Origin of the sequence: Aeromonas dhakensis (assembly GCF_000820305.1) — a bacterium.
GTDB lineage: Bacteria > Pseudomonadota > Gammaproteobacteria > Enterobacterales > Aeromonadaceae > Aeromonas > Aeromonas dhakensis.
This window is the reverse complement of sequence record NZ_CDBH01000044.1, coordinates 115,343-172,317: the sequence shown is the minus strand read 5'-3', so window position 1 is coordinate 172,317 and position 56,975 is coordinate 115,343. Positions and strand designations below refer to the sequence as shown.

At 62.3% G+C, this 56,975-nt stretch carries 48 protein-coding genes, 3 tRNA genes and 1 riboswitch (2 of these 52 running past the window's edge); of the genes, 21 read left to right on the top strand and 30 right to left on the bottom strand.

Going from position 1 to position 56,975, the window contains the following annotated elements:
• Together BN1143_RS11060 and BN1143_RS11055 are read left to right on the top strand one after the other, a co-directional pair.
• Positions 1–247: the final stretch of a M3 family oligoendopeptidase gene (locus BN1143_RS11060; RefSeq protein ID WP_042050647.1), read on the top strand. Its footprint begins 1,532 nt before the window's first position; 247 of the gene's 1,779 nt are visible here — the last part of the coding sequence; the start codon falls outside the window, past its left edge; the stop codon is at positions 245–247.
• Positions 248–339: 92 nt separating this feature from the next.
• Complete coding sequence (locus tag BN1143_RS11055; protein WP_042050646.1) at positions 340–2,148, top strand: M3 family oligoendopeptidase; 1,809 nt, start codon at positions 340–342, stop codon at positions 2,146–2,148.
• A 51-nt stretch (positions 2,149–2,199) separates the two neighbouring features.
• Here the strand turns inward: BN1143_RS11055 and BN1143_RS11050 are convergent, their stop codons facing one another.
• The gene (locus BN1143_RS11050; protein ID WP_042050645.1) at positions 2,200–3,615 is read right to left on the bottom strand and encodes a nucleobase:cation symporter-2 family protein; all 1,416 of its coding nucleotides are present in this window, start codon (positions 3,613–3,615) and stop codon (positions 2,200–2,202) included.
• A 469-nt stretch (positions 3,616–4,084) separates the two neighbouring features.
• Between BN1143_RS11050 and ycfP the strand changes: the two genes are divergently transcribed.
• Both ycfP and BN1143_RS11040 read left to right on the top strand, forming a co-directional pair.
• Positions 4,085–4,624, top strand: coding sequence for an alpha/beta hydrolase YcfP (ycfP, locus tag BN1143_RS11045; protein WP_005302119.1), 540 nt, complete (start codon positions 4,085–4,087; stop codon positions 4,622–4,624).
• A 78-nt stretch (positions 4,625–4,702) separates the two neighbouring features.
• Positions 4,703–5,995, top strand: a complete 1,293-nt coding sequence (locus tag BN1143_RS11040) for an NAD(P)/FAD-dependent oxidoreductase (RefSeq protein ID WP_010633673.1) — start codon at positions 4,703–4,705, stop codon at positions 5,993–5,995.
• A gap of 91 nt (positions 5,996–6,086) precedes the next feature.
• On the opposite strand, the gene BN1143_RS11035 is transcribed toward BN1143_RS11040, so the two are convergent.
• The 3 genes from BN1143_RS11035 to BN1143_RS11025 are packed head-to-tail and all read right to left on the bottom strand — an operon-like array spanning position 6,087 to position 9,155.
• The gene (locus BN1143_RS11035; RefSeq protein ID WP_017786781.1) at positions 6,087–6,887 is read right to left on the bottom strand and encodes a hypothetical protein; all 801 of its coding nucleotides are present in this window, start codon (positions 6,885–6,887) and stop codon (positions 6,087–6,089) included.
• Between the two features lie 45 nt (positions 6,888–6,932).
• Positions 6,933–8,012: an HBL/NHE enterotoxin family protein gene (locus BN1143_RS11030; protein ID WP_042050644.1), complete on the bottom strand. Its 1,080-nt coding sequence runs from the start codon at positions 8,010–8,012 to the stop codon at positions 6,933–6,935.
• A gap of 24 nt (positions 8,013–8,036) precedes the next feature.
• On the bottom strand, positions 8,037–9,155 hold the full coding sequence (locus BN1143_RS11025) for an HBL/NHE enterotoxin family protein (protein WP_017786782.1): 1,119 nt from the start codon (positions 9,153–9,155) through the stop codon (positions 8,037–8,039).
• Between the two features lie 435 nt (positions 9,156–9,590).
• On the opposite strand from BN1143_RS11025, the gene BN1143_RS11020 reads away from it, so the two are divergent.
• The 3 genes from BN1143_RS11020 to BN1143_RS11010 all read left to right on the top strand — a co-directional run bounded on the left by BN1143_RS11020 (position 9,591) and on the right by BN1143_RS11010 (position 12,025).
• Positions 9,591–9,908 (top strand): heavy metal-binding domain-containing protein, encoded by a 318-nt coding sequence (locus BN1143_RS11020; protein WP_005302101.1) that lies wholly within the window; start codon positions 9,591–9,593, stop codon positions 9,906–9,908.
• Between the two features lie 166 nt (positions 9,909–10,074).
• On the top strand, positions 10,075–10,836 hold the full coding sequence (locus BN1143_RS11015) for a substrate-binding periplasmic protein (protein ID WP_042050643.1): 762 nt from the start codon (positions 10,075–10,077) through the stop codon (positions 10,834–10,836).
• A 175-nt stretch (positions 10,837–11,011) separates the two neighbouring features.
• On the top strand, positions 11,012–12,025 hold the full coding sequence (locus tag BN1143_RS11010; protein WP_042050642.1) for a S66 family peptidase: 1,014 nt from the start codon (positions 11,012–11,014) through the stop codon (positions 12,023–12,025).
• Positions 12,026–12,114: 89 nt separating this feature from the next.
• On the opposite strand, the gene BN1143_RS11005 is transcribed toward BN1143_RS11010, so the two are convergent.
• On the bottom strand, positions 12,115–14,376 hold the full coding sequence (locus tag BN1143_RS11005) for an LTA synthase family protein (RefSeq protein WP_042050641.1): 2,262 nt from the start codon (positions 14,374–14,376) through the stop codon (positions 12,115–12,117).
• 254 nt (positions 14,377–14,630) lie between these two features.
• Between BN1143_RS11005 and BN1143_RS11000 the strand changes: the two genes are divergently transcribed.
• Positions 14,631–15,719 (top strand): protein kinase family protein, encoded by a 1,089-nt coding sequence (locus BN1143_RS11000; RefSeq protein WP_017786786.1) that lies wholly within the window; start codon positions 14,631–14,633, stop codon positions 15,717–15,719.
• A 109-nt stretch (positions 15,720–15,828) separates the two neighbouring features.
• On the opposite strand, the gene lysC is transcribed toward BN1143_RS11000, so the two are convergent.
• Together lysC and argA are read right to left on the bottom strand one after the other, a co-directional pair.
• A complete protein-coding gene (gene lysC, locus BN1143_RS10995; protein WP_042007683.1) occupies positions 15,829–17,181 on the bottom strand; it encodes a lysine-sensitive aspartokinase 3 in 1,353 nt (450 codons plus the stop codon).
• A gap of 89 nt (positions 17,182–17,270) precedes the next feature.
• Positions 17,271–17,495, bottom strand: a riboswitch (Lysine riboswitch).
• A gap of 107 nt (positions 17,496–17,602) precedes the next feature.
• Positions 17,603–18,931, bottom strand: a complete 1,329-nt coding sequence (argA, locus tag BN1143_RS10990; RefSeq protein ID WP_005302082.1) for an amino-acid N-acetyltransferase — start codon at positions 18,929–18,931, stop codon at positions 17,603–17,605.
• Between the two features lie 259 nt (positions 18,932–19,190).
• Here argA and msrA point away from each other — a divergent pair, with 259 nt between their 5' ends.
• Positions 19,191–19,823 carry a peptide-methionine (S)-S-oxide reductase MsrA gene (msrA, locus tag BN1143_RS10985; RefSeq protein WP_017782944.1) on the top strand — a complete coding sequence of 211 codons (633 nt, stop codon included), beginning with the start codon at positions 19,191–19,193 and terminating at the stop codon, positions 19,821–19,823.
• Positions 19,824–20,160: 337 nt separating this feature from the next.
• On the opposite strand, the gene BN1143_RS10980 is transcribed toward msrA, so the two are convergent.
• From BN1143_RS10980 to BN1143_RS10970, 3 genes are read right to left on the bottom strand one after another with little or no spacing between them, the layout of a single operon-like run.
• Positions 20,161–20,496, bottom strand: a complete 336-nt coding sequence (locus tag BN1143_RS10980) for a DUF3802 family protein (protein ID WP_005302076.1) — start codon at positions 20,494–20,496, stop codon at positions 20,161–20,163.
• A gap of 54 nt (positions 20,497–20,550) precedes the next feature.
• Positions 20,551–21,039: a GNAT family N-acetyltransferase gene (locus BN1143_RS10975; protein ID WP_025201537.1), complete on the bottom strand. Its 489-nt coding sequence runs from the start codon at positions 21,037–21,039 to the stop codon at positions 20,551–20,553.
• Entirely contained in the window at positions 21,036–21,392 is a 357-nt protein-coding gene (locus tag BN1143_RS10970) for an MmcQ/YjbR family DNA-binding protein (protein WP_005302071.1), read from the bottom strand. The genes BN1143_RS10975 and BN1143_RS10970 overlap by 4 nt, the downstream gene beginning before the upstream one ends.
• Positions 21,393–21,498: 106 nt before the next feature.
• Here BN1143_RS10970 and BN1143_RS10965 point away from each other — a divergent pair, with 106 nt between their 5' ends.
• Positions 21,499–22,281: an alpha/beta fold hydrolase gene (locus BN1143_RS10965; RefSeq protein WP_042050640.1), complete on the top strand. Its 783-nt coding sequence runs from the start codon at positions 21,499–21,501 to the stop codon at positions 22,279–22,281.
• Positions 22,282–22,414: 133 nt separating this feature from the next.
• Here BN1143_RS10965 and BN1143_RS10960 read toward each other — a convergent pair whose 3' ends face one another.
• Positions 22,415–23,392, bottom strand: a complete 978-nt coding sequence (locus tag BN1143_RS10960; RefSeq protein ID WP_080689290.1) for a LysR family transcriptional regulator — start codon at positions 23,390–23,392, stop codon at positions 22,415–22,417.
• Positions 23,393–23,452: 60 nt separating this feature from the next.
• Here BN1143_RS10960 and BN1143_RS10955 point away from each other — a divergent pair, with 60 nt between their 5' ends.
• Genes BN1143_RS10955 through BN1143_RS10935 form a run of 5 tightly spaced genes read left to right on the top strand, consistent with a single transcriptional unit; the run spans position 23,453 to position 30,837 of the window.
• Positions 23,453–25,150 (top strand): L-lactate permease, encoded by a 1,698-nt coding sequence (locus BN1143_RS10955; protein ID WP_042050639.1) that lies wholly within the window; start codon positions 23,453–23,455, stop codon positions 25,148–25,150.
• Between the two features lie 13 nt (positions 25,151–25,163).
• A complete protein-coding gene (locus BN1143_RS10950; RefSeq protein ID WP_082038520.1) occupies positions 25,164–25,955 on the top strand; it encodes a (Fe-S)-binding protein in 792 nt (263 codons plus the stop codon).
• Complete coding sequence (locus BN1143_RS10945) at positions 25,948–27,384, top strand: LutB/LldF family L-lactate oxidation iron-sulfur protein (RefSeq protein ID WP_042050638.1); 1,437 nt, start codon at positions 25,948–25,950, stop codon at positions 27,382–27,384. Before BN1143_RS10950 ends, BN1143_RS10945 begins: the two co-directional genes overlap by 8 nt.
• 1 nt (position 27,385) lies before the next feature.
• Positions 27,386–28,030, top strand: a complete 645-nt coding sequence (locus BN1143_RS10940) for a LutC/YkgG family protein (RefSeq protein ID WP_042050637.1) — start codon at positions 27,386–27,388, stop codon at positions 28,028–28,030.
• Positions 28,030–30,837: an FAD-binding and (Fe-S)-binding domain-containing protein gene (locus tag BN1143_RS10935; protein ID WP_042050636.1), complete on the top strand. Its 2,808-nt coding sequence runs from the start codon at positions 28,030–28,032 to the stop codon at positions 30,835–30,837. The genes BN1143_RS10940 and BN1143_RS10935 overlap by 1 nt, the downstream gene beginning before the upstream one ends.
• Positions 30,838–30,903: 66 nt before the next feature.
• Here BN1143_RS10935 and BN1143_RS22395 read toward each other — a convergent pair whose 3' ends face one another.
• From BN1143_RS22395 to BN1143_RS10920, 6 genes are all read right to left on the bottom strand, one after another.
• Positions 30,904–31,443, bottom strand: coding sequence for a hypothetical protein (locus BN1143_RS22395; protein WP_005302038.1), 540 nt, complete (start codon positions 31,441–31,443; stop codon positions 30,904–30,906).
• Positions 31,444–31,656: 213 nt separating this feature from the next.
• A complete protein-coding gene (kwaB, locus tag BN1143_RS21985) occupies positions 31,657–32,646 on the bottom strand; it encodes an anti-phage protein KwaB (protein ID WP_005302037.1) in 990 nt (329 codons plus the stop codon).
• Positions 32,643–33,230: an anti-phage protein KwaA gene (kwaA, locus tag BN1143_RS21980; protein ID WP_080628951.1), complete on the bottom strand. Its 588-nt coding sequence runs from the start codon at positions 33,228–33,230 to the stop codon at positions 32,643–32,645. Before kwaA ends, kwaB begins: the two co-directional genes overlap by 4 nt.
• Positions 33,231–33,654: 424 nt before the next feature.
• On the bottom strand, positions 33,655–34,695 hold the full coding sequence (locus BN1143_RS10930) for a lipocalin-like domain-containing protein (RefSeq protein ID WP_042050635.1): 1,041 nt from the start codon (positions 34,693–34,695) through the stop codon (positions 33,655–33,657).
• 185 nt (positions 34,696–34,880) lie between these two features.
• The gene (locus BN1143_RS10925) at positions 34,881–37,328 is read right to left on the bottom strand and encodes an FtsX-like permease family protein (RefSeq protein ID WP_042050634.1); all 2,448 of its coding nucleotides are present in this window, start codon (positions 37,326–37,328) and stop codon (positions 34,881–34,883) included.
• Positions 37,329–37,349: 21 nt separating this feature from the next.
• Positions 37,350–38,030 (bottom strand): ABC transporter ATP-binding protein, encoded by a 681-nt coding sequence (locus tag BN1143_RS10920; RefSeq protein WP_042050633.1) that lies wholly within the window; start codon positions 38,028–38,030, stop codon positions 37,350–37,352.
• Between the two features lie 175 nt (positions 38,031–38,205).
• Between BN1143_RS10920 and BN1143_RS10915 the strand changes: the two genes are divergently transcribed.
• From BN1143_RS10915 to BN1143_RS10905, 3 genes are all read left to right on the top strand, one after another.
• Positions 38,206–38,673 (top strand): DUF4357 domain-containing protein, encoded by a 468-nt coding sequence (locus BN1143_RS10915; protein WP_005302024.1) that lies wholly within the window; start codon positions 38,206–38,208, stop codon positions 38,671–38,673.
• A gap of 152 nt (positions 38,674–38,825) precedes the next feature.
• Positions 38,826–40,253, top strand: a complete 1,428-nt coding sequence (gene nhaD, locus BN1143_RS10910) for a sodium:proton antiporter NhaD (RefSeq protein ID WP_042050632.1) — start codon at positions 38,826–38,828, stop codon at positions 40,251–40,253.
• 25 nt (positions 40,254–40,278) lie between these two features.
• Positions 40,279–40,845 (top strand): pyridoxamine 5'-phosphate oxidase family protein, encoded by a 567-nt coding sequence (locus BN1143_RS10905; RefSeq protein ID WP_042007710.1) that lies wholly within the window; start codon positions 40,279–40,281, stop codon positions 40,843–40,845.
• A 71-nt stretch (positions 40,846–40,916) separates the two neighbouring features.
• On the opposite strand, the gene BN1143_RS10900 is transcribed toward BN1143_RS10905, so the two are convergent.
• The 12 genes from BN1143_RS10900 to BN1143_RS10845 form a co-directional block, all read right to left on the bottom strand.
• On the bottom strand, positions 40,917–42,107 hold the full coding sequence (locus BN1143_RS10900; RefSeq protein WP_005302014.1) for a Bcr/CflA family multidrug efflux MFS transporter: 1,191 nt from the start codon (positions 42,105–42,107) through the stop codon (positions 40,917–40,919).
• A gap of 51 nt (positions 42,108–42,158) precedes the next feature.
• Positions 42,159–43,442, bottom strand: coding sequence for a hypothetical protein (locus tag BN1143_RS10895; RefSeq protein ID WP_042007711.1), 1,284 nt, complete (start codon positions 43,440–43,442; stop codon positions 42,159–42,161).
• A 187-nt stretch (positions 43,443–43,629) separates the two neighbouring features.
• A complete protein-coding gene (locus BN1143_RS10890; RefSeq protein WP_025201547.1) occupies positions 43,630–44,190 on the bottom strand; it encodes a hypothetical protein in 561 nt (186 codons plus the stop codon).
• 127 nt (positions 44,191–44,317) lie between these two features.
• On the bottom strand, positions 44,318–45,742 hold the full coding sequence (locus tag BN1143_RS10885; RefSeq protein ID WP_042050631.1) for an FAD-dependent oxidoreductase: 1,425 nt from the start codon (positions 45,740–45,742) through the stop codon (positions 44,318–44,320).
• 95 nt (positions 45,743–45,837) lie between these two features.
• On the bottom strand, positions 45,838–46,656 hold the full coding sequence (locus BN1143_RS10880) for an FTR1 family iron permease (RefSeq protein ID WP_005302005.1): 819 nt from the start codon (positions 46,654–46,656) through the stop codon (positions 45,838–45,840).
• Positions 46,656–49,625 carry a YncE family protein gene (locus BN1143_RS10875; RefSeq protein ID WP_042050630.1) on the bottom strand — a complete coding sequence of 990 codons (2,970 nt, stop codon included), beginning with the start codon at positions 49,623–49,625 and terminating at the stop codon, positions 46,656–46,658. The genes BN1143_RS10880 and BN1143_RS10875 overlap by 1 nt, the downstream gene beginning before the upstream one ends.
• A gap of 4 nt (positions 49,626–49,629) precedes the next feature.
• Positions 49,630–50,079 (bottom strand): hypothetical protein, encoded by a 450-nt coding sequence (locus tag BN1143_RS10870; RefSeq protein WP_005302000.1) that lies wholly within the window; start codon positions 50,077–50,079, stop codon positions 49,630–49,632.
• A gap of 117 nt (positions 50,080–50,196) precedes the next feature.
• Entirely contained in the window at positions 50,197–50,682 is a 486-nt protein-coding gene (locus BN1143_RS10865; RefSeq protein WP_005301997.1) for a YqhA family protein, read from the bottom strand.
• 87 nt (positions 50,683–50,769) lie between these two features.
• A complete protein-coding gene (locus BN1143_RS10860; protein WP_042050629.1) occupies positions 50,770–51,762 on the bottom strand; it encodes a DUF2955 domain-containing protein in 993 nt (330 codons plus the stop codon).
• Positions 51,762–52,868 carry an HlyD family secretion protein gene (locus BN1143_RS10855; protein WP_025201552.1) on the bottom strand — a complete coding sequence of 369 codons (1,107 nt, stop codon included), beginning with the start codon at positions 52,866–52,868 and terminating at the stop codon, positions 51,762–51,764. The genes BN1143_RS10860 and BN1143_RS10855 overlap by 1 nt, the downstream gene beginning before the upstream one ends.
• A gap of 227 nt (positions 52,869–53,095) precedes the next feature.
• A tRNA-Asn gene (locus BN1143_RS10850) sits at positions 53,096–53,171 on the bottom strand.
• A 2-nt stretch (positions 53,172–53,173) separates the two neighbouring features.
• Positions 53,174–53,249, bottom strand: a tRNA-Asn gene (locus tag BN1143_RS10845).
• Between the two features lie 494 nt (positions 53,250–53,743).
• Here BN1143_RS10845 and dauA point away from each other — a divergent pair.
• Positions 53,744–55,540 (top strand): C4-dicarboxylic acid transporter DauA, encoded by a 1,797-nt coding sequence (dauA, locus tag BN1143_RS10840; RefSeq protein ID WP_197069865.1) that lies wholly within the window; start codon positions 53,744–53,746, stop codon positions 55,538–55,540.
• Positions 55,541–55,812: 272 nt separating this feature from the next.
• Positions 55,813–55,900 (top strand) — tRNA-Ser (locus tag BN1143_RS10835).
• Between the two features lie 165 nt (positions 55,901–56,065).
• On the opposite strand, the gene BN1143_RS10830 is transcribed toward BN1143_RS10835, so the two are convergent.
• On the bottom strand, positions 56,066–56,644 hold the full coding sequence (locus BN1143_RS10830; RefSeq protein ID WP_042050628.1) for a TetR/AcrR family transcriptional regulator: 579 nt from the start codon (positions 56,642–56,644) through the stop codon (positions 56,066–56,068).
• A gap of 82 nt (positions 56,645–56,726) precedes the next feature.
• Between BN1143_RS10830 and BN1143_RS10825 the strand changes: the two genes are divergently transcribed.
• Positions 56,727–56,975 carry the start of an alpha/beta hydrolase family protein gene (locus tag BN1143_RS10825; RefSeq protein ID WP_042050627.1) on the top strand. The gene runs 603 nt beyond the window's last position, so only the first 249 of its 852 coding nucleotides appear in the window; the start codon lies at positions 56,727–56,729; its stop codon lies beyond the right edge, outside the window.

Below are 56,975 nucleotides of genomic sequence, written 5' to 3'. Positions count from 1 at the left end.
GCTCGGGTTCTACAACTACCCCTATCTGTTTGGCTACCTGTTCAGCCTGGGGCTCTATGCCCAGCAGGCGCGGGCGGGGCGCGAGTTCGTCCACGCCTATCGGGAGCTGCTGCGCGACACCGGCCGTATGAGTGCAGAAGAGCTGGTGGAGAAGCACCTGGGGGTCGACATTCGTGAGCCCGCCTTCTGGCAGGAGAGCCTCGATTATGTGGAAGAGGCGGTCGCCCGCCTCGAGCGGCTGGTGTAGGTAGCCCGGCCGTTTTTATCCTGGTGGCGGGCCTGTGGCTCGCCACGCGCATTCAACGGGGCCCGGCCCCGCAACCTGATGACGAGCGTTTGATGCAGCAACGAATCTACCCACAACAGTGGCAAAACCAGCATATCTATCCCGCCCTCGACTGCCCGCAGGTGAGCGCGGATCTCGCCCTGGCGCGCGCCAGTCTGGACGAGCTCGGCAAGTTTATCGAGGGGCTTGGCGCCGCCCGGGCCAATGCGCAGGCGCTGCAGGATTTCCTGCGCGAGGTGCGGCTGCGGACTCGGGACATTCACAACATTGGCTGGAACCTGGCCGTGCTGGCGGCCTGCCGTGGCAGTCAGGATGCCCGCGACGAGCTGGCCAAGCAGCTGGCCTCCCGTGCCCGCGCCCTCAATGCCGATCTGTTCAAGACCCTGGCGCCGGTCGAGGATCTGATGCTGGCCCTGCCGGAACCCGAATTTGAACAGCTGATGGCCGACTCCCTGCTGGGGGAGGAGGCGTACCGGCTGCGCCACGAGCGCCTCTTGCAGGATCAGCGCCTGCCGGTGGAGGCGGAGCAGCTGGTGATCGGCCTTGGCACCGACGGCCTGCACGCCTGGGGCAATCTCTACAACGATCTGGTGGGCAAGATCCGGCTGCTGATCGATGGCCGCGAGATGGGGCTGGCCGAGGCGAGCAACCTGCTCTCCAGCCCGCTGCGGGCCCTGCGCCGGGAAGCGTTCGATGCCATCAGCGCCGGCTGGGAGGGGGAGCAGGAGACGGTGGCCGCCATCTTGAACGCCCTCAATGGCTGGCGGCTTGAGCTTTCGCGCCAGCGCGGCCGCAGCCGCCAGCTCGATGCGCTCGACCTCTCCTGTCACCAGAGCCACATCGAGCGGGCGACCTTGGATACCCTGATGCAGGAGACCTGGCGCGCACGCGGGCTGGGTCAGCGGGCGCTGGGGCTGATGGCCGAGCGCCTCGGCATCGAGGAGCTGGGGCCGGAGGATTTGTTTGCCCCGCCGCCGGCCGCGGTGAGCCGCGAGATCCCGTTCGAGGAGGCGATCGAGATCATCGCCGATGCGTTCTCTTGTTTTGATCCAGAGATGGGGGAATTTGCCCGAATGATGGCCGAAAAGGGGTGGATCGATGCTGCGCCCACCCCCAACCGGCGCACCGGGGCCTACTGCACCAAGTTTGCCGAGCCGGTGGAGCCGCGGGTCTTCATCACCTATGCCGGCACCATGGACAACGTCATCACGCTCGCCCACGAGCTGGGCCACGCCTGGCACAACTGGCTCATTCGCGATCTGCCCATGAGCCAGCGTCGTTACCCCATGACGCTGGCGGAGACCGCCTCCATCTTCGCCGAAACCCTGGTGCGCAGCGCCCTGTTCGAGCAGGCGCAAAGCTCGGAAGAGCAGCAGGCCATCGCCTGGGCCGAAGCGGACGGCGCCGCCACCTTCCTGGTCAATATCCCGGCCCGCTTCGATTTCGAGCGCGCCCTGGTGGCTGAGCGGGCGGCGGGCTATGTCTCGCCGGCGCGGCTCAAGGCGCTGACCGACGAGGCCTGGGGTCGCTGGTACGAGCAGAGTCTGTGCCGCTATCACCCCCTGTTCTGGGCGGCCAAGGCGCACTTCTCCATCGCCGGGTTTGGCTTTTACAACTACCCCTACCTGTTCGGCTATCTGTTCAGTCTCGGCGTCTATCAGCAATTGATGAGCCGTCAGACTGCGGGGGAAACTAATGTGGCCCAGGCCTATCGCGACCTGCTGCGCGATACCGGCCGCATGAGCGCAGAAGAGCTGGTGGCCAAGCACCTGGGGCAGGATATTCGCGAGCCCGCCTTCTGGCAGGACAGCCTGGCGCAGGTGGAAGCGGCGGTAGAGCGTTTCGCCCAGACCCGCGGCTAACGCAGGCTTGCTGAATGAAACCGCCGGGCAGCCATGCTGCCCGGCGGTTTTTTATGGGGCGGGTTTGCCTGGCTGCGGCTGAGCAGGCGGGCGCACCGGCCCCACCAGCAGGGGCCTCGGCTGGTGGCGCAGATCTGGCTGGTAGCCGTTGAAAAAGAGGTTGAGCAGCACCGAGCTGAGGGTGGCCAAGAGGATGCCACTGTGAAACAGCGGTTGCAGGGCGGCGGGGAAGTGCTGGAAGAAGTGGCCGGAGACGGTGGGGATCATGCCTACCCCTAGGCTGATGGCGACGATATACAGGTTGTGGCGATTGCTGTTGTAGTCGGCCCTGGCCAGGATGCGGATGCCGGTAGCCAGTACCATGCCGAACATGACTATTCCGGCGCCTCCCAGCACGAAGGGGGGAATGGAGGCGACCAGCACCGACATCTTGGGCACCAGGCCGAAGGCGAGCAGGATCCCCCCTGACATGACGCAGACCCAGCGGCTCGACACCCCGGTCACGCTCACCAGCCCGATGTTCTGGGAAAACGAGGTGTGGGGGAAGCTGTTGAAGATGCCGCCTATGATGGTGCCGATGCCATCCACCCGCAGGCCGCGCACTATGTCGCCCCGGCTGGCCGGGTGGCCGACGATGTCGCCGAGCGCCAGAAACATCCCCATCGACTCGATGAAGGTGATCTGCATGATGACGGTAAGGGTAGCGATGGAGATGGGATCGAAGGTGGGCCAGCCGAAGGCGAATGGCACTATGGGGGCGAACCAGGCCGCTTCACTCAGGCCGTCCAGGCTCACTTCCCCCATGGCGATGGCTACCCCGAAGCCGAACAGGATGCCGAGCAGCACCGAGATGTTGCTGAAAAAGCCCTTGGTGAAGCGGGTCACCAGCAGGATGAAGGCCAGCACCAGAAAGCTGGTGCCGATGTAGCGCAGGCTGCCGTACTCGGGGTTGCCCTTGCCCCCCGCCATCCAGTCGATCCCCACCTGCATGATGCTGATGCCGATGGAGGTGATCACCACCCCGGTCACCACGGTGGGGAAGAGCGGCATCAAGCGGCCGATGAGCGGCACCAGCAGGGTGGAGAGTATGCCGGCGGCGATGGTGGCGCCAAAGATGCCGGTGAGCCCCAGCGCTGGGTTGGCGCCGATGGCCAGCATCGGCATGACGGCGGCGAAGGTGACCGACATGATGACCGGCAGGCGGATCCCGGCGAAGCGGCCGATGCCGAGGCACTGCAGCAGGGTGACGATGCCGCAGCAGAAGAGATCCGAACTGATGAGATACGATACTTGATCCTTGGGCAGCCCCAGGCTGCCGCCGATGACCAGCGGCACCGCCACGGCGCCGGCATACATCACCAGCACATGCTGCAGGCCGAGGGTAAAGAGCTGGCCGGGGGGGAGCAGGCGCTCCACTTCGTCGATGGCGCGGCCCTTGGCCGCCCCGGGGGGCTGGGTCTGGTTCATGAACAGATCACTCCTTGCGACCCGGCGGCAAGGGCCGGGCAAGATGGGGCAGGCTGGCTGTCCCGTTCATGGATGTGGTCCGGGTCGCCCTGGATCCGGCCACGCAGACGAAGGTCGCCTTCGCGCTGCATCGCAGGAGGAGTGCAGGATCCGTGCTCGGTTGGCATGAATGTGGGTCTGTTGGCCCTGTCTGTGGGTATTTTTGCAGGCGGGATCACGCTTGCACACGCTGATGGCTGCCAATCGTTTTCCTGCCGGCAGGGGAGGGCTGTCAGATTGGTAGCCCGGTTATCATTTCGGTCGGTCTGGCTCTCAGATTGATAGTCGGCGCTGTGCCGGCCCCGTCGCTCTGGTTTCATCAGCAACAGAGGGCGTGATCCAAAGCAAGAAAGTTGGATGTTTTGGTGGCGCAGGGCCCTGCCGCTGGGGTAGTTTCGATAAAACCGACACAGATCCTGAGGTCTTATCCATGATCATCTATCTGCATGGCTTCGATGCCACCAGCCCAGGCAATCACGAGAAAGTGCTGCAGTTGCAGTTTATCGATGATGATGTACGTTTCGTGCACTACAGCACGGTTCACCCCCGTCATGACATGAGCCACCTGCTCAAGGAAGTGAAGAAGCAGCTCGACATGAGTACCGATCCCAAGCCCCTCATCTGCGGGGTGGGACTGGGTGGCTACTGGAGCGAGCGCATCGGCTTTCTGTGCGGCATCAAGCAGGTGATCTTCAACCCCAACCTGCACCCCGAGATCAACATGCAAGGCAAGATCGACCGGCCGGAAGAGTACGAAGATATCGGCACCAAATGTGTGTCTGAGTTTCGTAGTAAAAATTCAGGAAATTGCCTCTGCATCCTTTCCGTTCAGGATGAAGTGCGCGATAATGGCGAAACTGAGCGTGAATTGAAGAATTATTACAACATCGTGTGGGATGAACGAGAGACGCACAAGTTCAAAAACATCTCTCATCACCTGCAGCAGATGAAGGCTTTCAAAGAGGCCTGATTGATCGTCACGTCATGGATTCAACTATCAAGGGAGCCGATGGCTCCCTTCGCTTTAATGGAACCGAGGTAATTAACCATGACCAATATTGTTGTCGTCGGCGGTGGTGCCGGCGGTCTGGAGCTGGCTACCAGCCTGGGCCGCAAGCTGGGCAAGAAGAACAAGGCCAAGATCACCCTGGTTGATCGCAACCGCACCCACCTGTGGAAACCCCTGTTGCACGAAGTGGCCACCGGCTCCATGGACGCGGGCATCGACGCCCTGAGCTACCAGTCCCACGCCAAGAACCACGGTTTCGACTTCCAGCTCGGGACCCTCACCGACATCAAGCGCGACGAGAAACGCATCGTGCTGGCGAAGATCGTCGACGAGAACGGCGACATCGTGGTCAACGAGCGTGAGCTGCCTTACGACTACCTGGTGATGGCCATCGGTTCCGTCTCCAACGACTTCAACACCAAGGGCATCAAGGATCACTGCATCTTCCTGGACAGCCCCTCCCAGGCGCACCGCTTCCACAACAGCATGATGAACCGCTTCCTGCAGTTCGCCACCGAATACCAGCCGGGCGACAAGGTGAAGATTGCCATCGTCGGCGGCGGCGCCACCGGCGTCGAGCTCTCTGCCGAGCTCTACAACGCGGTGGAGCAGCTCTACGCCTACGGCTTCAAGAACCTGACCACCGACAGCCTCAAGGTGACCCTGGTGGAAGCGGGCCCCCGCATCCTGCCGGCTCTGCCGGAGCGCATCAGTGGCGCCGCCCATCAGGAGCTGGTCAAGCTCGGCGTGGACGTGCGCACCGCCACCATGATCACCGAAGCGACCGCAGATGGGCTGCACACCAAGGATGGCGAGCTGATTGAAGCGGATCTGATGGTGTGGGCGGCCGGTATCAAGGCGCCGGACTTCATGAAGGATATTGCCGGTCTTGAGACCAACCGCATCAACCAGCTGGTGGTGAAAGAGACTCTGCAGACCACCCGCGACGAGAACATCTTCGTCATCGGTGACTGCGCCGCCTGCCCGCAGCCGGATGGCAAGTTCGTGCCGCCGCGCGCCCAGTCCGCCCACCAGATGGCGACCCAGGCGTTCAAGAACATCCTGGCCAAGATGAACGGTGGCGAGCTCAAGCCCTACCTCTACCACGATCACGGTTCGCTGGTGTCCCTGAGTCGCTTCTCCACCGTGGGCAGCCTGATGGGCAACCTGATGCGCGGTTCCATGATGGTAGAGGGTTACATCGCCCGTCTGGTCTACATCTCGCTCTACCGGATGCACCAGATCGCCTTGCACGGCTACATCAAGACCGGCCTCATCATGCTGGTGGGCCGCATCAACCGGGTGCTGCGCCCGACCCTGAAGCTGCACTAAGCAGCCTGGGGCAAACGTGGCGGGGCGACAATGGTCCCGCGCACCATGAAAAAGGAGAGGCCTTGGCCTCTCCTTTTTTGTTGCGGTCGTATCAGGAGGCGTCCACCTGCAGGGTGCGCACCTCGGTGAGGGCGGCGGTGAAGAAGAGCCGCGCCAGTTCCGGATCCCCTTGCCCGGCATCGCGGGCGACGTTGGCAATGTCGCCGCCGAGCAGGGTGATGGTGTTGCCCACCTTGCTCACCCGATCGATGAGGGAGCCAAATTGCTGGGAAAACGCCGTCGTCTGGCCGAGGAAGCCCTGCTGGCGCTGGATCTGCCCCTCGATCTGGTTCACCTGTCCTTCCAGGCTGCTCACCTTGTTCTGGGTCTGCGTCAGGGTGACGGCCAGAGCGATGAGGCCAGGCAGCCCCAGCAGTCCCAGCCCCAGCAGGTAGAGCTTCTTCTTGTTGAGGGAGTCCAGCTCCTGACGAGCGCCGGCCAGGTTGGACTGCAGCCCGGCGATGGTTGCCTGCAGCTCCACGCCGATCCGCTGCAACGCTATGTTGTCCTGCGTGATGCGATCGTTGGCCGCCTGGCTGGCAGTCAGGGTCTGGGCGGTCAGGGTCTGGATGGGGGTTATCTCCTGCTGGGCCTGATCGACAAACGCCTTGAGGGCGTCGGGGTTGAAGGGGCCGGTATTGGCCAGCTGCTGGGTCAGTTGCGTCTCCAGGCGGCCAGCAAACGCCAGCACCTGCTGCTGCATGGTTTGCACCTGGGGCAGCAGGGCCGCGACCACCTCACCGACGTTCTGCTGGATGTTGACGGCGTTTTGCGGCAGACCGGTGAAGGACTGAATGGTCGCTTCGGCCTGCTGCATGTTGGCAATGGATTGGGAAAGAATGCCGTTGCTCATGGGGTCTCCTTATAAAAGAGGGCGGCCAGGCCGCCCTCCCGTGGGTTAGGCAGCCAGGCGCGCCACGAAGTTGGCGATGGTGTCGGTTTGCGGCACTTGCAGCGGGCTCACGCCGGCCATCTGGGCCTTGATGGTGGTCACGTCGGTGAGCACCGTCTTGACCGTGGTGTCGGCGGCGGTCAGCCAGAGCTGGCGGATGTCGTCGCCGCTGGTGATCCCCTTGTCCAGATCGGTGATCAGGCTGCCCAGATCGGAGGTGAGGGCGTCCCAGGCGTTGCTCATCTGGGTGGCCGCGGTGACGGCGTTTTGCGCCTGCACCTGCAACCCCTTGTAGCCGTTGCCGATCTGGGTGGCGATCAGCACCTCGCTGTTGAGGTTGCTGCGTTTCTGGTACAGATCCTGGCGGGTACCGAGGGAGTTGTGCAGCACGATGGCACCAGCCGTGATGCCGCCGGCCCCGGCCACCATCATGGCGACCCCGCCGATGACCACCGGGGTCGAGGTGCCTGCGGTGACGAAGTCCGCCACGGCGCCGATGGCGGTGACGAAGGCGCCGCCAATCACCAGCAGCCCCCCGGCGACGATGCCGGCGATGGCGCCGTCGATGGCCGCATTCACCTTGTCGATGTCACCGTTGAGCTGGGCGAGCACCCCGTTATCCCCCTGCACCTTGCTGTTGAGGTTCACCACTATGCCCTGGAAGTTGCTGGAGTCGGTGATGAGGTTGTTGTTGAGATTGACGATCACCAGCCGGGTGTCGGCGGAGAGCCGTTGATACTCGGTGGCCTGCTCCTTGATGACGCTCAGTTGCCTGAGCCACTGCGTCTTGGTGGAACCGGGCGGCAGTACGGCCGGAATGGCGTTTTGCAGGGCAAAGTAGTTGGAGATGTTGCTGATGTTGGTGATGATCTGCGGCTGGACGGTATTGAGATAGAGGTCGGCGTGCCCCTTCGCCAGATCGAGCCCCTGGTTGATCTGGGTCTGGTTGTCCTTGAGGTTCGGGAACTGGCTGAAGTCCACCGGCACCTGCTGCTTGACGCTGTTGCAGTAGGTCTGGATCTGCAGGGCCTGGGAAGCCTGGTTGGCCATACCCTGGTCCATGGTGATGGTTGTTGCGTTGGTCATTTGGCGTGTCCTTGCGTGGTGGGATTAAGCGTCGGGCAGGATGCCGTTGCCGGCGTAGGCTGCCTTGATGTCGTCAACCTGGCCTGCGAGCAGCAGCCAGGACTGGGTGTTGAGCGCCACGGTGCGCCGCAGCTGGCGTACGTCGTCGGGGCTGTTGAGGTCGGCTACCACGGGCACAGCCCCTTGGTAGGCATCGGCCACCTTTTGCCAGCCAGCCGGCAGCTGGGTGACGGCATCGGCAACCCGGCTGTAGGTGTCGACAAACAGCTGGTTTTGCGCCTGCACCGACTTGGCCACGGTCAGCAGGGTGTTGGTGGCGGCCAGCGCCTGGTAGGCCTCGGCCAGTTTGTCGGTGTTGGTCTTGAGCTCGCGGGCCGCCAGGCTGGAGCCGGCAATGCCCGATGAGATCGCCTTGAGACCGGAGACCATGTACTGGGTCTGCTGGTCTGTCTGTTTGGCTATCTCCTGCGAAGTGGCGGGTTTGGCCTCCTTGTCGGCCGGTTTCTGTTCCAGCGTCAGCGAGGTGACGATGGCCCGCCCCAGCTGGTTGACCCCCTCACCGGCCTTGCCACCCTCATCGACGATGGCCTGGATATTGGCGGCGATCGCCTGGTTGAGGGCGTCAATGATCTCGGTTTGGCGCTTGGCATCGGCCATCAGATCCTGCTCGAGCTGGGTGATGACGCCATTGAACTGCTCCATCAGGGGGCGCAGGGATCCCCAGGCCACCTGCACGCGGGTATTGAGTGTCTGGGCATTGAGCCGATAGCTCAGGGCCTGATCGGCGAGGGACGTCAGCTGCTCGGCCAGCCGGGCGCGCCCCGCGAGCACGGCGGCGTCTTCTTCCTGGCCAAGCAGGCGGTTGAACGCGGCGACCAGGGCGTAGAAGTTGGAGCCGTTGCTCAGCAGGTGGATGAGGCCGGACAGGTTGGTCTGCTGGTAGTAGCGTGCCTGACTCATCATCTGGGCCTGGTAGGCCTCGATTTTGACCGCGAGGGTGGAGTCGATCTCGCTGTTGGCCAATGACTGCTGCATCAACAACAAGTTCGCATAGGTCTGGTTGAGCAGGGCGGGCGAGGTCGCCGACAGGTAGTCTGCCAGCAGACCCTGATCCCCCAGATCCAGGGTGGAGATCGTGGTCATGACATGGTCTCCATGGCGGTGTCGGCGAGCGGGCTGGCGGGGTAACATACCCCCGGTGCGAGGGTGGGGTGAGGTAGTCGGGTATCCTGCTGCTTCATGCTGCTCTCCTCGTGAGAAGTGGGTCTGTCTCCGGTCCATGGCCGGGACAGACTCACCCTAGGGAAAGGCAAAATGGGTCACAACTGACACTTTTGTCACTTGATGTTTGAGCCGGATCGGCTAATGAAAGGGGCTGTCGGAGCAGGCCATGTGGCGGCTCGATGTCGCCTTTCGTCGTTGAATGTGGACAGGTGCCACGTCGTCGACGCGCACGGGATCCGTGCTGGCAGGCCCGCGCCGCCATGCTCCGCCAGGGGCAAACCGGGTCTCCCTGCTTGCCTGCGTCCCCTTCGCTGCTTTAGGCTGTCCCCCAGTTCAATCCACAAGGAAACCCAGATGATCCTCTCAACTACCCCCACCCTGGAAGGCAAGACCATTCGCGAGTACCGCGGCATCGTGGTGGGCGAAGCCATTCTCGGCGCCAACGTGTTCAAGGATCTGTTTGCCGGGATCCGCGACATCATCGGCGGCCGCGCCGGCGCCTATGAGAAAGAGCTGGCCCGGGCCCGGGAAATCGCCTTCGACGAGCTCAGGGAGCGCGCCGCGGCGCTGGGCGCCAATGCGGTGGTCGGCATCGACATCGACTACGAGGTGGTGGGGCAAAGCGGCAGCATGCTGATGGTCAGCATCAGCGGGACCGCCGTGTTGGTCTGACGCCTTGATGCAATAAAAAACCGGCAACCTGTTGCCGGTTTTTTATTGCGCTCTTCCCAGCGGATGGGGGATGCCTGTGCCCTGACATGCACCTGTCCACCTGCCTGTATTGTGTTGTTCGCGTCCATCATACTCATGGCAAGAGAGTCAGCTCGAGGGTGCAATCATGCTCCATATTCTGCGCTGGGTATTGTTGTGGTGCTGGCTGGGGAGCGCCATGGGGGCCACCATTCAGGCGGTGACGGAGGAGCTCCCCCCATACAACTATCGGGACAAGGACGGCCAGGTGACGGGGCTGTCGGTGGATCTGCTCAAGCGAATGCTGGAGGTCAGCGGCATCGGGCTCGACCGCAAGGGCATCCAGCTCCTGCCCTGGGCGCGGGCCTATCAGATGGCGCAGTATGACCCCAATACCGTCATCTTCAGCATGATAAGGCTGCCCGAGCGCGAGGCGCTCTTTCATTGGGTTGGCCCTATCGGGCCTCGCGTCACCTGGGTGTATCGCCTGGCAAAACGCGACGATGTGGTGGGCCATCAGCTGGCTGACCTGGCCCCCTGGCGGATCGCGGTGGTACGCGACTCGGCGCTGGCCATCGAGCTGGCGGAGAAAGGGCTCAATCTGGTGCTGGTGCACGACGAAGACGACAAGTTTCGCATGCTGCTGCGCGGCAGGGCCGACGTCGCGCCAGCCATGCAGATGGGGGCCGCCTACCACATAGAGACCTTGGGCCATCACTACTCGGAGTTTGTCCCCATGTTTGAGTTTCAGGAGACCAAGTCGTTCTATTTTGCCTTCAGCCGCAACACGGATGCCGTCATTATCGAAGGCCTGCGGGCGGCGCTGGAGCAGATGCACCGCGATGGCTCCTTTGACGAGATAAGCCAGGCATGGGGGCGTCGCTTCTGGGTTCAGCCGGCGGGCAAGTGAGCCGCGCTATCTCCCATGCGGGTCTCGACTTCGTGATCACCAGCCGGGTGGCGTCGGTTATTACCTGAACAGCCATCTTTTCTTGGTGCCTTGATGGCCATCTAATGGCTATTATGAGTCCTTTCTTGTGGCTGCCATGCCCTGGATGGCCAGATCTGGAACAGGACCCTTTGCGATGACGATACTCAAGCCGCCGGGGCTCAAGCCTGGCGATACCATCGGCTTTTTCTCCCCCTCCAGTGCGGCCACCGCCTGGGCGCCAAACCGCTTTGCCCGTGCCGGGGCGTTTCTGGAAGGGCAGGGCTTCAGACTCAAGGCGGGCAGCCTCACCGGCCAGCGCGATCACTGGCGCTCCGGCTCCATCGCCGCCCGGGCTGCCGAGCTCAATGCCCTCATTCGCGATCCAGAGGTGCGCTGCATCATGTCGGTGATTGGCGGCAGCAACTCCAACTCCCTGCTGCCCTATCTCGATTTTGATGCGCTCATGCGCGACCCCAAAATCATCATTGGCTACTCCGATGTGACGGCCCTGCTGCTCGGCATTCATGCCCGCACCGGCCTGGTCACCTTCTACGGACCGGCGCTGGTGGCCTCTTTTGGCGAGCTCTCGCCGCTGGTGGACGAGACCCTGGCGGGTTTTCGCCAGATCTGCCAGGCCAGTGGCGCCGCCGTGCCTCACACAGTGCCGACCCCGGCGCAATGGACCGAGGAGCGGCTTGACTGGGAGCAGCAGAGCCGGGCCAAGCAGTGCCGGCCAAACCGGCTGATCTCGGTGGGCACAGGTCGGGTGCGGGGCCGGCTCATTGGCGGCAACCTCAACACCCTGGCGGGGATCTGGGGCTCCCCCTATATGCCGGCCATCGAGCGAGGGGACATTCTGCTGCTGGAAGACAGCCTCAAGTCGGCTGAGACGGTGGAGCGCTCGTTTGCCCACCTCAAGCTGTGCGGGGTGTTTGATCGCATCGGTGCCCTGGTGCTCGGCAAACACGAGCTGTTCGACAGTCAGGGCAGCGGCCGGCGGCCGCTCGACATCCTGCTGGAGGTGGTGGGGGAGCCGACCTTCCCCATTCTGGCGGAGTATGACTGCGCCCACACCCACCCCATGCTGACCCTGCCCCTTGGCATCGAGGCCGAACTGGATCTCGATGCCCAGAGTCTCACCCTGTGCGAGCCCTGGCTCGGCGAGTGATCCCTCTCCGGCTTCCATAGTCGCATCGGCACATAGACAAAGAGGTCGCCCGGGCGACCTCTTTGTCATCTATCCCGTCGCTACGGGGCTCAAGGCAGGGCGTCGGGCCGGAAGCTGGCGCGGATCTGCGGCACCAGGGGTGAGACGTCGAATCCCTTCTCCTCTCCCAGCACGGGATGAAGCAGGGCCTGATCCGGGAGAGGGGTCATGTCACCCGCCAGCAGCTGACGGGTGGCCTGGCCCATCTGATAGAGCTGGCGCACCGGGTCGAACTGGGTCGCCAGATTGAGGGCGTCATCGGCGCGGGCAAAGGCCATCATGGGGATCTGGTAGCTGGCATCGCGGGGTGGCTTGGCACCGTGGATGCCCTTGCCGGCCGACATCAGGAATGGTTGGTGATCGCCAAAAGCCACCACCAGGTAGCGTTTGCCTGAGCGATCCAGGCTGGTCAGCAGGTGCTCCAGCGACGCCATGGCATCCACCACGCCGGTGTAGTAGGTGTTGAGCAGCTGGCGGTCGGCCTCGCTCTGATCCGGGCAGGCCTTGTCGAGCTGCTGGGCCTGGTAGCGATCCCCGTCGAAGGGGCCGTGCCCCTGCATGGTGACCGCGTAGGCGAACAGCGGCTGCTCATCCTGTTCGCTGCGCTTGAGCAGGTGGTCGATCAACGCATCATCCGAGATGTAGAGCCCCTTGTGCTCGAGCGTGGTGAAACGGTTGTCGAACCAGTGCTCCTCATAGCCAAGGGCCGGGATCGCCTTGGCGCGGCCCCAGAACTTTTCCACATAGGGGTGGGCAAACAGGGTCCGGTAGCCACTTTGTTTGGCACTCTGCGCCAGACCCGGCACCTGCTCCGAGAGGTAGTAGTAGGGCACCACCCCCTGCTTGAGCAGGCCCACCGGCAGGCCGGTGTTCATCTCGAACTCCGCCAGCACCGTCATGCCGCCGGTGGTGGGGGAGTGGATGGTCTTGTGCCACTGCTGCACGCTGGCCGGCAGGCTCAGGGTGGGCGGGGGCGCGCAGATCTTGCCCTGCCAGCCGAGCCAGAGGGATTCATATTGCAGCACGATCACCAGATCGAAGCGGGGCGGCTGGTTCAGGCTGACGTGGCTGAGCTGGGGGGTGAACTCGTTGATCTGCAAGGGATAACGAAACACGCTGCCGCTTTGCAGCATCTCGTCCACCAGGTTGAACAGATAGAGGCCGGGCCCCGAGCGGATGATATCCCTGTGGTAGTTGACCGCCCTGTCCACGTAGCGAATGTTGGGCCCCAGCAGCTTGTTGCCGGTCTGGGTGGCAAACACGCACAGCGCAAAGAAGGCGGCGGTGGCGGCGGCGGTACGCAGCACCCAGCGCGACAGGGCGAAGCGCCAGCACAAGAAAAGGGCGAGTGCACCGCCCAGCAGCGGCAGCACAGGGTGCTGCTCCAGCAGGATGCGCAGCAGCGCCACCAGGTTGCCGAGATCGTCCCCCCCGAGCGGTACCCCGTAGATGGCGATCTTCATGAAATTCGCCAACAGACCGATGCCGGAGAGGGCGGTAAACACCAGCCCCATATAGAGGTTGAACCCCGCCAGCGCGCAGAGGCTCCAGCCCAGCACCATGCTGCCCCAGGCGAGGTAGTAGTGCTCGGGGCGAAAGCCTGACCAGAGCAGAAATTCCCCCAGCTTGAACACCACGAAGCCATGCAGCAGCACGAAGGTGAGGTTGCCGAGCAGCAGGCTGCCGGCGATGCGCCAGCGCAGATTGCGCCTGAGGGTGGGCAGCACCACCTTCAGCACGGCGGCGCTCAGGGCCAGCACCAGCAGCAGACTGGTACAGAGATAGGTGAGGTTGAAACCTCGCTCTGGCAGGGTCTGCAGGATCTGGCTGAACTCGCCGCTCTCGGGCCTCTCTTTGAGCAGCAGGCCGATCCGCAGCTGATAGCGGCTGGCCAGGGCGTCGTCGGGGGCGCGCAGGGTGCTGTTGAGATCCAGGGTGCAGCGCCCCTTGCGGCACTGCTGGCGTTTGTCCACCGGCTGGCTCAGCTGATCGATGCGCTCACCCCTGTCGTTGAGCAGCTCCACCCTGACCTTGTCCCCCTCCTGCAGCGGCCCCCGCAGCTGCCACTGGCTGCGAACCACCAGATAGAGACCGCGGCTGTCGCTCTTGTAGAGCAGGGCATGGCGGGTGAGGGTGGCGATGGGGTTGTCCGCTGGCCCCAGCACCAGCGGCTGGGCCCGGCCGAGCCAGCTGGCGGGATTGATCTGCGGCAGCAACAGGGTGAGCAACAGCAGCGCGGCCAGCATGCCCAGCAGTAGGGCGGGGAGACCGGAGACCCTGGCTGGCAAGCGCGCTGAAGTGGGGGCTTTCATATGGGCTCATCCTTTGAGCGAGTGACGGTGATGCATGGCTGCTGCATTTAATTTGACCCGATGGTGATGGGCTTGTTCCTTGTTGTCAATTTAATGACCAAACAATGAAGGTTGCGTGACAGTGGATCCATGCAAACTGTGATCCCGGTCCGGGGGGCACACTCATTCTGTGATGAAAGCGTCATCATGACGCTTTGCCGCTGGTCTGCTCCAGCCTTGCTGCTTAGTCTCTCAATATGGATGGAGGTACATGTATGAATCCCAAAGTAGCGGCACGTCAGGCAAGGTTGCTCCGCATGCTGGAGAGCAAGGAGGAGATCCGGATCGGGCGCGAGCAGGACTGTCCCCTTTCGGTGGCCCAGCTGGTGCGTCTCAAGGAGGATCATCCGGCCGTGCTCAAGGTCTACCGTCACGGCCTCACCGCCGAGGTGTTCCACCTCAAGGTGGAGGGACATCACTGGTGCCTGAAGCGGCGCCGGCACGACTCCCTGGTGGCCAACGTGGACGGCAGAACCGCTTTTCTGACCGAGCTGGAGCGCCGCCGGGAGATAGAGGCCCTGCGGGAGTTGCACCCCACCATCCTGGCCAACGTGGTCTGCACCAGCTTTGGCTCGGCCCGGGCCGGGGTGCTGGTCTCCCCCTGGCTGCGGGGCGTGCCGGTGCATGATCTCAACGAGCGCAACCTGGCGCAGATGCTGGCGGTGCAGGCGGAGCTGGCCCACTGGGGCTGGTTCGACTGGGATCCGAGCCCCGGCAACCTGCTGGATGACGGTCAGCAGATCAGCGTGTTCGACTTTGGCTACATGTGGCCCTTCGATCCTCGCCATGAATTCAACTCCAACGGCCTCACCGATCCCGGTTTTCACGTACCGGAGCGGCTGGAGACCCGCACCCTCTCTGGCCTCTGGCTAGACGAGCCGGATCCGCTGCCGCAGTTTCGCTACTGGCGCGGCCTGTGCGTCAATTGGGCGCAGCGGGAGCTGCAGCACCTGACTCGGGAGGGGGCGAGTGCGCCGGTGCTGGCCCGCTTGCAGGGGCTCTTGGGCGAGTGGAGATCGGCGCTCGCCAGCGAAGAGGCGCTCGCCGCCAACTGGTGGCGCGACATGTATCGCAGCCACCGGCTCGACATTGCCGACGATCTCAGCGGCAAGAGCTGTGGCCCGCTCACCCTGCGCCGGCTCGACTGGCTGGAGCAGGCTGTGACCGAACATTACGCCGAACTGGCGGACAACCTGGGCCCCGACGAGGCGGGGCTGGATCAGGGGGCGCTGCTGCGCCGGCTGGAAGGGCTGCGCGAGGAGATCCGGGCCAACCTGCTGCCGGCGCTGACTACGGCGGGCTAGGGGCGCTCAACTCTCTCATCCCAAAATCACCCTATTCATCCCAAAATCACCCTATATAGAAAGAGGGGCCCGGCGGCCCCTCTGTTGATCCTGGCGAGCTGTCTGCCCCTTAGTCGAGCAGCTCCTGATGGAGGCGGTTGACGATGTGGCCCGCCTCGTCCTCCTTGACCAAAAAGCAGAGGTTGTGGGCGCTGGCGCCGTAACAGATCATGCGGATGTTGTGCTCGCGAATGGCGTCAAAGACCTGACTGCCCACCCCGACCGCCTCGCTCATCCGGTTGCCGATAAGCGCCACCAGCGCCAGCCCTGTCTCCACCTGCACCTTGCACAGCTGGCCGAGCTCCGCCAGCACCTTGTCATTGAGGATGGGTTCGCCGTTGCTCTGGCTGCCGGTGTGATCCAGGGTCAGCGACACGCTCACCTCGGAGGTGGTGATGAGATCCACCGAGATGCGATGGCGGGCCAGGATGCCAAACACCTCGGCCAGGAAACCGTAGGCGTGGAACATGTTGAGGCTGTGCAGGGTCACCAGCACCTGGTTGCGGCGCAAGGCCACGGCGCGAAACAGCGGATTGGTGCGGGTGCTGGCGCGGATCCAGGTGCCGCCGGCGGCCGGATCCTTGGCAGAGCCGACAAACACCGGAATGTCGCGGCGCACCGCCGGCTGCAAGGTGGCCGGGTGCAGCACCTTGGCGCCGAAGGTGGCCATCTCGGCCGCCTCCACGAAGCTGATTTCGGGGATGGGGCGGGCGCGGGTAACCAGGCGCGGATCCGTGGTGTAGATGCCGGGCACGTCGGTCCAGATCTCGATGGAGCCGGCATCGAGCGCCTCGGCCAGGAGGGCCGCGCTGTAGTCGGAGCCGCCGCGGCCCAGGGTGGTGGTGCGGCCATCGCCGTCGGCACCGATAAAGCCCTGGGTGATGATGAGGCTGTCGCCAAGCTGGGGGCCCAGCGTCTGCTGGCAGAGGTCACGGGTGGCGGCCAGATCCACGCTGGCCTTGCCAAAGCGGCTGTCGGTGCGCAGCAACTGGCGCACATCCTGCCAGCGGGCTTTGACGCCGCGCTGGCGCAGCAGCTCGGTGAAGAGGCGGGTAGACATCAGCTCGCCGCAGGCGATGAGCCTGTCGGCCAGCTCGGCATCGGTACGCAGATGGGCCTGGCGCGCCATGGTGCGGATCTCGTCGAGCTGGTCGTGGATCTGGGCACTCACGTCGCCCGGGTGGCCAAGGTCGGCCAGAATGGCCTGCTGGATCTCGCTCAGTCTGGTCAGCTGCGCCTCCTGGCCCGCCTCGTCCAGATCGCCCTGGGCCAGTGCCACCAGCAGGTTGGTGACGCCGGCGCTGGCGCTCAGCACCACCACCCGGGTGGCCGGGTTGGCCAGCACCACGTCGGCACAGTTGTTCATGGCTGCCGCGTTGGCGACGCTGGTTCCGCCAAACTTGGCGACATTGATCGGGCTCATTGCTTACTCCTGTCTTAATATGAAAATCCGGTTCCATCGGGCAAAAAGAGAGGAGGAGGCTGAAAATGGCAGGAATGATCGAAGCTATCCCGGCCAGAAGCACTCCACCCGCAGAGCCCATCCCGTACCCGCCCCTGACGGGGCGCGGTGGGGGATGACCACTACCGATGACAACCCGGGGGATTCAGCCCCCGCAGCCGACACTGAGGTATCCAGTTGCCTCAGATGTCTCGGCGCTGCTCCCCCTGACCCAAGTTCACCGGACACTGGTGTCCTCCCTCGGGCTGCCTGGGCAGCGCTCCTCTTCTGGCTCCACCAGGGCGGTGGAGTGCATTTAGAAATACCTTGCGTTGGATTGCACTGTCAATCGAGTTTGTGAAAAAGTTCAAAAAGTCAGCCAACTCAACACAGAATCAATGAGTTACACAATGGTCTTGGACAAAACCTTGGAGCGACGCTGCCAGTTGTAGAGGCGCTGGCGCGCCACCGGCAGATCTTCCACCTCCAGCGGATCGAAGCCCCGTTCCCGGAACCAGTGGATGGAGCGGGTGGTGAGCACGAACAGGCGACGGATGCCGAGCCGTTTGGCCCGTTCGGCCACCTTGGCCACCAGCTGATCCCCCCGGTTGGAGTTGCGGTAGTCGGGGTGGATGGCGACGCAGGCCATCTCCGCCATCGCCTCTTCCATGAAGCAGTAGAGCGCCGCGCAGCCGATGATGAGGCCGTCGCGCTCTATGATGGTGAACTTGTCTATTTCCATCTCCAGCTGCTCACGGGAGCGGCGCACCAAGATCCCTTCCTCCTCCAGCGGGCGGATGAGATCCAGGATGCCGCCGATGTCCTCGATGGTGGCGGCGCGTGCCTGCTCGGCGCTTTCCCGCACTATCTGGGTGCCGAGGCCGTCACGGCTGAACAGCTCCTGCAGCATGGCGCCGTCATCCTGATAGCTCACCAGGTGGGAGCGAGGCACGCCGCCGCGGCAGGAGGCGATGGCCGCGCGCAGATAGCGGGCGGTGCCGGACATCTCTTCCCCCGCCTGCTCCAGCTCCACCAGCAGTTCCTCGGCCTGCTCGGGGAAGAGCTCGGAGATGGCCTCGCCGTGGCGGTCCATCACCCCCTGGGTGCTGCTGAAACAGATGAGTTTGTCCGCTTTCAAATCCACCGCCACCCGGCGGGCCACCTCTTCCGAGCTCAGGTTGAAGCTCTCGCCGGTGACCGAGCAGCCGATGGGGGAGATGAGCACCAGGCTCTTCTGATCGAGCTGGCGGGTGATCCCCTCCACGTCGATGCGGCGCACCCGGCCGCTGTGGCAAAAATCGATACCGTCATCCACCCCGAGCGGCTGGGCGGTGACGAAGTTGCCGCTCACCACGCTGATGCGGGCACCCTGCATCGGTGTGTTGGCGAGCCCCATGGAGAGCTGGGCCGTGATGTCGTACTGCAAGCCACCGCACACCTGCTTGATGATGGCGAAGCTCGCGTCATCGGTGACTCGGATCCGCTTGTGGTACTGGGCCTCGATGCCGGCGCGGGCCAGCGCCTCGTCGTTCTGCGGGCGGGAGCCGAAAACCAGCACCAGGCGAATGCCCAAGGTCTGCAGCAGGGCGATGTCGCTGACGATGTTGGCAAAATTGGGGTGGCAGAGGGCTTCCCCCCCCATCATCAGTACGAAGGTGGCACCTCTGTGCACATTGACGTAGGGGGTTGACTGCCGAAAGGCATAGACCAGGCTGGGTTCGCGTTCACGCACTTGAGGCTTCTTCCATAAAAAAACAGCAATGGGCTCAATATATGAAAATAAATGCACAAATCAAGATTAAATATTGATTTGGCGTGATTTTGTCATCGCGGTGGTCAGGCAGGTCGAACGGTGGCGATACCAGGCGGGGCAGGGGCGTCAGCGGTGTGGCGGTGCGCCTCAGGTTGATCCCGGCCCATAAACTGTTATCTTCGATATTCCTTTTCGTCAGCTGTGCGGTTGCACAGGTTTTTATACAAGGACAGGGTGCATGGAACAGATTATTTCGCCGGCAGACGCGCTGCCGGGACGCCGCGAGGCGATGGTGATTGGCCAGCAGCATGCGGTCAATGGTCACCCGACTCAGGGCCCCTGGCCTGAAGGGATGGCGGTGGCCTGGTTTGGCATGGGCTGCTTTTGGGGTGTGGAGCGCCTGTTCTGGCAGCAGCCAGGGGTCTACTCCACCGCTGCCGGCTATCAGGGTGGGGTGACCCAGAATCCCACCTACAAGGAGGTGTGCAGCGGATTGACTGGCCATGCCGAGACGGTGCAGGTAGTGTTCGATCCCAAGGTGATCGGCTACGGCGATCTGCTCAAGCTGTTCTGGGAGCAGCACGATCCGGCCCAGGGCATGCGCCAGGGCGGCGACATCGGCACCCAGTACCGCTCCGTCATCTTCTTCGGGGATGACACCCAGGAGGCGATTGCCCAGCAGAGTCTGGCCGCCTATCAGCAGGCGATGCTGGCCAGCGGCGACGGCCGCGCCATCACTACCCGCATTCTGCCACTCGCCCCCTTCTATTACGCCGAGGATTACCATCAGCAATATCTGGAGAAGAATCCGGAAGGGTATTGCGGCCTGGGTGGCATCGGCGTCTGCCTGCCGCCGAGCCTCAACCGTTAGAGCAAGATGACGGGTATCTGTGACCCGTCATTGTTTGTGAAAAGAAAAAGGCCGCTTTTGCGGTCTTTTTATCGGGCTTTGTCAGAAGCGTGAAAAAAATCATAAAAAAATGTGTTATGGACAGGAACTTATTTGAACCAGGCTTGCCCAACTTGGTAGCCACCATGGACGGCGGCCAAGACCAGACACATTTCTTGCCTCGAAATTCATAAAAGTCATTGAAAAACTTGATGAGTTGAAATGCTAGCAAGCAGGGCTGCCAATGAAGGCGGCCCTTTTCATTTCTACGGTGCGAAAAATGGTGGGGGAGTGGCGACGCCGGCGTTCGCCACGGCGCTCAGCTGATGGCGCCGTCAAACAGGTTCTTGATGAGATCGATGAACTCTTCGAGGAAGGCTTTCTGCTCCGGGGTCGGGGCGCGCAGCCAGACGGCGGAGAGCACCTCTTCCAGATCGGCCACCACCGCATCGGCTTCCTGCATGATCACGAAGCGCAACTTGGGATCGAGCTGCGGATTCTGCTCGCAGATGGCCATCAGGTTGCCGGCCACCCGGCTGCTCACCAGATCTTCGATGGTCTGTTCACCACTGCTCTGTTGCTGGGTTTCAAACAGTCCCAGACTCTCCACCAGATACTCAATCAGGGCGATATAGCCTTCGCTTTCTACAACCATGGCGGCCTCAATCCTCAACAATACGGAAAACTGTGCGTATTTTAGTGGCTGGACCTAGCTTGGCAAGCGACAGTGCAGGCGATAACGGATAAAACCGACGCCGCCGCGCTCCACGCTCTCCAATCCGGTCAGCTCAAAGCCATACCGTAAAAATAGCCCATAGCTGAAGGCGCTGGCCTCCGTCGTCAGCTGTTTGAGTCCGAGTCGTTGCGCCTCGGCGAGGGCCGCGGCCAGCAGCAGGCCGCCATAGCCCAGGCGCGGGTGATCGGCGCTCACATAGAGCAGGCTGAGGTGACCATCCTGGCTCAGGGTCACGAAACCGAGCGGCTCGCCGTTTTGCTCCAGCACCCAGCCGTGGTGCTCGCGCAGCTGGCCGACAAAGCCGGGATGACGGGCGCCGAGGGCCCACTGCTCCACCTGCTCCGGGCTGTAGTGCTGCGGGCCTATCCTTCGCACCGACTGCTCGAACAGGGTGCAAAGGGCGGGGATGTGCTGCTCGTTCAGCTGGACGAGCCTAGGCTCTGCCGCCATGGCGGGGCTCATCGCTGGGGTGCCTGCGGGCGCTTGGCCTTGGGCAGACCGGCCACCACCCGCTCATAGGAGTGATGCACCCAGCCCTGCCAGAGATCGTCGGCCAGGTCGTCGCTGAAGGTGACCGTGTTCCAGTGTTGCTTGTTCATGTGCCAGCCCGGTTTGACCTCGGGGTGGAGTTCGCGCAGCAGCAGGGCCAGCTCTGGTTCGCACTTGAGGTTCAGCCGCAGCGGTTCGGCCTGCCAGTCCAGCAGGGCAAACATCTTGCCGGCGATGCGATAGACCAGGATCTCAGGGCCGAAGGGGGTATCCTCCTGGGCGCCCGGCAGGGTCAGCAGAAAGGATCTCAAACGGGTCAACTCCATGGTCATGCTCCTGGCTGCTTGCGGTGCAAACGTATTAGTCGGGTGAAAAAATCTGCTAAGATGCGCGCCTACTATACCCCAATGCCGTTGATGAGGGAGTCGCAAGATGCTGTATCACAAGACCTTCGAGCTGGGTCCCGAGCGGGATTGGGTAGTCTTCGTGCACGGGGCGGGCGGCAGCTCCTCCATCTGGTTCAAGCAGCTGCGCGCCTATCGCGAGCACTTCAACGTGCTGCTGCTGGACTTGCGCGGTCATGGCCAGTCCCACAAGCTGCAGCAGGTGATCAAGGGCCACTACAGCTTTCGGGCGGTGACCGAGGATATCCTGCAACTGCTCGATCACCTCAACATTCGCCGCGCCCACTTTGTCGGCATCTCCCTTGGCACCATCCTCATTCGCCATCTGGCGGAGCTTTGCCCCGACCGTGTCAAGAGCATGGTGCTGGGCGGCGCCATCCTGCGCCTCGACATCCGCTCGCGGGTGCTGGTGCAGCTCGGTCGTCTCGGCCAGCACATCCTGCCCTACATGTGGCTCTACCGCTTGTTCGCCTTCATCATCATGCCGCGCCAGCACCATCAGGAGTCACGCAACCTGTTCGTGCGCGAGGCGCGCAAGCTCTGTCAGAAAGAGTTCAAGCGCTGGTTTCGCCTCGCCACCGAGGTAAACCCCCTGATGCGCTACTTCAAGGAGCGGGCCCTGCCCATTCCGACCCTCTATGTGATGGGGGAGGAGGATCACATGTTCCTGGCGCCGGTGCGCGAGCAGGTGGCGCGCGACCCCTACAGCCGGCTAGAGATCATCGACGGCTGCGGCCACGTCTGCAATGTGGAGCGGCCCGAGCACTTCAACCGCCAGTCGCTGGCCTTCCTCACCGCCCAGCCCGGCTGAGCCGGCGCCAACCGCCTGCTTGAGGCGGCCCTGGTGGCTTGAGCCAGCGCGCTGAAGGGGGGGAGTGGTAGGCAACGCTGCCACCCGGGTCAAAAAAGCCCCCCGTTTGGACCCGGGATGACCGCCATCCTCGCTAGCCGAAGTAGTGGGCGATATCGAGGTAGCGCTGGCGGATGTGCTCGATCAGCAGCCTGATCTTGCGCGGCGGCTGGCGGGTAAAGGGGTAGACGGCGTAGATCCCGAGCTTCTTGCCCACCTGATCCGGAAACAAATCCACCAGCTCGCCATTCATCAGATCGTGATAGACCAGGCAGCGCGGCACATAGACGATGCCGCGCCCACCCAGCGCCGCCTTGCGCAGGGCCCCCGCGTTGTCGGTGCAAAAACTGCCCGACACCGACAGCAGATAGTTGCCCTCTTCCCCCTTGAAGGCCCACTCCGAGGCCCCCGTGCTCTGATAGGCGTAGCGCAGGCAGTTGTGGGTGAGCAAGTCCGACGGCTCGCGCGGCGCCCCGAAGCGGCGCACGTAGGCGGGGGCGGCGCAGATCACCCACTGGGAGTCGAGGATGTGGCGGGCAATCAGGCTCGAATCATCCAGATAGCCGGTGCGAATGACCAAGTCGAACCCCTCTTCCACCAGGTTGACGAAGCGGTTGTCCAGCGACATCTCCACCGTGAGCCCCGGGTGTTGCTGGCAAAAATCGGCCACGGCGTCGGCCAGCAGCAGCTCCCCCGAGATGGTGGGCACCGACATCCGCACATGACCGCTCACCTTTTCACCAAATCCCGCCACCGCATCGAAGGCGTCCAGTGCGGCGGCCTTCACATTTTTGGCACCCTGATAGAGCTCCTTGCCCGCCTCGCTCAGGGTGAGCCGGCGGGTGGTGCGATAGAGCAGCTGCACCCCGAGCTCCTCTTCCAGGCGCCCGATACGCTTGCTAACCACTGAATTTGTCAGGGAATTTTGTTCGGCCACCTTGCTGAAGGAGCCGGCCTCCACCACCTGGGCGAATAGAATGAGGTCGTCGGTACTGGCCATATTTATCGATTTTTGGAACGAATGTTGTTCATTATTTCCATATATCGCGAAAAAAGAACAGGGTAAGGTCACGTCCGATTAACAAAACAACAACAAGGTGCGCCTCTGCACCGCTCGGACAAGGACGCAATGATGACAGACACCCTGTTGGCCCTGGTGGCCTTCTCGCCGATCGTGGTGGCCGCCGTGCTGCTGGTCGGCCTCAACTGGCCCGCCAAGCGCGCCATGCCCATCGCCTTTATCCTGACCGTATTCATCGCCCTGTGGGGCTGGCAGATGAGCCCGACCCGGGTACTCGCCTCCAGCCTGCAGGGGCTCATCATCACGGTGACCGTGCTCTGGATCGTGTTCGGCGCCATCCTGATGCTCAACACCCTGAAACACACAGGTGCCATCAGCGCCATTCGCGGCGGCTTTACCAACATCTCGCCGGACCGGCGCATCCAGGCCATCATCATCGCCTGGTGCTTCGGCGCCTTTATCGAAGGGGCCTCGGGCTTTGGCACCCCCGCCGCCATCGCCGCTCCCCTGCTGGTGGCCATCGGCTTTCCGGCGCTCGCCGCCGTGCTGCTCGGCATGATGATCCAGTCCACCCCGGTGTCGTTCGGCGCGGTGGGCACCCCTATCCTGGTGGGCATCAACAAGGGGCTGGATAACCAGGCCATCGGCCACACCCTGAGTGCCGGCGGCAGCAGCTGGGACATCTACCTGCAGCAGGTGACCACCAACGTGGCCCTCATTCACGCCACCGTCGGCACCCTGATGCCGGTGCTGATGGTGATGATGCTGACCCGCTTCTTCGGCCGCAACCGCAGCTGGACCGAGGGGCTCTCCATCCTGCCGTTCGCGATATTCGCCGGGCTCGCCTTCACCGTGCCCTATGCCCTGACCGGCATGCTGCTCGGCCCCGAGTTCCCGTCCCTTATCGGCGGTCTGGTGGGGCTGGCCCTGGTGGTAACGGCGGCGCGCCGCGGCTTCCTGGTGCCAAAAAACAGCTGGGACTTTGCCCCCGAGAGCGAGTGGCCCGCCGAGTGGCTGGGATCCCTCAAGCTCGATCTCAAAGAGGCCGCCGGCCGCCCCATGTCCCTGTTGCTGGCCTGGCTCCCCTATGTGGCGCTGGCCCTCTTGCTGGTGGCGAGCCGGGTGAGCCCGGAGTTCAAGGCAAGCCTGTTGTCGGTGAGCCTCGCCTTCACAGACCTCTTGGGGGAGAAGGGCGTGAGCGCGTCGATTGAGCCGCTCTACCTGCCGGGGGGCCTGCTGGTGTTCTGCGCCCTGTTCGCCACCCTCATTCAGGCCCGCGCCCTGGCCCCCCTCGGCCGCGCCGTGAGCGAGTCGAGCCGCACCCTGATCGGCGCCGGCTTCGTGCTCATCTTCACCGTGCCCATGGTGCGCATCTTCATCAACTCCGGCGTCAACGGGGCGGATCTCGCCAGCATGCCGGTGACTACCGCGAACTTTGCCGCCGGACTGGTGGGGGAGTTCTTCCCGGCCCTGAGCGCCACAATCGGCGCGCTGGGGGCCTTTATCGCCGGCTCCAACACGGTGTCGAACATGATGTTCAGCCAGTTCCAGTTCGAGGTGGCCCAGACCCTGGGGGTCTCCACCGCCGCCATGCTGGCCTTGCAGGCCGTGGGCGCCGCCGCCGGCAACATGATTGCCATTCACAACGTGGTGGCGGCCTCGGCCACCGTGGGCCTCTTGGGCCGCGAGGGGGCGACGCTGCGCAAGACCGCGTTGCCGACCCTCTACTACCTGCTGGCCACCGGCCTTATCGGGTTGGCGCTCATGTACAGCTTCCACGTCTCGGACGCACTGCTGCTGTTGAAGTAAAGGAGAGCAAGTGATGAAGGTAATGCGGGTCTATCCGGCCAAGCCGGCCGATGTCTATCTCTACGCCACCTGTCTGGTGGATCTGTTCGACCCGGTGGCGGGGCTCGATGCCATCGCCCTGCTCGAGCGGGAGGGGATAAGGGTGCACTTTGTCGAGAAACAGACCTGCTGCGGGCAGCCGGCCTACACCTCGGGCCATGAAGAGGAGGCGCGCCAGGTGGCGCAAAGCCAGATGGCGCTCTTCCCCGAGCCCTGGCCTGTGGTGGTGCTGTCTGGCTCCTGTGGCGGCATGATGCATCACCACTACCGCCGACTCTTCCCCGAGAGCTCCGAGGTGGCGGCGTTTTGCGAGCGGGTGTTCGAGCTCACCGAGTTTCTGGTCCGGATCTGCCGGGTGCGCTGGCAGGGGGTGGGGAGGGCGAGTATCGTCATGCACACCTCCTGCTCGGCCCGGCGCGAGATGCAGGTGCACACCACGGCCCGCAGCCTGCTGGGGCAGCTCGAGGGCGTCACCTTGCACGAGCAGGCCTACGAGAGCGAGTGCTGCGGCTTTGGCGGCACCTTCTCGGTGCGCCATCCCCACATCAGCCAGGCCATGGTGGAGGACAAGACCCGCCACCTGCTGGCCAGCGGCGCCGACACCCTGGTGAGCGCGGACTGGGGGTGTCTCTTGAACATCAAGGGATCCCTGGCCTATCAGGGCAAGACACTGCCCGCCATGCACCTGGCCAGCTTCCTGCTAGCCCACAGCGAGCCGGTGGCTCAGGGCTTGCAAGCGCAAAAACAGGGGGCTAATCATGAGTGATCACGCCAAGTATTCGCCACGCCGCTTCCATCCCCAGGCCGAGGCGGCCCTGGCCGACCCCGTGCTGCGCCAGAACTTTCGCGGCGCCATGGATTATCTGCGCGCCAAGCGCCGCGATGCCTTCGCCGACCCTGCCGAAGAAGCGGCGGTGCGCGATGCGGCGGAGCAGATTCGCCAGCGCTGCCTCTCGCGCCTGCCCGATCTTTTGGTGCAGCTCGAAACCAACTGCGAGCGCAACGGCATCCGGGTGCACTGGGCCCAGACGCCGGCCGAGGCCAATGCCATCATCCTTCGCATCGCCCAGCAACACGGGGTGAGCTCCATCGTCAAGGGCAAGTCCATGGTGAGCGAGGAGGTAGGCTTCAACCACGAGATGGCGCGTCACGGCATCCGCTGCCTTGAGAGCGACATGGGGGAGTTTATCGTCCAGCTCGACGGCGACACCCCGTCCCACATCATCATGCCCGCCATCCACAAGAACAAGCAGGAGGTGAGTGACACCTTTGCTGGCAATCTGGAAGGCTTCACCCCTACCACCGACGTGGACGAGCTGATCCAGACCGGACGGCGGGCCCTGCGCGAAGAGTTTCGCCGCGCCGGCATGGGGCTGTCGGGGGTCAACTTCGCGGTGGCCGAGACTGGCAGCCTCTGTCTGGTGGAAAACGAGGGCAACGGGCGCATGTGCACCACTGTGCCGAAAGTCCACGTGGCCATCACCGGCATCGAGAAGGTGGTGGAGTTTTTCAGTGACGTACCGCCTCTTTACAGCGCCCTGACCCGCTCGGCCACCGGCCAGGCCATCACCACCTACTTCAACGTCATCAGCGGCCCGCGCCGGGCAGGGGAGCTGGATGGCCCGGACGAGGTGCACCTGGTGCTGCTCGACAACGGCCGCAGCCAGGCCTATCGGGACGAGGAGCTGCGCAAGACCCTGCAGTGCATCCGCTGCGGTGCTTGCATGAACCACTGCCCGGTCTACACCCGCATCGGCGGCCATGCCTACGGCACCATCTACCCGGGCCCCATCGGCAAGATAGTCTCCCCCCACCTGCTGGGGATCGAGAGCACCCAGGATCTGGTGACCGCCTCGAGCCTGTGCGGCGCCTGCGGCGAGGTGTGCCCGGTGCGCATCCCCATTCCCGACCTGTTGCAGCGCCTGCGCCGGGAGGCCAAACACGACGCACTGCCCGGTCACGAACCGCTGGCGGGGCAGGGGGCGGCCAAGAGCCGGCTAGAGACCCTTGCCATGCAGGGCTTTGCCTTTGCCGCCACCCACCCGCGCCTCTATCACGCCGCGACCGGTGTGGCCGGTCGCCTGCGGGGCTTGATGCCCAAACACTTGGGCCCCTGGACCCAGTGCCGCGAAGCCCCCAAACCCGCCCCCCAGAGCCTGCACGCCCTGCTGCGCCAGAAGAAGAAGGAGTCCTGAGATGTCGAGCAAAGAGGCTATCTTGAACCGCCTGCGCGGCGCCGCCACCCCCATTGCCCACGCCCCCCATGGCTGGCAGCCCTGGCGCGGGGCCGACGACAACGCGCGGCGTGAGCGCTTTCTTGGCATGATCACCGCCAGCCACGCCGAGATCCTCACAGTCCAACAGGCACATCTTGCCCGGGATCTGGCCACTTGGCTGGATGGGGAAGGCGTGACGCATCTGGCCTGTGGCCAGGGCGGTCGCTGGCAGGCGGCGGTCGCGGCCGCCTGCGCCGGGCGCTCTGTGTTGACCCCGGCGGGGGAGTTCGCCAGCTGGAAAGACGAGCTGTTTGACGTTTGTCAGGCCGGCATCACCCACTGCGCTGGGGCCATCGCCGATACCGGGACACTGGTGTTGCTGCCGGATAGCGGCGAGCCGCGCACCTTGTCCTTGGTGCCCCCCTGCCATATCGCCCTGCTGGCGGCCTCCACCATCGCCGACAACCTGGCGGGGCTGGTGGACGCCGGGCGCTGGCAGCAGGCCATGCCCACCAATCTGCTGCTGGTCTCAGGCCCCTCCAAGACCGCCGACATCCAGCAGACCCTGGCCTACGGTGCCCACGGCCCGAGTCGCCTCTTGGTGGTGCTGGTGGAGGATTGCTGATGGGCTGGAATGAATTTGACGCCGCCGTGCTTGAGCGCATCCCGCCGGAGCGGCTGGTGAGCGACCCTGATCTTCGGCTGGCCCACGGCACGGACGCCAGTTTCTACCGGCTGGTGCCCGAGCGCATCGTGCGCCTCGATTCTTTGGATGAAGTGCGCTTCGTGCTAGCGGTATGCCGAGAATTGCACCTGCCGTGCACCTTTCGCGCCGCTGGCACCAGCCTCTCGGGTCAGGCCCTGAGCGATTCGGTGCTCATTACCCTGACCGACAGCTGGCGCGGCCACCGCATTCTGGACGAGGGGGCGCGCATCGCCCTGCAACCTGGGGTGATTGGCGCCGATGCCAACCGCTATCTGGCGCCTCTGGGGCGCAAGATTGGGCCGGATCCCGCCTCCATCAACGCCTGCAAGCTGGGCGGCATCGCCGCCAACAACGCGAGCGGCATGTGCTGCGGCACCGCCCACAACAGCTATCACACCCTGCATGCCATGACCTTGCTGCTGGCCGATGGCACAGTGCTGGAGAGCGGCGATCCCCACAGCCGCGCCGCCTTTGCGGCCAAACGCCCAGCGCTGCTGACGGGGCTCGCCGCCCTGCGCGCCGAGGTGCTGGCGAATGCCGAGCTTGCCGCCAAGATCCGCCACAAGTACCGGCTCAAGAACACCACCGGATACGCCATCAATGCCCTGCTCGATCATGAGGACCCCATCGATATCCTCACCCACCTGATGATTGGCTCGGAGGGGACTCTCGGCTTTATCGCCGAGGTGGTGCTCGATACCGTGCCGGAATACCCCTACAAGGCCTCGGCCCTGCTGGTGTTTCGGGACGCCGAGCAGGCCTGTCTGGCCACCTCATGCCTTAAAGCTGCACCGGTGGCGGCGGTGGAGCTGATGGATGGGCGCTCCCTTCGCTCGGTGGCGGGCAAGCCCGGCCTGCCGGACTTTATCAAGGCGCTGGACCTGGCTGCCTGCGCCTTGCTTGTCGAGGTGCATGGGGAATCGAAGGAAGAGCTGGTGACTCGCTGCGAGCAGGTGACGGCCATGGCGGCCGAGTTCGCCCAGGTCGCCTCTGTACCTTTTACCAGCGACAGCGCCGGGCTCTGGGCCATTCGCAAGGGGCTCTTCCCGGCGGTGGGGGCGGTGCGCACCACAGGCACCACAGTCATCATCGAGGATGTCGCCTTTCCCATCGAGCGTCTGGCGGAGGGGGTGGCGGGGCTGCAGCAACTGTTCGACGAGTTTGAGTATCACGAGGCCATCATCTTTGGCCATGCCCTGGAGGGGAACCTGCACTTCGTCTTTACCCAGGGGTTCGATGATCCGGCGCAGGTGGCCCGCTACGGCGCCTTTATGGATGCGGTGGCCGAGCTGGTCGCCGTGCGTTTTGGCGGGTCGCTCAAGGCCGAGCACGGCACCGGCCGCAACATGGCCCCCTATGTGGAGCTGGAATGGGGGCCGGAGGGGATGGCGCTGATGCGGCGCATCAAGGTGTTGCTCGACCCGGGTGGCCTGCTCAATCCCGGTGTCATCATCAACGACGACCCCAAGGCCCACCTGACCCATCTCAAGCCCATGCCGGCGAGCGATGCCATCGTCGATCCGTGCATCGAATGCGGCTTTTGCGAGGCGGTCTGCCCCTCGCGCACCCTGTCCCTCTCGCCGCGCCAGCGCATCGTGCTCTATCGCGAACTGGCCCGCCGCAATCGTGCCGATGAGCCCTCCAACCAGCTGGCCCGGCTGTTTGACTATCAGGGCATCGACACCTGCGCCGCCACCGGGCTCTGCGCCGATCGCTGCCCGGTGGGCATCAACACTGGCAGCCTTATCAAGAAGTTGCGCGCTGACAAGTACCGGCGCTTCGTGCCCATCGCCCGCTGGAGCGCCGATCATTTCGCCGGCGTCACCCGCACGGCGCGCAGTGCCCTCGGGCTCAAGGGCATTGCCGGCAAGCTATTGGGAGAGAAAGCGTTGGCAGGGCTGGTGAACGGGGTTCGCCATCTGAGCGGCCAGCGCACTCCCGCATGGCTGCCGACCCTGCCGGGGCCGAGCCGCTACCAGTGGCCGCAAGGGGAGGGGAGCCATGGCGGATCCAGCGAGGACATTGGAGGGGATCGCGCCGTGGTTTATCTGCCGTCCTGCGCCAGTCGGGTATTCGGCCAGCAGGAGGAGGCCCCGTCACTGCCGGACGTTGTGTACTCCCTGCTCAAGAAGGCGGGTTGCCGGGTCATAGTGCCGGCGAGAGTTGAGGGGCTCTGCTGCGGCATGCCCTATGACAGCAAGGGGATGAGTGAGGTAGCGGAAGCCAAGCGTACTGAGCTGGCCGAGGCCCTGTGGCAGGCAAGCGAGCAGGGGCGCTGGCCCGTGCTGCTCGATACCAGCCCCTGTGTGCAGCGACTGCTGTCGGGGGCGCTCGGCAAGGGCCTTCGGGTGTTTGAGCCCGCTACCTTTGTGCTGGAACACCTGCTGCCCCACCTTGAGCTGACCCCCATCGATGAGACCGTCATGCTCCATATCACCTGCAGCAGCCGGCGTATGGGGCTGGGGGAGACCATGCTGGCGGTGGCCCGCGCCTGTGCCCGCGAGGTGGTCATGCCAGAGCATATCCAGTGCTGCGGCTTTGCCGGCGACAAGGGGTTGATTACGCCTGAGCTCAACGCCGCGGCGCTTGCCAGCCTGCCCGCCCAGGTGCCCAGGGATTGTCGGCAGGGATTCAGCAACAGCCGCACCTGCGAAATGGGGCTCAGCCAGCACGCCGGCATTCCCTACCACAGCATCCTTTATCTGGTGGATCAGGCGGCGAGATAAATGCCTCCCCCCGGCAGAATATATTCGGCCGGGGGGTAAACATTATAATAGAATATAACGGATGGTTTATTGTATAAGGTTCTTTTTCGCTACAATCCAAGGCGCCCATTGTCCTTTTCGTTGAATAATATACTCATATTTTATGCTGGGGAAGTTATTGCTATCGTTCTCGGCGAACTCTGATGATATTAAAGTGAATTTGTTTGTGTCGACTTTTTTCAGGCTTTCTATAAATCTTGGATTCACTTCTCTAGCCACACCCTCTCCGAACGCTTCATTGTTTTGTACCAAGAAAGGTCTGTTTTTTGAGTAACGACTTACTTCACTAACAAAGTAAGAATATGTACCTGAACCACCAGGGCAGCCCATATCCCCCTCCCAGAGAATATAGTAAGTCGCAGCACCAGTATCGGGGTCTCTTTCTACAGTGTAAACATTTTTTAGAAATGGCTCTAAGGACTCTTGTTCTTCAAAATTAGTTGAGCAAGCAACAGTCTCTGAGTACTTTTTTAAAATGCCTAATACCGTTGCCTTTTCTATTAATTCGTTATCGGCATATGTGTAACTGGTGAATAAAGCTGCGAGTGTAAGTAATATTTTCTTCATATTTAACCCTTGCTTATATTATAAGTGTGAGGTTTAAGCTAGTCTGAGGAATATCAAGTCTCATATAACCTAATTTTCACAGGCATAAAATTAATTTTTATATTAACGGCCTGTTGATATTAATGCTATCTCTTATTATCGAACCTCCAGTAAGTGAGTGGTTAATGAGTGTGTAATATGTAGCATATAGAGTTGGGCTCCTTATTTTATTTCTTATGTTACAGCTAATTCAACACGGTCCTCATTAATGTCAACGCTATCTTTTGCAATGCTGTCGTAATATTTTTTTGTTAACTCAGATTGAAGGAAGTCATCATTTAGTAATTTCAGAAAAAGATCTTGTGACTTTTTTGTTTTTAAATTAATTTGAAGTCCATCTTTACTGTACTTGAACCTTCCTTTCAATGCTGGATGACTTTGGGTGAAATTAATTATCTGTGAGTTTGGTATTACATTTAAAACAGGAGAGTTATTAGCTGATTTAACTAGTTTTCTAGCAAATGATATATCATCTAATCGAGCGTTAAACACATTGCAATCCATTACGATATTAGTGTTTTTTATGTTTTCAACACCTTTTACTGCAATGTTTTTTACTGCATCATGAAAACCAAAGAATCTTTCCAGTGCTCTAATATCAAATATATAGTACTCGTTGTCATATTGAATAAACTCAAACTTAGAACTGATCTTTAGTATATCAGTGTCTAATTTTTTGAATCTATTATTTCCCTTTGGTTTCATTAGGCTGAAACCACAGTCAGGCTTCATTAGCGTTACAGGGTATTGATGTTTATATAGAGCAAGCTGTGAGTCTTGATTGCCAATAAGAATCAATATTCCTTCAAGAGTTGACAGGTCATCATCAGAGAGTTTAAAACTATCTATTTTATCATTGTTAATTATTTCTTTTAAATAAGTAAGGCTGATCGGTACGTCATCTAAGTCGTAATGGTAAATTGCATTCCTACGGTCATCCGCACTGGAGAGTGAAATGAGGGTTAAATCATCATTCAAGAGTAAGGTATCAGTAACTGATTTTATAAAAATCTTCTCCAGCTCGTCATGATCAGATTCATTTATGTCGACAGACTTAACTCTCATGCCATTTTTATCATCAAACAAGAAGAAAAATTCGGCTGAACACCCATTGGAACTTATGGTTGAGGAAACGCCACGTTTAAGATTTTCTATTGTCGTCATATAACCTTCCTTGCAAAGCAGACATTGTCATCGAGATTCATGATTCTTATCTGATCATTTTTAGTTAGTCTTTCTTTAGTAATTATTACAATGTTCTCCCTTACTTCATTTCGGGATGTCATAGTTATTTTATATAACCGGTAGCCAAGGACAGCTAAGGTTGGGTTTGCGTAGAACTTATCTGTTTTAATGTATATAATTCCAATTACAAATAGTAAAAATGCCAAAGCAAATGCATATCTAACACTGGATAAATTAAAACATATCAATGGGATTATATATGTTGTGAGAAATGTTAAATGCTCATAATTGAGATCTTCTATTTTATCTATTCTTGAAGGTATTTTCTTACTACCAGAAATCCTATAGTCAAATCTTAAGTACGAAAAAAAGCCAATCAATAAAAAGATCAATGAGATTAGTGGTATTATATTTTTTGAAAAAAATGAACTGAATCCAATAAAATAACAGTTTTCTCCGAAACATATAGGAATATCTACAGTAACAACAATCATGAGAAAAAATAGTAACCATAACGATAATATATATAGCTCAAATTTTTTCAATATTTCATCAAGCGCCATTGATAATTCCCATGTAATGTTATTAACAACTCCACTGGCTTTGTCTTTTTATTGTTATTCTCCGCTCTCGCCAGTCGAAAAACTGGATAGCTACCGCACAGGGTTAAGCTCCCCGAGTGCTCTTTTTAACCAAGTTGAATAGGGGCAAACCATAGACGCTCCTTGGCTACCTTTCGGGGCTGAGAGTGCCGAGTGAGTAGGGTATCAAACGCAAATTAAATTAAGTGAGGAAAAAGTTAGTTAGAGCTTGGATTTTGAATGATTTTTTGACGGGGATCAGACTCATGCAACAGGGTAGGGGGTGATGCGGTGGAGAGTTGTGCAATAAATCGGCAAGGCGGCTGTGGCCAATCGCCGGGGGATATCAGGCTGGATGATGCTTTGCTGGTCTCGTTGGCTGCGGTTCTCCGGCCAATTCACCCGCTCAGTAGCCGGTCATCTCCAGATAACCGACGCCGTTGGCGTCTCCCGAGACGGATACCGCCCCTTCCCAGTAGTCAAAGCGCCCCGTCATGGCCTGATTGGGCTGGCGCGCCTGGATGGTGAGCCTCATATCGGCGGCTGCCAGCTGCCACTCGATGGGGTAGGCTTGCCCCTTGGGGCCGCGCCAGGTCTTGCTGGGGGTGAGGCGGATCTGCGCAGGATCCAGCACCCGGCTGCTGCCGTCCCGCTCAATCAAGATGCCGTAGCGGTTTTCTGGCTCAGAGCGTCCTGATTTGGTGCGCAGGCGAAACAGCATCAGCTCGCGGCCATCGTCAAATTGCAGCGAAAACCAGTCCCAGCCCGATTGCCACTCGGCCAATACCGAGCTGCTCCACTCGTGATCAAACCAGCCCTCACCGCTGACGTTGCGGGTCTCCCCATCCAGGGTCAGGGTGCCGCTGATGGTCAGGCGCGGGTAGGAGTAGTAGAAGGAGGCGTTGCCCGGGCTCTTCTCGCTGTAGCCCTGTTTGCCCTGCAGCACCGCCGGCTTGGCGGCACTCACCTGCAAATCAAGATCCCCCGCCTTGCTTTGCACCTTGAGGGTGGCGGGAAAGAGCGCTTCCCCTTGAGAGGCCAGCACCCACTCTTTCAGCCAATACTGACCGCCGCTGGCACCGGCCAGCCCTGGTCCCTGGCGGCTGGTGCGCTCGTCCTGCTGGTGGCTGCCTTTGCTCACATCCGTGATGGCGAATTGGGCCAGCCAGAGCTGGGGAGTGAGCCAGGGGTTGTCCGACTTAATTGCTTGCTCGATACCCTGGCGAAACAGGGTCCACTGCATGCCGTAGTCGCGCCCCTGTTCGTCTTTCAGGTTGCCGGTGAGATACCACCACTCGGAGCGGTAGTCGGGGTGGGCAGCGTGATCCGCGGGCAGGCGGATGGAGTGACCCGGCAGGGCCTTTTTGAAGTGATCGCTACCGCCACCAAGGATGCTCCCCAGATCGTTGGCCTGCGCGTGGCCGCTTATGGCAACAAGCGGGATCAAGCGGGCTGCAAGCCACAGTGTCCGTAAAGAGGACAAGATTCCCCTCACCCTGGCCCTCTCCCGAAGGGAGAGGGGATGGTTCGCGGCAGCTCTGTGCGCTTCTCTGCGCTGAATCAGGGGCGGTGACAGAGATCTGGTCAATGGGAACGTCAAGCCATGGCTGAGCCAGTGCGCAAACCGATATTTCATACCACTCTCCTTGCGGCGTACCAGGAGGCGAGCGCCCCGCACACCGGCGCCAGCAGAAGCGCCGTGACGGCGTGCAGGGGGGCGGCCTCGAAGGCCAGCCGCCAGCCGAAGGCGCGGGGGTTGACCACTTCAATCAGCACCCAGGCAAGGCCATAGCCCACCGGCAGGGCCAACAGCGCGGTGAGCAGCCCGAGGCCCGCTCCCTGCCACACCAGCAACCGGCGGCAGTGGCGGGGGCTCAGGCCAAGGCTTTGCAGGGTCTGCAACTCGCCGCGCCGAGCCAGCCCCAGCACCATAAAGGCCGAGCCGATGCCGACGAAGGCGATTCCCAGAATGAGCAACTTCAATAGCTCGGTCACCACGAAGGTCTGGTCGAACACCTTCAGCGCCGCGGCATGGATGGCGGGGGCGGGCAACAGGTTCACCCCCTCGCCAAACTGCGCCCGCAGGCGGTCGGCGAGGCGATCCGGTTGGTTGCTAAAGAGGGCGAGGGATTGCACGGCCCCGCCCTCGAAGGCGTGCAGTATCTGCCCCTTGTCGCTGCCGTAATCCTGATAGACGCCGGTGACGGTGAAGATGCGTGGCCCCTGCTCGCCGCTCACCTCGAGGCGCTGGCCCACCTTGACCCCGAGGCGCACCGTCAGCGGTTCGCTCGCCAGCACCTCGTCGGGGGTGGCGGGCCAGCGTCCGGCCAGCAGCGGGTAGGCGGCTTTAAGCTCGGGGATAAAGTCCATCTGCGCCCACTCGATGGGCTGCCCCTGCCAGCGGGCCGGGTGCACCGAGCGGCGGGAGGCGGCGCGCACGTCCGGCGCGGCGAGGATGGTGTCGAGGGTCTGCTCGCTCAGGGCGCCCTTGCTGCCGACCACCCCCTTGGGTGCGGTGACGTAGAGATCGGCGGCCAGACGCTGGCCGAGCCAGATCTCCACGCTCGAGCGAAAGCTCGACACCATGACGCCGATGCCGATGGCCGCCGCGATGGCCAGTTGCAACGCCATCACCGCGATGGCGGTGCGATCCAGGTGATAGAGGGTTTCGGCCACCCCGAGCCGGGCGCTGAGGGGGCCGCGCTCGCGTCGGCGCAGCCGGCCCAGCACGGCGCGCAGCACATCGGGCAGCATGAGGGCCATGGCCAGCAGCCAGCCGCCGGCCACGAAGAGGGCGCCGCCCAGCCCGGTTTCCGACCGCCATAGACTCAGGGCGCAGAGCAGCAGGATGGCGCTGGCGAGCCCCCGACGTTGCCAGGGATGAGCCGGCGGGCGGCTGTTGCCTTCACGCAGCTCAAGGGGGGATTGGCGCAGCAGTTGCCACCAGCCGGGCAGGTTGGCGGCGAGCGTCCCCAAAATGCCGATCACCATCGCCTTGCCAAGGCTCGTCGGGGAGAGGCGCAGCAGGTCGATGGGGTTGGGGCCGTAGAGATCCGCCAGCGCCTGGGTGAGCTGCCCCATCAGGGCCAGGGCCAGGAAGCTCCCCAGCAGCAGCCCGAGCAGGGTGCCGATGCTGGCGAGGATCAGGATCTCCAGGGTCAGCCAGCGCAGCAGCCGGCGCGGCGGCATGCCGAGGATGATGAGCTGGGCCAGCTGGGGGCGGCGCACGCTCTGCACGAAGCGCTGGGCGTTGAACACCAAAAACAATCCCACCGCCATGGCGAGCAGGGAGAGCGCCGTGAGGTTCAGCGCCAGCGCATCGCCGAGCTGGCTGGCATCGAGCGCCGGGCTGATGGGCTCAAGCCAGAGGGGCTGATGGGGGGCATAGGATTGCAGGGCCGCCTGCAGGGCTCTTTGCAAGGTATTGGCCTCGCCCTCGCTGAGCTTGAAGACGATGCGATCGAGCCGCCCTTCCTTGCCCAGCAGCGGCTGGGCGAGGCCGATGTCGGTCACCAGCAGCCGCTCCATGGGCACGGCGCCGGGCTCGAAGGTGCCGGCCAGGGTGAGGGTCAGCGGGCGGGGCGGCGCCCCTTCAGCGCCACCCAGCACGAAGCGGCGGCTCTGGCCCGGTTGCCAGCCAAGGCGCTTGGCCTCGGGGGCGGCCAGCCAGATGCTGTCGGCGCGGGTGAGGGAGAAGGTGGGGTCCTTGTCCGGCGCGGCGCCAAACAGCCGGCGCAAGGGGCCTGGGTTGAACAGATCCATCCCCAGCAGCTGCAAACTGCGCCCCTGCTCATCTTGCAGCCAGCCGTGCAGCTGGGGCATGGCGTCGAGGTTCGGCTGGCTGCGCACCAGCGTCACATAGAGTTGCTCGTCCAGCCCGCCGTCCGGCGCCAGCCGGTAGTTCGCTTCCCCCGCTAGCTGGCTGCGGGCGGCGACGAAGTTGGTGCGGGCGCTGTGGTTCAAGAGCTCGATGGCCACCACCAGAGAGACCCCGAGGGTGAGCCCGACCAGGCTCATCAGCAGCAGCCAGGGGTGAGCGCGATAGAGGCGCAGCAGCGCCTTGAGCGGCAGCGGCAGCATCACAGCCCTCCGTGGCGGGCGTCAGTCATGGCGGCGCCCCTTGAGCTCGACCAGTTGCCCCCCTTCGAGGCGCAGCACCCGATCCGCCAGGGCGCTGTAGGCTGGGTTGTGGCTCACCAGCAAGAGGCCGGCGCCGGTGCCCCGCACCGCCGCCATCATCAGCGCCATCACCTGCTCGGCGTTGTGTTCATCGAGGCTGCCGGTGGGCTCGTCGGCGAGCAGCCACTTCGGCTGGTGAATGAGGGCGCGGGCCAGCGCCACCCGTTGGCGCTGGCCGCCGGAGAGCTGCTCCGGCCAGGCGTGGCGCTTGTGGGCCAGATCGAGGCGCTCCAGCAGGCCGTCAATGCGTGTCTCATCGCGGGCAAGCTGATTGATGGCAAGGGGCAGGGCGAGGTTCTCGGCCACGGTCAAGGTCGGCAGCAGGTTGAAGTCCTGATAGACGATGCCGAAATGGCGGCCACGCAGGCGGGCCCGCTCGTCCGCCGACTGGTTGTCGAGGCGGGTTTCCCCCAGCCAGATCTCCCCCTCATCCGGGGGGAGGAGGCCGGCGATGAGGTTGAGCAGGGTCGACTTGCCACAGCCGCTCTGCCCCAGCAGCAGGGTGATCTCGCCGGCCGCCAGGGTCAGATCAAGGTGGTGAAACAGCGGCAGCCGTTCGCTGCCGTTATCGAAGCTCTTGCCGAGATTGCGCAGATTCAGCATGGGATAACCGGTTGATGACCAATGGCTTTCATTACGTGCCCTCGGCTCGCCTCAGGATGAGTGCCACTATGCCAGTTAGTGATCAAGGCTGCAAAAGAGGTGAGGATCCTGGCTGGATCCCGCTCGCCTGTGGTGGTTAGAATAGGGGCCTCCATGGGTCACAGGATGCGCAAGGATGTTACACAAGCAAGTCAGTTTTATCGTCGACAGCAAGGGCGCCAAGCAGGCTGCCGTGGTCCCCATCGAGATTTACAACGAGCTGATGACCCTGCAAAAGGCGCTCTCCGACAACAAGCCGGGCGAGCGCGAGCTCTACCACTTCAACGGCAAGGGGGCCGAGGCCCACGGTTATCCGGTGGGCAAACGGCAGAACCCCGGCTTCATGGTGCTGGCGGGCTCCACCGCCAACGGCGAGGATGCGGCGTCCCTGCGCGAGGCAGTGATCGAACTGCGCCAGGAGCTGCTGGGCAAGGGGATCCTGGCCCCGCGCAGCGAAGGGGGCTTTGTCTTTACCGCCGATCAGCTGTTCAACAGCCCGAGCCTGGCCGCCAGCCTGGTGGCGGGCAACAACCGCAGCGGGCTGGATGCCTGGCAGAACAGTGCCGGCTACACCCTCAAACGCTCGGGGTTTGGCAAGAAATAACCCTGATGGCAGGGGCAAGGAGCGCCGCCTGATCTTGCGCCCCTAATCCAAGCGTTCGCCCAGCCGGGCCTGGCGCGAGCAGGGAGAGGGCAGGGGGGCGTCCCTGTCCACTGCCAGCCTCAAAACCAGACGGTTTCCAAGAGAGGGGCCCCATGTCTGGATCTGCACGTCTGTTTTCTTCGGCCATCCTCGGCCTCTTCTGCGCCCCCGTGCTCGCCGACGGCGGCCCTCTGTCCATGACGCACACCGGCGCCGGCCTCTTTGCTCTGGCCATCTTCGCCCTGGCCTATGTCCTGGTGATGGCGGAAGAGTACCTGAAGCTGCGCAAGTCCAAGCCCGTGCTGGTGGCAGCCGGCATCATCTGGATCGTCATCGGTATCGTCTATGCCGGGCAGGGGCAGAGCCCGCTGGCGGTGGCGGGATTTCGCCAAACGCTGCTGGAGTACGCCGAGCTGATGCTCTTCCTGCTGGTGGCCATGACCTATGTCAACGCCATGGAGGACCGGCTGCTGTTCGACGCCCTGCGCGCCCGCCTGGTTCGTACCAGGCTCAGCCTGCGATCCCTGTTCTGGCTGACGGGGATCCTCGCCTTCTTCATCTCCCCGGTGGTGGACAACCTCACCACGGCGCTCTTGATGTGCACCGTCGTGCTCCATGTGGCCAACGGGGAGCGCCGCTTCATCAACCTGGCCTGCATCAATATCGTGGTGGCGGCCAATGCGGGCGGCGCCTTCAGCCCCTTTGGCGACATCACCACCCTGATGGTGTGGCAGGCGGGCCAGGTGCCCTTCGAGCAGTTTCTGCTGCTGTTCGTGCCGGCCCTGCTGAACTTCCTGGTGCCGGCCACCCTGATGAGCCTGATGGTGCCGCGCCATGCCCCCACCATGAGCCACGAGCGGGTGGTGCTCAGACGCGGGGCCTTCACCATAGTGCTGCTCTTCCTGCTCACCATAGTGACCGCGGTCGCCTGCCATCACTTCCTGGCGCTGCCCCCCGTGCTCGGCATGATGATGGGGCTCGGCTATTTGCAGTTCTTCGGCTTCTACCTGCGCAAGACGCAGCCCGTCACCCTGGCCCGCGAGCGGGCGCTGTACGCGCGCACCGGCGACGAGGCCCGGCTGCTGCGCCTGGGCTCCATGGTGCCGTTCGATGTGTTCAACAAGATAGCCAAGGCGGAGTGGGACTCCCTGCTCTTCTTCTACGGGGTGGTGATGTGTGTCGGCGGGCTCGGCTTCATGGGTTATCTGGCGCTCGCCTCCCAGCTGCTCTACCAGGGGGATCCGACCCTGGCCAACGTGGCCATCGGCCTGCTCTCCGCCCTTATCGACAACATCCCTGTGATGTACGGGGTCCTCTCCATGGAGCCGCAGATGAGCGCGGGGCAGTGGCTGCTGGTGACCCTGACCACCGGCGTGGGGGGCAGTTTGCTCTCCATCGGTTCGGCGGCCGGGGTGGCCCTGATGGGGCAGGCGAGGGGCATGTATACCTTCGTTGGTCACCTCAAGTGGTTGCCCGCCATTCTGCTTGGCTATATGGTCGGCATAGGGGCGCACCTGTGGCTCAACAGCGCCCTGTTCTGAGCGTGATCATGGAGAGACAGACAAGATGGGACAACTGTTCGAGGCGCTCTCGCCGCGCCATGTGGCTTTCATCGAGGCACAGAAGATCTTCTTCGTCGGCACGGCGGCCGCAGAGGGGACGGTCAATCTCTCCCCCAAGGGCGGGGACTCGCTGAGGGTCATTGACCCCCACACCCTGGCCTGGCTCAACCTGACCGGCAGTGGCAACGAGTCGGCGGCCCATGTGCTGCAACACCCGCGCATGACGGTGATGTTCTGCGCCTTCGAGGGGGCGCCGTTGATCCTGCGGGCCTATGGCCGGGCAAGGGTGCTGCACCGGAGTGACCCTGAGTGGTCGTCGTTCCTGGCACGCTTCCCCCAAAGCGTCGCGGCCCGCCAGATCTTCCTGCTGGACATAGCGCGCGTCCAGGCCTCCTGCGGCATGTCGGTGCCGCTGTATGAGTACCAGGGGGACAGGGAGGATCTCGCCAACTGGTCTGAGCGGCAGGGCCGGGAGGGGATTGAAGCCTACTGGCGCAAGAAGAATCAGCTGAGCCTGGATGGGCTGGAGAGCGAGATCCTGGTGCGAAGCGGACTCTCATCGGGCCCTTGAGGTGCCACGCACACGCAAGCGAATACAAAAAAGCCCTGTCCATGGACAGGGCTTGGTCATTCTTGGGGTCCTCAGGCACGCTTGCCGGTCAGCAGCCAGTAGCAGAGCGCCGAGCCGAATCCGCAGCCGGCGATGGCGATGGCCATCGGCAGCGGCGATTCGGGGGGATTGAGGTTGACCAGCACCCCCACCAGGGCGCCGATGCCAAAGCGCAAGGTGCCCGCCAGCGCCGAGGCGGTGCCCGCGGACTGCGGGAAGTGGCCCATCAGGCCGGTCATGGCGTTGGCCCCCACCAGGCTGATGTGGCCGACAAACAGCACCACCGGAATGACGATGCCCCACAGGCCGCCGGTCTGGCTCCAGGCGTTGTAGATGAGCAGGGCGCCAGCCAGCGGCAGCACCAGCAGGCCGTACTGCAGCATGCGCTCGGCGCCCACCCCCTTCACCAGCCGGCTGTTGACGAAGGTGACCACCATCATCAGCAGGATGTTGAGGCCGAACAGCCAGCCATAGTGCTCGGTCGGCACCTTGAAGTACTCGATGTAGACATAGGGGGAGGCGCTGATAAAGGCGAACATGCCCGAGCTCGACAGGGCGCCGCACAGCACGTAACCCATGGCGCCACGATGGGAGAGCACGCCCCAGTAGTTGCGCAGCACCTGGCCGAGGTTGAGGGGCTGCTTGTGCTCAGGCTTCAGGGTCTCCTGGATTTTCCACTGCATCACCAGGCAGATGAGCAGGCTGATGCCCATCAGCAGCCAGAAGATCACCCGCCAGTCGCTGTGGGCGCTGATGTAGCCGCCCACCACGGGTGCCACCAGCGGGGCGAGTGTCATCACCAGGATCACGAACGACATGGCGCGGGAGAAGGCCTCCTTCTCGAACAGGTCGCGCAGCAGCGCATTGACCACCACAGAGCCGGCCGCCCCGCCGGCCGCCTGCAACATCCGATAGGCCAAGAGCTCCGGCAGGGAGTCCGCCATGGCGCAGCCCACCGAGGCGATGGCAAACATCACCAGCCCCGCCAGGATCACCGGTTTGCGGCCATAGCTGTCGGCGAGCGGGCCATAGAACAGCTGGCCGATGGCAAAGCCGCCGAGGAAGGCGCTGATGGTGAGCTGGGCGCCATCGATGCTGGTAGCCAGATCCCGGGCGATGGCCGGAATGGCGGGCAGGTACATGTCGACCGCGAGCGGCGTCAGGCCTGCCAGGGCGCCGAGCAGGATGAACAGGAAACGGGGGGAGAGGGGGGCGTGGGGCATAGGCTATCCAGTCTTGATGAGTGCGAAGTCAGGGAGTGACAAACATCCAGTCTACCAGTTTTGGTGACGGGGGTGATCCTGTATGCCGAGCCAAAGGCCGGGCTCGGCGTGAAAGCGGGGGGCAAACCAGACCCGCCGGCTACCTGCGGGCAGCTCCTCCGGGCCGAGGGGACGCCGGCTGAGCCGGCAGGCCCCTTGCGCCAATGCAAGGCGTGCATCCCCCTGATACCAGCCGTCGGTGACGGGCAGGGCCGTGGTTTCGCGCAGCAACCTCACCCCCCACTGGGTCACCAGCGCGGGGCACGCCTGCTCGGCCAGCCTGGCTGCCCGGGTCATGGCTGGCGCCGCCGGCGGGGTGAGGGTGCAGAGCAGCAGCACGAGGGCTCCCAGCATGGCTGGCAGCTCGCCCCGGCGCGGCAACCAGCCTGCCAGCAGCACCAGGCCGAGCAGGGTGATGGGGGCCAGATGGCGGGGATTGTCCGGGTTCTGACCAAACAGGGTCCATAGCAGCAGGGCAAGCCAGTAGAGGGACCAGCAGGGGGAGAGGGCGGCAGCGTGGCCCTTGCATCGTTGCCACAGCGGCTGCGCCAGCAGTCCCCCGACAGCCAAAGGCCAAAGCGGGGTGAGCTGATCGTTGAAGGTATTCGCCCAGCTCAGCAGCCGATCGCCGTGAGCCGCCGCCGTGTTGCCCCACAGGGTAAAGTGACCGTCGGTAAAGCGCCGCCCCTCGGCAAAATAGGCCCAGCCATCGGCCTGCCAGACAAAGAGCAGGCTGATAAGCCCAACCAGTGCGATGGGGAGCAGAAAGTTAAGCCGCTGACCTTTTTGCGCCATCCCCAGCCAAAGGGGCAGCAGGGCCAGCACGAAGTAGGAGGGGCGCAGCGCCAGCATCAGGCCCAGCAGCAGACCCGCCAGCGTAATCTTGCGCTGTTGCAAGGCCAGGAGAGCTCCGAGCCAGGCGGCGAGCGCAGGCCCGTCCGAGAGGCCGGAGAGCGCCAGGGTCGGGGTGAGCGGCAGGGCCAGCACCAGCAGCCAGAGCGGCGCCAGCAGGCTGGGCCGTTGCCACAATCTGACCGCCAGCGAGGCGGCGAGCGGCGCCAGCAAACTGCTCCCCAACAGGCTTGCCCACTGCACCGCGCGGGCCGGTTCGTCCACCGCCAGATTGATCAGCCGCGTCAGCCAGATAAAGGCGGGGTAGCCCGGAAAGTGGGGGGAGAACTCCAGCACGCTGAAACGCACCACCCCGTGGGCAAAGTTGAGGGCATCGTCGGAATCGAGGGCCACCGGGAAGGCCAGCAGCCAGCCAAGCCAGACCAGTTGTAGAAGGATCAGCAAGTAGGGTCGATTGGCGAAGCGTAATCGGCCGTGGTGACGCCCCCCTTCTCCCCTTGCGGGAGAAGGGTCGGGGATGAGGGGGGCCGTCGTCATCAATGAGAGGTCATCAAAGTGCGTAGGGTGGGTAGCGCGCAGCGAAACCCACCGCTTGTCACAGCGAGGTGGCGCAGTGATGGGCAGGTAGCCATCAGAGCGGTGCCAGCACGGCCATCAGCGCTTTTTCTGCATCGCTAAAGGCGGCCGCATCGGCAGGCTTGGCACCCACCCCGAATACTCCAGGGTTGCCGATGGCGTCGAGCACCTTGGCCAGCGCCTGCTCGGCGGCCTTGCGATCCCCTTCATTGAGGGAGGGGAGGATGAGATCCAGGAAGCGCTTGCTCTTGACCACCAGCACCTTGGCGGTCTGGTAGTCGCCAAGGTTCTGGCTGGCCCCCTCGAGGCGGCGCTCGATCTCCGCCTTGTAGGCCCGGTTGAGCAGGGCCGCGGTAGCGGCGGCGTCTTTGGCCTTGATGGCGGCTGCGAGCGGTGCTTGCAGCTCGACCTTGTGGTGCTGTTCCAGATAGGTCAGCTCCTCGGCGATCTCGCTCAAGGTGGTGCTGGCATCCTTGCCGTCAGTGGCGGCGCCCAGCAGCGCCTCGCGGGCATCGATCAGCGGCTCCTTGCCGGCAGCGGCGTAGGAGTAAGCCTGCGCCTGCCCGCTCAGGGTCAGCAGCAGGGTGAGGGCAAGTAAACCCGGGCGTATGGTCATCCTCTTCTCCTTGTTTGTTTATGGCGCGGCCATCAGGCCACGCTCTGGGTCTCAATCACGGTATTTTCGTTGCGATGATTGAAGGTGTTGCGGCGTCTGTCTGCCTGTTGAACACCAGTCATCGTGCTCACGCCACGCTCTGGGTCTCGATCACGGTGTTTTCGTTGCGATGATTGAAGATGGCGTGACGTCTGTCTACCCCGTCGATCACCATGTCAGCGGCCATCATCCCCATCTCCATGGCGGTGTCGGTGAAGATGTAGCGGAATGTCCCCTGACGGCCGGTCATGATGAGGTTGGTGATGGGCATCAGCGCCTTGATGGCCTCGTTGCGGCGGGCCTGATAACCGAGGTCCATCAGCGGATAGGCGTACTCGCTGCGCGCCTCGAAGGTCTCATCGCCAAGCTTGGCGATATCGACGCCGAGGCTCGCCAGATCATCGGTAACCCGGCCGCGCAGATCAGAGAGCGGTGCCTGCCAGGTGGCATCTCCCGGGTTGCAGGGGATCTCCAGCATCACCGAGGTCTGGTCCTGGGGGGCCATGAAGGGGCTGCGGCGGCGCGGCTCCTGCAAGCGGGTGGCCAGGATATGGGGGTCGGAGAGGTACTGCCAGGTGTTGTCCGACAGGTTCTCTTGTTTGAGCGGCATATTGACGAAGCGCAGCGACCGGTATTGGAGATCGCACGGCAAGCCCAGATGTTGGCAGGTGAGCGGCAGCGGCAGGGTGGAGATCACCTGATCAAAGCGTGCGCTCTGCTCCACGTTATCTTGTGACCAATAAACCCGTTCAATGCGGCCATCAGCCTGCTCAAGGCGGGTGATGGTGGCGCCGGTTTTCAGCTCAACCCCTTCGGCAATCAGCCGCTCCCCCAGGGTGGTGAAGATCTGGCCGAAGCCATATTTGGGGTAGCGGTACTTGCGGGCATAGGTGCGCACCGAGATGCTGCCGTTGCGTCTTGGCAGCAGGCGGCGCGCCACGTCTTTGAGATCGATCAGGCTGATGCGCTGGCCAGCCCAGTCGGCGGAGAGCTTGTCCGGGTTGATGCCCCACAGCTTGCCGGTGTAGCCCTCGAAGAACTGGCGATAGAGGGTGCGACCGAAGTGGCTCTGGATCCACTCGGCAAAGCTTGCCTTGGCAAAATCGGTGGGCTTCTTGGCAAAGGGCAACAGCAGCAGATCCTTCACCGCCCCGGCCATCAGGGCGAGCGGCGCCGTCTTGAGCAAATTGGGCAGGTTCAAGGGGTAGTCGTAGGTGCGCCCACCGAAGCGGATCACGCTCTTGCGCTCCGAGTGGAGCAGATCGTCCCCCATCAGTTCGTCGATAAAGGCGAGCAGCTCGGGGTTCTTGGTGATGAAGCGGTGGCCGCCGTAGTCGAAGCGATACTCACCGTCGCGCCCCTTGAAGGTCTGGGTGGCGCACATGCCGCCCACCACGCTCTCCTGCTCGAACAGGGTGACTGCAAAACCGGCCTGGCGCAGGCGCCAGGCGGCCATCAGACCGGCAGGGCCGGCGCCCAGTACCGCAATGTGTTGTGTGTTGTTGTCGCTCATGACTCTTTATCCGAAATGCTGACCAAAAGAGAAGAAGTGGAAAAGGCGGCCCCGCTGAGCCGCCTTGTCATCCGCTGCTGCGCCGCGCTGTGCGATCAGCGCTGGGGACGATAGTTGCGATGCCAGACGGTGACGAAGATCACCAGGTAGCTGGCCCAGGTCAGCAACTGCAGGCCGGCTGGTGAGGCATTGTAGCCAAACAGGGCGCGCAGGAAGGTACCAAATACCCCCTGATCGTCGAGAATGTGACTGATGTTGAAGACAGGCTCGGTCCAGAAGGTGATGAGCCCGGCTGCCTGCAGCATGTTGACGGCGGACGACAGCAGGCCGGCGGCGATGATGATGATGAGCAGGCCGGTCCAGCGGAAGAAGGGGGCCAGCGCCACCTTGCGGGTGGAGCGCAGCAGCCCCCACACCAGCACCACCGACAGCAGCAGGCCGCCCAGCGCCCCCATCAGCCCCTCGTGCAGATCCACCCCTTGCCCGGAGTAAACCAGGGCCGAGAAGAAGAGCACGGTTTCAAAGCCCTCACGCATCACCGCCAGGAAGGCGAGCAGCACCAGACCGAACAGGTTGCCGCCGTCGATGGCGGCATCGATGCGCGCCGTCATGGCCCCCACCTGGGATTTGGCCTGCTTCTGCATCCAGACCGCCATGTAGGTGAGCACCAGGGTGGCGAAAATCAGGATCCCCGCCATCAGCAAATGGTTGTAGCGCTCGCTCTCGAACTGGCTCACCACCACCTGGAACAGGAAGGCGACCACGAGAGAGGCAAGCAGGCCGAGCCCCACCCCCAGATAGACGAACTTGTTGTAGCGGCTCGCTCCCAGCTTGGCGAGGTAGGAGAGGCAGATGCCGACCAGCAGGAAGGCTTCCAGCCCCTCGCGCAGGGTAATGAGAAAACTTGCAAACATCAGGTGTGAGGCTCCGTAGCGGGCGTGACGGGGAGAGGCTGCAGGGTGAGTTGCAGCCGATTGAGTAGCACTATGGGTGGCTCCGGCAAGCTCGGCTCGGCGGCGCGCACCGCATCATTGACCCACTTGGGGTAGGTGCGGAAATTGAGTTTGATATCGGCCTTGAAGGGCCCCTGGGCATCGGCCGGCAGCGGCCAGGCTTCATCGCGCCAGCCATCGGCCGGAATGCGGGTATCTTCAAGGAGCTTGGCGTAGCGCCAGAACTTGAGCCCCACCGGCTTGCCCTCGGCATCGCCGAACACTTTTCTAAATAGCCGCGCACTGTCGGGCACGGCGCCATCCACTGGCTGGCCGCTGGCAAGCACCAGCTTGCCGCTGGCGTCGGTGACGGTCAGCTCCAGCCAGAGTTCGCGGAAATCGGCGACCCCGGTGGGCAGGGCGTGGCCGGCGCCGGTATTGGCGACCCGCACCACCAGCGCAGGCTGGCCGCTCTGGTTTTCAATGCGGGCAGAGAGGGTGGCGCTTGAGCGCAAGAGCGCCAGGCTCTCCTGCTCGAGCGTTGCACTCCTCAGCCCCACCAGCTGGTGCTGGGCGCCGGTAAAGTTGTGGCGATAGAGCCGTTCTTTCACTGTGCCGTTTTCGGTGGACTGGCCGGCCACCGGTGCGCCGCCGTTGCCAGGTGTAGGGTTCATATGGCAGTCGATGCAGGTGCGCCGCTTGGCGGGATCCTCCGCCTTGGCGAAGCTGGATTTCTCCCACTCGTCCCAGGTGTTGACGATATTGGCGCCGGTGCCGGGGGCAAACTCGTTGTGGCAGGACTTGCACAGGGCCGCGTCGCGGTAGAAATCCTTCTGGTAGGAGGCCTTGTGCATGGCGGGGCGGGCGTTGATCTGTCGCTCGGCCAGCCAGTGCTTGAGGCTGCCACCGGCGGCATCTTCGAACACATAGCTCTCGCGGTCTTTCAGATTTACGGTAAAGGCGCTGTTGCCGCCGGCATCTTCCACTTTGGTGATGCGATGGCAGAGCACGCAGCCGGTGCCTTCCTCCACCACGGGCTCGCCTTTCTGGTGCGCGGCAATGAGCGAGGCGCCGCCTTGCTCGAACATATTCGAACCCTTGGGCAGATCCTGCTGGCCGTTCAGCACCTGCTGAGGCATGTGGCAGCCCTGGCACCACTGGCCGAAGGCCTCCCCTTCGGTTTCGCGGGCCAGCGCCTGCACCACCTTGTAGTAGGGGTGGGAGTTGCCCATCAGCCGGTGGTTGCTCTCGCTCCAGTCCTGGAACGCCTGTTGGTGGCAGTTCTGGCAGGAGGCGGAGTTGAGCCACGCCCTGGGATGAGTGGTCGGCGCCTTGGCAGGATCCGTGCGCGGGGCATCGAGCCGCAGCCAGTTGGCGAGATAGGGGAGGTTGCCATCGGCGGTGACGAAGGCGTGCAGATCCTCCATCATCGCCTTCACCTCGGGCTGGGGCCTGGCGGGGTCGACCGCTTCGGCGCCATCGCGGGTGTCATGGCCCATGCCGCCCTGGGTCTGCTGGGTCATGCGCAGGTATTCGCCGATAAAGTCCCCCGCCACCATGTTGACGAGGTTGGCGTGGCCGTTGATGGCGTTGTCGCCGCTCTGCTGGCGATGGGCTGCCATTAGATAGCGGTTGGTGAAGTTGAACCCGTCCAGATGGCAGGAGTTGCAGCTCATCCAGTTGTCCCCCGCCATGGGGAAGCGGCTGTTGGCGGCGGTGTTGCCCAGATTGAACAGCCGCTCGCCGCGCTGAAGCGGTTTGGGGCGCGGATCCGTCTCGACCAGTTTGGCGAAGTGGGGCACATCCACTGTGACCCGGGCGAAGGGGCCGCTGCCGCCGCTGTTGAGGCGGGTGAGATCCTGCCCCATGACGTTGTGCACCAGTATGTGGTCGCCGTCTACAAACAAGTCGCGCGGATTCTGGCCCGGCAGGTGGCGAAGGAGCTGGGTCGCCTTGGCGCCCCCCTGAAACTTCTTGCGTCTGTGGCGGTTGCTGTTCTGCTTGCCGCTGCGCGACAGGTCGAACACCAGCAGATCTTCCGAGCCCGCCAGGGTCAGGTAGACCCGCTTGCCATCGGCGGCGAAGCGCGCCGCGAACGGGTTGGAGACGATCTGGCTGCGGTTGCCGACGCTGGGCAGGTTGATCTGCAAGAAGAGCTGCTTTCTTTCATCGACCCGCTCTTTCTCTTCATCCAGGTCGATGATGGAGACCGCCGGGAAGACGGTGCTCTGAAACTGGAAGGGGTGATCGAAACTCCACAGCACGTGGGGCAGCCAGGCTTCGCTGCCATCGGGGGAGAGGGCGATGCCATCCAGCAGGCGTGGCAAGCCCTGCGAGTCGCTTGGGGTATCGCTGTGGGTCTCGGCCAGGGTGATGAGCTTGGGCTTGGGCAGGGTAGCCCCCTTAGCGTCCTTCTCAAGCTTGGCGAGATCATAGATGGCGAGCTGGCCGGTCATGGCGTGGGTGAGCAGCAGGCGATCGTCGTCGGTCAGGGCCAGCCCGCGGGGTGTCTCGGCGGTTTCTGCATCCAGCTGCAGCTTGCCCGTGGTGTCATAGGCCTGCAGGCGGCCTGCTTCGAACAGCGTGACCCAGAACCACTGCCGCTTGGGGTCGAAGATGACCCCGTAGGGTCTATGGCCGGTGGGGATCGCCTTTTCCAGGTCGAGATCATCATCCAGCAGCAGCAACCGATCGCCACTGTAATCGGTGACCAGCAGGGGGCCATCGCTGGCTCGGGCCAGCTGGCGCAGATCGCCCCCCAGTTGTGCCTCTTTGAGTCGCTTGCCGCTATCGCGCTCAAGCAGGGTGACCGAGCCTGCACTCTGGTTGGCGGTGACGAGGCGCGGGGCACTCCCCTCGTCATAGGCAATCATGGCAGTGCCCATCTCCTGGGCCGAGGCGGTCCCAAGCAGCAGGGCGGCCAACATCAGGGATAACAACAACTTCAACATAAGATCAGGTGCGCCATTTCAAGATGGTCCAGCGCCAGGCGTGGCGCAGCACCAGGGGAGTCAACGCGAGGGCGCTCAGCCAGTGGGCCCAGCTGGCAAGGTTGCCCAGGCTATCGCCCGGGGTGCCGTGCAGTACCAGCAGCAGTCCGCTGGCCAGACAGACCAGCAGCAAGGCTTCGATGATGCGCCCAGTGGTGCGCAGGAAAGGTTTGCGGCTCTTGCGCAACAGGCTGCGATGGGAGAGCCAGAAGGCGCCGAACAGCAGGGGGAACAGGGTGAGCGAGAGGGCGACGTGCAGGAACAGGTTCCAGCGTGCCAGCGACCAGAGCGGGGTCAGCGGTTCCCACAGCAGCAGGCCGGAGAAGAACATCAGATAGAGGGAGCCCTCGGCGGCCTGATGGTGATAGGCCAGCCACTGCCAGCAGTGTCGTGGTGAGAGGGAAAGGCTTGTCATAGGTGCTCCAACGCCCGGGCAGTAAAGCCCGGGGGAGCAAGTTTACAATGCAGTAAAGGTAATGAAAAGAGTTATCAATTCGACCTTTGATGAATAAAGGCTGAATGAAAACCGGCGCTACTTGTGGTCCGCCAGCCGCTCGGTCACCGCGTAGATGAGCGCTGCGGTGGAGAAGGCGAGGAAGACGATGACCGACCACTTCATCTCAATCTCGTTGCCGGTACCGTCGGTCAGGAAGGCCTTGAGCACCTCGATCCCGGCGATGGTGACCAGGGAGTTGATGACGATGAGTTTGAGGGAGGCGAAGTTGATCTTGCTGAGCCAGTTGTCGCCAAGGGCTGCCCGCTGCTCCGGGGTCTTGATGAACTGTACGTAGCCGCAGATGGCCACCAGGATAAGCATCTGGGCCACCAGCACGAAGTCCACCAGGGTTAGCACCCCTGTGATGAGATCCAGATAGGGGATGTCGATGATGTCGCGACACAGCTCATAGAGCTGCATGGCGAACTTCACCATCAAGAGGGCGACACAGACAAGGATGCAGACATAGAAGGGAAACATCATCAACCGGCTGCCATTGAGCATTAAGTTGAAACGGCGCATAGAAACTCCTGAATCGAGTGGGGGTCGCAAAGGGCAAAGCATGTCTCTACCCTCTGACAATAAACGGTCTGGACAAGATGATGTCGCTCAAGCAGGACATGACTTATCGGTTGATGTGGTCAATAGATGCACAACCAGGGTGCAATAGAGGACGACCAGCAACAACGTCGCGAGTCGATCCCATACCAGGTGCAGCCCTTGCTGATACTGGGGCAAGGCGGTTCCCAGCAAAGTGATGTAAACCGTCATTGCGGTTTGCACCACCACTTTGGGCCAGGTTGCCGCCAATCGTCCCGCCAGCCAGATGCTGCCGGCGAGCGCCAGCAGTGACAGGAGCAGGGGAGACTGACTGATGTAGGCCAGCAGGATCACCGGGGTAGCCAAGGCCGCCGCCAGCAAGTTGGCCTGCAGCAGTGGTTTGCTGTTCATTCGTGTCAGATGGGGGTCGCTGGCGCGCAGCAGGTTGGCAATCGTGGCCCCAATCAAGATGGCACTGCTGTCTTGCAGCCAGATGGCGATGCCGATGGCCAGCAACAGAGCGGCGCTCTTTCCCAGGATCAGCATCACCCTTTCATCACCGCGCATGGCGGTCAGAGGCGTTAGCGGAGGGGAAGGCCGGGGCCAGATGGCAAAGGCCAGCAGACACCATAAATAGGCGATCAGAAAGGCTTTTCCCATCAACACGGGGAGTGCCAGGACCAGCGATGGCTGGCTTTGTACCAGCACCATCGTCATCGACGACACGATCAGCACCAGCAATCCGGGCAGATCGTCAGGGTTTTTGCCAAGGCGGGCAAAGGCCAAAACCACAACCGCAGCCATGGCCAGCCAGAAAGCGACGGGATTGGTGCCGACCACATGTGCAAGAAAACAGATGAGCGCGGTACAACCGACGATCAGTGCCAGCATTCTCACTATCATCATCAGCGGCAGGCGCGTCGGACTCAGCATCAGCATGATGACGATGAACATGGGGATCAGAAAGGGCAAGGCCTGACCCGTGGCCAGGGTAACCGCCAGTGCCGCCATGGGAATGACGCCAAGACGCAGGCTGCATTGCCACCACGCTTTGTTCATCATCAGGCAATATAGGTCAGCAGGCTGACAACACGGATCCAGCCGGCGGCAATCGTATCCATTATGCCCACCTTGTTGGGATAGAAAATGACGGTGGCCTGGGAGCCATAGCGCAACCCGCGGGGGAGTGCCTCATCCAGTACCAGGCTCACTGGAAATTGGCGCGCACTGGGACTGTTTTGTGGTGCCGTGAGCAGGCCGGTGGTCTGGTCTGTGGTGGTGTTGCCAGCACTGCCCCAACCCAGGGTATCGAGGTGAGCTTTGAAGACGCGGCCGGGGAGCACATCGAAGACCACTTCGGCCTTGATGCCCGGTCGCAGGTACTCCAACGAGTTCTCGGGCAGCATACAGCTGATCCAGACCGCCGAGGTATCGATGAAGGTCATTGCCGGACTTCCCACGGCGGCATACTGGCCTGGCGCCAGCTGTATGTTGGTAATGGCCCCCTTGTTGGGCGCTTTGACCGTGGTGCGAATGAGATCGAGTCTGGCTTTGGCCAGGGCGGCCATCGCTTCTTTCAGCTTGGGATTTTCATTGCCGGCGGGCCCGAGGCTCTGCTCTGCACGGCGCAACTCTGCCTGTGCGGCCGCCAGGGAGGCTATGGCTTGCTGCAAGGTTGCCGTCGCCTGATCCCGCTGCGCGATAGACATGACCCCTCGTTTGGCCAGCTCGACCACCCTGGCGGCATTGTCGGCAGCGTTATCCTTGGCCGATTTGGCCTGTACCACCTTGGCCTGGGCGGTTTGCACCGCGGCAGTGTCAGCCCCGATCGATTGCCCGACAGCTGCCACATGGGCTTCAGCTTGGGTGACGGCAATCAGATAGGGCTCCTGGTTGATTTGAAACAGAGGCATGCCGGCGGAAACCTGCTGATTGTCACTGACTTCCACCGCAGTCACCCGTCCGGCCACCTCGGGGGCCAGGCGGATCAAAAAGGCCTGCACCGTACCCTGACTGCTCATCGGGGTCAGGCGTTGAGCAAACAGCACATAGACCAAGACGATCAAGGCAAGCATGACCAATTGCAGAGTAAGACGCCGGACGGGATCTTTTGGCTGCTTGGTGGCTTGAGCAGGCACAGCTTCTTTTTGCATCGCATCCTCAGACATGCCAAGGGGTCCTTTTGACGGTGTGAACAGGGGCGGTAATTGTGATAACGAATATCCGGCAGAGGCAAGCAAAAAAGCAAGGGTGATGTCGTGAAAGGGCACGTAAGGAGAGGATGCCGACACCTGGGCTGAGGCCGTTCGGTGAAAGTACAAGCCACGGTAGCCTGTATTGTAGCTTCGAACGTTGGATACGAAAAAGCCCAGCCATAAGGCTGGGCTTTCGAATGTGGCTCCCTCGACAGGACTTGAACCTGTGACATACGGATTAACAGTCCGCCGTTCTACCGACTGAACTACGAGGGAATTGGCTCCTCCTACTGGACTTGAACCAGTGACATACGGATTAACAGTCCGCCGTTCTACCGACTGAACTAAGGAGGAATTGCCTGTCTCGTCGAGACGGTGCGGATATTAATGGCCCGTCCGCCGAGTGTCAACCCGCGATCCGCTGCAAAAAGGGGATTTCGGACCGTTTGCCCAAAACTTGGTCGCTGCGGACTATTTTCAGCACAATCAGCAGCTTGGAGTGAGCCTCGCAGGCTCGCCAAGGGGGAAGCCGCCGAGTAAGGAGGGAGGTAGACGAAATGCATTGGCTGCCGGGACAAGATGAGGGAGGGGCGAGCGCCGGCACAGTATCCGACGGGCAGATATAAAGAGGGGGAGGGAGCACGACAAGAATAAGGAAGGGAAAAATTGGTTAGCAGGCGAAGTGAGTGTGCTGCGTAATGGTGAGAAAAGTGGTCGATATGCTGACTATCACCGGCAATATTGCGTGGTAACGGTCATTCATTGATCCCGCCCATCGAAATATTTCATCGGCTGGGGTATGGTTGGCCAGGATACCATCGCCGTGTCGACAGCTCTGCCGGCCCTTGATGATGATCGGGCGCCGGTTCAATCCGGCCTTTATCTCCCTCTTCTGGTATTACGAATACATGCACAACCAAGCACCTTTGCAAAGCGTGAAGCTGGCCATTGCTTTACGCCAATCCTGTATTGACGAACCCTACAGCGTTCCCCGCTTCGGCCGCGACCTGATCGCCGGCATCACGGTCGGCATCATCGCCATTCCGCTGGCCATGGCGCTGGCCATTGCCAGTGGTGTGCCGCCCCAGCACGGTCTCTATACCGCCATCATCGCCGGTATCGTCATCGCCGTGACCGGTGGCTCCCGCTTCTCCATCTCGGGGCCGACCGCCGCCTTCGTGGTGATCCTCTATCCGGTGGCCCAGCAGTTTGGTGTGGGTGGCCTGTTGATGGCGACCCTGATCTCGGGCTTTTTCCTGGTGGCCATGGGGGTGGCCCGGCTCGGACGCCTCATCGAGTACATTCCGCCTTCGGTGACCCTGGGCTTTACCGGTGGTATCGCCATCGTGATCGCCACCTTGCAGATCAAGGACTTCTTCGGTCTGCAGGTGCCCGAGATGCCGGAGACCTATATTGGCAAAGTCGAGGCACTGGCCCATGCCCTGCCCAGCTGGCAGTGGGGGGATACGCTGGTGGGGGTTGCGACCCTGGCGGTACTGCTGCTCTGGCCGCGCCTGCGTCTGCCAGTGCCCGGCCACCTGCCCGCCGTGCTGGTGGGGGTGGGCCTTGGCTTTGGCCTGCATCAGTTCGGGGTGGACGTGGCCACCATCGGCAGCAAGTTCAGCTATACCCTGGCCAACGGTAGCCAGGGCATGGGGATCCCGCCCATTGCGCCGACCCTGGTGATGCCATGGGCCCTGCCGGGGCCGGATGGCTCGCCGGTGGAGTGGAACCTGGCCGCCATCGAGCGCCTGCTGCCCGCCGCTTTCTCCATGGCGATGCTGGGGGCCATCGAATCCCTGCTCTGCGCCGTGGTGCTGGACGGCATGACAGGTCGCAAGCACAGCTCCAACGCCGAGCTGGTGGGGCAGGGGCTTGGCAACATAGTCGCCCCCTTCTTCGGCGGCATCACTGCCACCGCCGCCATTGCCCGTTCCGCCGCCAACGTGCGGGCCGGGGCTACCTCTCCCATCTCCGGCATCGTGCATGCGCTGGTGGTGTTGGCGGCCATCCTGGTGCTGGCGCCCTGGCTCTCCTGGCTGCCGCTCTCGGCCATGGCGGCCCTGCTGCTCATCGTCGCCTGGAACATGAGCGAGGCGCACAAGGTGGTGGAGCTTATTCGCCGCGCCCCCAGATCCGACGTGCTGGTGCTGCTGGTCTGCCTGTCGCTGACCGTCATCTTCGACATGGTTATCGCCATCACCTTCGGGGTGATCCTCGCCTCCCTGCTGTTCATGCGCGAGATTGCCAAGATGACCAAGCTGCACAATCTGGCGGATCACAAGCGCTACGCCCAGGAAGTGCCGGAGCAGGCGCTGCTCTACAAGGTCAACGGCCCGCTGTTCTTCGCCGCCGCCGAGCGGGTGTTCGGCGAACTGGTGGCCCAGGTCAAGGGCCACAAGCTGCTGGTGCTGCAGATGGAGGCGGTCTCCATCCTGGACGCCGGCGGCCTCTCCGCCTTCCTGCAGTTTGAAAAACAGATGGCCAAGGCGGGGGTGCAACTGAGGGTGGCCGAGCTGCAGTTCCAGCCGCTCAAGACCCTGGCGCGCGCCAAGGTGCGTCCTGTGCCCGGTCAGCTGGAGTTTTACGGCTCGCTGGAAGAGGCACTCAAAGGCGAGCATTTGCACGAAGCGGCTGGAAATTGATTGAAAGGGATACGAAACGGCATGTTTTTAGTCACTTGGTTCGGATAATGAGCAAACGAACGCAAAAAGTGAAAAATTGCATTGACCGCATGCCGTCGTATCCCGTACATTACGCCCCGTTCCAGCGCAACAGCGCAACGAACGAAGTGCTGGCTGAGCACGTTAAACAACAGACCGAAATTTGGTGAGGTGACCGAGAGGCTGCCCATCGACGAAGTCGGCAAGATGCACGCGCAGCGTGCTCTGAAAGCCACTTCAAGAAGTAAAAATTTGGTGAGGTGTCCGAGTGGCTGAAGGAGCACGCCTGGAAAGTGTGTATACGGCAACGTATCGAGGGTTCGAATCCCTCCCTCACCGCCAAATAAAACAAAAGGCCCCGTCGCAAGACGGGGTCTTTTGTTTTATTTAGTCATGAATCTCTCGGCATCATCCCCCTGGGAACGAGGGGCAGTGATTTCCCCGCCGGACATGTATCCGGGCTGCTCCGTGCTCTATAGCCCCGTTATTGGGTGCCAAGGCGTGCCATCACTCGGCGGTGCCCATCAATCTGGGTAAGCATGCCAATACCGCATCCAGGGGCTCGCTGCTTTGATGGGCACGGCACAACACGATGGCGCCCTCTATGCTGGCGATGATCCCCAGAGCACAGGCTCTGGCAGAGGCGTCGGCCTGCCCCTGTGCCATCAGGTGATCGGCAATCAGCTGTTGCCAGTGGCCAAAGACCTGGGCCACCGCCTCCTTGATTGGCTTCCCATCCTCTTCATGCTGCGCTTCGATGGCCGCTGCCACGATCGGGCACCCCGCGCGAAAGTGAGATTGCGTCAACCGCTCACGCCAGTGGGATACAAACAGACCGAGACCCTGCCTGGCATCGGCCTGCAGGCAGCGCTGCAGTTGCTCGGATGCCTGGGCGCCGGCCCAGTGTATTGCCTCCGTCACTATCTGATTCTTGCCGCCGGGAAAATGATGATACGTGGAACCCAGGGGAGCATCGGCGAACTTGCTCACTTCACGGATGCTGATCCCTCTCAAACCATGCCGTGCCAGCATGGCGGCAGCGGCCTCAATCACCCGTTGACGCCCGGTCGATGCGCACTCTTTCACGCTGCACCCTCTTGCTATGACGAGTGTCATAGTATAGCGTTCGGAGCATGACTATGACAATCGTCATACTTCAGGGAGGAATATGGCTGCTATCTCGTTTCACACCGACGATGACTATCTGATCCAGGGGCAACTGTACCCGGCAACAGGGCAGGTGCAGGGCAAGAGCATCGTCGCGGGGGCCACTGGCGTGCCGCTGGGCTTCTATCGTCGCTTTGCCGAGTTCGCCAGTGAGCAAGGGTTTACCACCCTGACTTTTGACTACCGGGGCATAGGCGCGTCAAAACCCGCGTCACTCAAAGGCTTCGAGATGGATTTGCTCGATTGGGGA

Bases quoted from the DNA above. Each gene is read 5' to 3' on its own strand.
- BN1143_RS10950 (WP_082038520.1), top strand. From the start codon at position 25,164: ATGAAGGTAATGCGGGTCTATCCGGCCAAGCCGGCCGATGTCTATCTC.
- BN1143_RS10935 (WP_042050636.1), top strand. From the start codon at position 28,030: ATGGGCTGGAATGAATTTGACGCCGCCGTGCTTGAGCGCATCCCGCCG.
- BN1143_RS10970 (WP_005302071.1), bottom strand. From the start codon at position 21,392: ATGGAGTTGACCCGTTTGAGATCCTTTCTGCTGACCCTGCCGGGCGCC.
- BN1143_RS10955 (WP_042050639.1), top strand. From the start codon at position 23,453: ATGACAGACACCCTGTTGGCCCTGGTGGCCTTCTCGCCGATCGTGGTG.
- BN1143_RS10925 (WP_042050634.1), bottom strand. From the start codon at position 37,328: ATGCTGCCGCTGCCGCTCAAGGCGCTGCTGCGCCTCTATCGCGCTCAC.
- BN1143_RS11040 (WP_010633673.1), top strand. From the start codon at position 4,703: ATGACCAATATTGTTGTCGTCGGCGGTGGTGCCGGCGGTCTGGAGCTG.
- nhaD (WP_042050632.1), top strand. From the start codon at position 38,826: ATGTCTGGATCTGCACGTCTGTTTTCTTCGGCCATCCTCGGCCTCTTC.
- BN1143_RS10945 (WP_042050638.1), top strand. From the start codon at position 25,948: ATGAGTGATCACGCCAAGTATTCGCCACGCCGCTTCCATCCCCAGGCC.
- BN1143_RS10870 (WP_005302000.1), bottom strand. From the start codon at position 50,079: ATGACAAGCCTTTCCCTCTCACCACGACACTGCTGGCAGTGGCTGGCC.
- BN1143_RS10905 (WP_042007710.1), top strand. From the start codon at position 40,279: ATGGGACAACTGTTCGAGGCGCTCTCGCCGCGCCATGTGGCTTTCATC.
- msrA (WP_017782944.1), top strand. From the start codon at position 19,191: ATGGAACAGATTATTTCGCCGGCAGACGCGCTGCCGGGACGCCGCGAG.
- BN1143_RS10865 (WP_005301997.1), bottom strand. From the start codon at position 50,682: ATGCGCCGTTTCAACTTAATGCTCAATGGCAGCCGGTTGATGATGTTT.
- BN1143_RS11010 (WP_042050642.1), top strand. From the start codon at position 11,012: ATGACGATACTCAAGCCGCCGGGGCTCAAGCCTGGCGATACCATCGGC.
- kwaA (WP_080628951.1), bottom strand. From the start codon at position 33,230: ATGGCGCTTGATGAAATATTGAAAAAATTTGAGCTATATATATTATCG.
- BN1143_RS11050 (WP_042050645.1), bottom strand. From the start codon at position 3,615: ATGAACCAGACCCAGCCCCCCGGGGCGGCCAAGGGCCGCGCCATCGAC.
- BN1143_RS10965 (WP_042050640.1), top strand. From the start codon at position 21,499: ATGCTGTATCACAAGACCTTCGAGCTGGGTCCCGAGCGGGATTGGGTA.
- BN1143_RS22395 (WP_005302038.1), bottom strand. From the start codon at position 31,443: ATGAAGAAAATATTACTTACACTCGCAGCTTTATTCACCAGTTACACA.
- BN1143_RS10915 (WP_005302024.1), top strand. From the start codon at position 38,206: ATGTTACACAAGCAAGTCAGTTTTATCGTCGACAGCAAGGGCGCCAAG.
- ycfP (WP_005302119.1), top strand. From the start codon at position 4,085: ATGATCATCTATCTGCATGGCTTCGATGCCACCAGCCCAGGCAATCAC.
- BN1143_RS10875 (WP_042050630.1), bottom strand. From the start codon at position 49,625: ATGTTGAAGTTGTTGTTATCCCTGATGTTGGCCGCCCTGCTGCTTGGG.
- BN1143_RS11035 (WP_017786781.1), bottom strand. From the start codon at position 6,887: ATGAGCAACGGCATTCTTTCCCAATCCATTGCCAACATGCAGCAGGCC.
- BN1143_RS11000 (WP_017786786.1), top strand. From the start codon at position 14,631: ATGAATCCCAAAGTAGCGGCACGTCAGGCAAGGTTGCTCCGCATGCTG.
- BN1143_RS10880 (WP_005302005.1), bottom strand. From the start codon at position 46,656: ATGTTTGCAAGTTTTCTCATTACCCTGCGCGAGGGGCTGGAAGCCTTC.
- lysC (WP_042007683.1), bottom strand. From the start codon at position 17,181: ATGAGCCCGATCAATGTCGCCAAGTTTGGCGGAACCAGCGTCGCCAAC.
- BN1143_RS10920 (WP_042050633.1), bottom strand. From the start codon at position 38,030: ATGCTGAATCTGCGCAATCTCGGCAAGAGCTTCGATAACGGCAGCGAA.
- BN1143_RS10975 (WP_025201537.1), bottom strand. From the start codon at position 21,039: ATGAGCCCCGCCATGGCGGCAGAGCCTAGGCTCGTCCAGCTGAACGAG.
- BN1143_RS10940 (WP_042050637.1), top strand. From the start codon at position 27,386: ATGTCGAGCAAAGAGGCTATCTTGAACCGCCTGCGCGGCGCCGCCACC.
- BN1143_RS10900 (WP_005302014.1), bottom strand. From the start codon at position 42,107: ATGCCCCACGCCCCCCTCTCCCCCCGTTTCCTGTTCATCCTGCTCGGC.
- BN1143_RS10885 (WP_042050631.1), bottom strand. From the start codon at position 45,742: ATGAGCGACAACAACACACAACACATTGCGGTACTGGGCGCCGGCCCT.
- BN1143_RS11055 (WP_042050646.1), top strand. From the start codon at position 340: ATGCAGCAACGAATCTACCCACAACAGTGGCAAAACCAGCATATCTAT.
- BN1143_RS10855 (WP_025201552.1), bottom strand. From the start codon at position 52,868: ATGTCTGAGGATGCGATGCAAAAAGAAGCTGTGCCTGCTCAAGCCACC.
- BN1143_RS11015 (WP_042050643.1), top strand. From the start codon at position 10,075: ATGCTCCATATTCTGCGCTGGGTATTGTTGTGGTGCTGGCTGGGGAGC.
- BN1143_RS11030 (WP_042050644.1), bottom strand. From the start codon at position 8,012: ATGACCAACGCAACAACCATCACCATGGACCAGGGTATGGCCAACCAG.
- BN1143_RS11020 (WP_005302101.1), top strand. From the start codon at position 9,591: ATGATCCTCTCAACTACCCCCACCCTGGAAGGCAAGACCATTCGCGAG.
- BN1143_RS10860 (WP_042050629.1), bottom strand. From the start codon at position 51,762: ATGATGAACAAAGCGTGGTGGCAATGCAGCCTGCGTCTTGGCGTCATT.
- dauA (WP_197069865.1), top strand. From the start codon at position 53,744: ATGATGATCGGGCGCCGGTTCAATCCGGCCTTTATCTCCCTCTTCTGG.
- BN1143_RS10980 (WP_005302076.1), bottom strand. From the start codon at position 20,496: ATGGTTGTAGAAAGCGAAGGCTATATCGCCCTGATTGAGTATCTGGTG.
- BN1143_RS10890 (WP_025201547.1), bottom strand. From the start codon at position 44,190: ATGACCATACGCCCGGGTTTACTTGCCCTCACCCTGCTGCTGACCCTG.
- BN1143_RS11025 (WP_017786782.1), bottom strand. From the start codon at position 9,155: ATGACCACGATCTCCACCCTGGATCTGGGGGATCAGGGTCTGCTGGCA.
- BN1143_RS11005 (WP_042050641.1), bottom strand. From the start codon at position 14,376: ATGAAAGCCCCCACTTCAGCGCGCTTGCCAGCCAGGGTCTCCGGTCTC.
- kwaB (WP_005302037.1), bottom strand. From the start codon at position 32,646: ATGACGACAATAGAAAATCTTAAACGTGGCGTTTCCTCAACCATAAGT.